Here is a 53,836-nt window from a genome sequence, read left to right on the forward strand (position 1 = left end):
CTCCTCGATCAACGGCCAGAAGGGCCAGATCGGCCAGACCAACTATTCCGCCGCCAAGGCCGGGATGATCGGCTTCACCAAGGCCCTGGCCCTGGAGAATGCGAGGAAGGGCGTGACCGTCAACTGCATCGCGCCGGGCTATATCGACACGGAAATGGTCGGCGCCATGGACCCCAAGGTGCTGGAATCCGTCATCAGCCATATCCCCGTCGGCCGGTTGGGCAAGGGCGAGGAGATCGCCGACATGGTGTCCTGGCTGGTGGGCGAGCGTGCCGGATATGTCACAGGCTGCACCCTGTCGCTGAACGGCGGTCAATACCTGGTCGGTTGAGGCGCGCTTCGCCCAAAATCCGCCGCGCGTCGCTTTCATCAAACCTGTCATGAAGTTGTTGGGATCGGTCAGGGCGAAAAAATCGCCGCGCGTGGCCGCGATGGCGGTGGCCGCCCTCGCGGCCGTGGGCGTGTCCGTCGCCGCCCCGGCCGTCCTGCCCGCCGACTGCCAGGCCCAGACGCGCCGGGCCGTGCCGCCCACCGCCCGCTATGTCGCCGGAAACGGCCAGGGCTTCATCCTGGACACCTCCGGCTCGCGCGCGCTGATGCGGTTCGAACGGTCGACCGAGGTCTGGGTGCTGCGCCCCACGCCCGCGCCGCGCGGCGACATCATCTATCGCAACGACAACGGCGACCAGGTGCTTCGGGTGACGCCGAACGGCGGCGTGACGCTCTACACCACCGCGACGCCGCAGGGGTCGCCGGCCTCGCGCGTCGGCGAGGCGCAGGGCCTGGCCGGGGCCACCCTGACCGGCGCCCAGCTGGTCGACTATTTCATGCGCCAGAGCTATCGCGCCAGCCAGGCCATGGGCCGGCTGATCGTGATCGACGTGGACATCCAGCCGGGTTCCGAACAGGTCGCGGCCGACACCGTCTCGGCGGCCAGCGACGCCATCGTCCGCATGGCCCGCTCTTCCAACCTGCGCGGCCAGGTCGAGCGGGTGCGCCGGGTCGTGGTGTCGGACCAGGGCCGGCCGGGCGTCAGCCTGATCCAAGGCACGCTGCGGATCGTCATCGACGCCGACGCCGGCGTGGCGGGGCGCCCCTCCTCGGCGCGGATCGTGCGCGTGGTGGGCGGCGAGGCCCTGAACCGCTGAACCCTTCCGAGGCATTCGGCGGCTGAGTAGGGTCGACTGCTTTGTCAGCCCCGTTCGAAACAGGGTTCATCACAACGATCACAACGAACGCACCACGAACACGACGGCGCCTTTCCCGTTCGGAAAGTCTGATGGCCTGCGGCGGCGAAGCCGCAGATCGATCAACCGCCCGAAAATGGCGACGGAAGCCGACGCGCGCTCGGTCCCGTCGTGTTCGCCGTGACCCCCGCCGCGCCCGTTGTGATGAAAGCCTTTTCGGACCCGCATCAACGAACGCTAGCGTCCTTGGCCGCCCGACGCGCGGCGAACTGATCGGCGTCCGTCGCGGTCAGGAAGGGATTGAACCGCTTCTCCGTCCCCAGCACGGTCGGCACGGTCGGTTCGCCCCGTTCGCGCGCCGCGAAGATCGCCTGGGCGTGGGCGGCGGTCTCGGGCCGGTCGTCCAGGCTCAGGGCGAATCGGGCGTTGGCGGCTGAATATTCATGGGCGCACCAGATGACCGTCGCATCGGGCCAGGCCTTGATCCGTTGCAGGCTGTCGAACATCTGCTCCGGCGTTCCCTCGAACAGCCGGCCGCAGCCCAGGGCGAACAGGGTGTCGCCGACGAAGGCCAGGCCGTCGTCGGGGGCGTGGAACACCACATGGCCCAGGGTGTGGCCGGGCGTGGCGACGACCTGGAACCGGGTCTGGCCCACCATGACCGTGTCGCCGTCCGCGACCACGCGGTCCAGCGGGGCGACGCGGCGCACCTCCTGCGGCCCGACGATCTCGCAGGCCGCCTCGGCCTTCAGCCGTTCGTTCCCCTCGGTGTGGTCCAGGTGCCAGTGGGTGTTCAGGACAAGGTCCAGCCGCCCCCAGCCCAGGCGCTCCAGCTCTTCCAGAATCCGCGCCGCGTCGGGCGTGTCGACCGCCGCGACCACGCCGGTCGCGCCGTCGCGGATCAGAAAGCCGTAGTTGTCGCTGCGGCAGGGAAACAGGTGAACGTCCAGGGTCATGCGGTCATCCTAGCAGGCCGGGCGGTCTCGGGCCTATAGTGGCTCCATGCGGCGCAGCATCGACGAGCTTCGAACCTTCTACGGCGAGCCGACCGGCGCCCTGGCGCGACGGCTGGTGGCGCGGCGGCTGGACGACGCCTGGGGCGAAGCGGCCAATTGCGACGTCCTGGGCCTGGGCTACGCCACGCCGTGGCTGGACGCCTTCGTCGGCGCGCGGCGCGTGGTCGCGGCCATGCCCGGCGGCCAGGGGGTCGAGCACTGGCCCACGGTGGGGCGCAACCGCACCCTGCTGGTCGACGACCGCCGCCTGCCCTTCGCCGCCGGGTCCTTCGACCGCATCCTGCTGGTCCATGCGCTGGAGGAGGCGGACGACCCGGCCGCCCTGCTGCTGGAGGCGGTGCGGGCCCTGGCGCCGACCGGGCGCATCATCCTGGCGGCGGCGGCGCGCGGCGGCCTGTGGGCGCGGGCGGACAACACCCCCTTCGGCCATGGGCGGCCCTTCACCCGCCGCCAGCTGGAACGGCTGGTGCGCGACGTGGGACTGGAGCCGGCGGCCTGGTCCCAGACCCTTTACGTCCCGCCCTGGGCCCCGATGCTGCCCCTGGCCGACGGGTTCGAACAGGTGGGCCGCCGCGTCTTTCCCGGAACCGCCGGCCTGATCCTGCTGGAGGCGGCGCGCCAGAATTACGCCCGCATCCGGCCCAGCGGCCAGGCCCAGCGGGTCGCCGCACCCGTCCTGACGCCCCAGCCCTCGACCCTGGCCGGCGCCTCGGTCGCCGCGCGTCGCAACGACCGCGACACCGACGCCGAAAGAGCCTGACGCGGAGTTGACCATGCGGGCGTCTGGTCGGACGGGGCGAAGCGTCTTATGGCGAAGATCATGCACCGACTGATCCTGATGCGGCACGCCCAGGCCGAGACGTCCGCTCCGTCGGGCGGCGGCGACGAGGCCAGGCCCCTGTCCGCCGCTGGCCGCGCCGAGGCGATGCTGATGGGGCGCGCCCTGGCCGAACGGGGGCTGAAGCCCGACCTGGCCCTGGTGTCGACCGCCGCGCGCACCCGCCAGACCTGGGAGCAGATGCATGACGCCCTAGGCGACGTCGAGGTTCGCGACGAAGCCGGACTCTACAACGCCTCGGCCGACGTCATCCGCCGCTTCGTCGAGGCCAGCGAGGACGAGGCCGGCTGTCTGCTGATCCTGGCGCACAATCCGGGCGTCCACGTGCTGGCGGCCGAATATCTGATCGAAAGCGCCGCCTCGCCGGCCGTGACGGACCGGCTGGCGGGCGGGTTCCCGACGGGGGCGGCCGCCCTGTTCGCCGTCGATGTCGCGGGCCGCTGCGCCTACGAGGGCTTTCTGACGCCCCGGTCGCTGGGCGCGCCGTCGCTGTGACGGACATCGCCTACAAGATCGTGGACGTCGCCGAATGGCGCGCGGCCGTCGCCGAGGGCCGCTATGACGGCGCGCCCGTCGACCTGGCCGACGGCTATATCCATATGTCGACCGAGGCCCAGTTGGCCGAGACGGCGCGCCGCCATTTCGCCGGGCGCGACGGTCTGTTGCTGCTGGACGTGGACATGGGCCGGCTGGACGGGGACGTGGTGTGGGAGCCTTCGCGGGGCGGCGCCCTGTTCCCGCATCTGTACGCCGCCCTGCCCGTCGCTGCGGTCGTCGCCACGCGCGCCTTCAAGGTCGACGCCGAGGGGCGGATGACCATCGGGGAGGCGGCATGAGCCTGGTCGACCGCATCGGCGAGGCAAGCGCCGCCGCCCTGCGCCGCCTGGACCCCGAACAGGCGCACCGGCTGGCCATCAAGGGGCTGGCCTTCGCCCCCCTGCCCCGTCCCGCCGCCGACGACCCGATCCTGCGGACCACGCTGGCCGGTCTGGACCTGCCCAATCCGGTCGGCCTGGCCGCCGGTCTGGACAAGGACGGCGAGGCCCTGTCGGGCCTGTCGCGCCTGGGCTTCGGTTTCGTCGAATGCGGCTCGGTCACGCCGCGCGCCCAGCCAGGCAACCCCCGGCCGCGCCTGTTCCGTCTGAGCGAGGACCGGGCGATCGTCAACCGGATGGGGTTCAACAACGCCGGGCTGGACGCCTTCGCCGCGCGTCTGGACCGTCGGCCCCAGGGCGTGATCGTCGGCGCCAATCTGGGGGCCAACAAGGACGCCGAGGACAAGGCGGCCGACTATGTGGCGGGTTTGACCCGGCTGGCGGGTCGGGCGTCCTATTTCACCGTCAACATCTCCTCGCCCAATACGCCGGGCCTGCGGGCGTTGCAGGGGCGCGAGCAGCTGGACGACCTGCTAGGGCGTATCGAGGCGGCCCGCCCCCCGCGCGACGCCCCGCGCGCGCCCGTCGTCCTGAAGATCGCGCCCGACCTGGCCGCCGAGGAGATCGGCATGATCGTGGAGGCGTCGCTGGCGCACCGGATCGACGGACTGATCGTGTCCAACACCACGCTGGAGCGGCCCCCGACCCTGCGCTCGCCCCAGGCCGCGGAGACGGGCGGCCTGTCAGGCGCGCCGATCCGGCCCTTCGCCGAAAAGGCCCTGCGCGCGGCGGCCGAGGCGGCGGACGGCCGCCTGCCGCTGATCGCCGTGGGCGGAATCGACAGCGGGGCCGAAGCCTACGCCCGCATCCGCCTGGGCGCTTCGGCGGTGCAGCTCTATTCGGCGTTGATCTACGAAGGGCCGGGTCTCGTCGCCCGCATCAAGCGCGACCTGGCCGCGCGTCTGCGCGCCGACGGTTTTTCCACCCTGTCCCAGGCCGTCGGCGCCGCTCGTTGACGGAGCGTTAGGCTCGGCCAGGGCAGAATGCCCCAAAGCGCGCGTCAGGGCGCCGACGGGGAAACGCATGCCGGACACCACAGGCGCCGATACGGTCAGCGGCTGGACCTTCGCGGTCCGGCAACGCCGGGGCGCGATGATGCAGCGCATCGCCGTGAGCCTGGCCAGCAGCCTGTCCGTCACGCCCATGGTCGGCTGGCGCATCGCCATCTCGTGGTGCCTGGCCTATGTCGCCATCCAGGTGCTGGAGGCCTTGGTCTTCGGCCCGCTCAACGCCGCGACGCCGCGCCCCATGTCCAGGGCGCGCAATGTGCTGGGCGGGGCGACGATGTTCGCGGGCGCGGCCTGCTACGGCGCGCTTTCCCTGATCCTGTGGGCTTATGGCGGATTGGCGGGCGGCGTGTCGGCGGCGATCATGCTGCCGGCGGCCATGGTCTATTCGATGGTCAACGCCCCGCGGTCCCTGGCCGTCCTGGCCCTGACCACCGCGCCGCAGATGCTGTACATGGCCGCCATCCCCTTCCTGCTGATGGGCCTGGGCGCGCCCCTGGAGGCCGCGATCACGGTGGCGGGGGCGGTGACGTCGTTCACCATCTACTGCCTGAACGTCTGGCGCGGCCTGGCCGAGCGGCTGCGGCGCGAACAGGCCGACCGGCTGGCGGCCGAGGCCCACGCCGCGCGCATGAGCCAGGCGCTGAACGAGCAGGGGGCCTTCCTGGCCGCGATCGGTCATGACCTTCGCACCCCCATCGGCGCCATCCTGAGCGGCGCGGCGGACCTGCGCGGCGGCGAGATCGGCGTGCGTCAGAACGCCGAACTGATCACCGACGCCGGCCTGATGATGAAATCCCTGCTGGACGATCTGCTGGACCATTCCCGCATCGAGGCGGGCCGGATGGCCATCGAGGTCAAGACCTTCGACCTGCGCCAGATCCTGGCCCAGACGCTGCAGCTTTGGCGCGCCCAGGCCGACGCCCAGGGACTGAGGCTGCGGATCGAGGGCGTCGTAGGCGTTCCCCGGTTCGTCAAAGGCGATCCTATCCGCATCCGCCAGGTGCTGAACAACCTGTTGTCCAATGCGATGAAGTTCACCGAGGCCGGGGCGATCACCGTGCGGGTGAGGGCCTGGGCCGAGGAGCCGTCGGCCTACGCCCTGCTGTTCGAGATCGCCGACACCGGTCCCGGCATGACGCCCGAACAGCTGGCGCGCCTGTTTACGCCGTTCGACCAGACGGCGGAGGGCGTCACCGCCCGTTACGGCGGCTCGGGTCTGGGCCTGGCGATCAGCCGCAATCTGGTCGATCTGATGGGCGGACGGCTGACGGTGCGCAGCACGCCCGGACAGGGGTCCACCTTCACCGTGTCCCTGGTCCTGCCCCAGGGCGAGACGGAGGAGCCTGCCGTCGAGGTCGCCGCCGACAGCCGCCGGGAGATCGCCCGGGCCCTGAAGCCCGCCGCGCCGGCGCCCGCGCCCGAACCCTCGCCCGCGCCGGTCGCCGAAACGCCTCGGCCCGAGACCCCGTCGGACGACGACGAGGACATCCAGCCCCTGCGCCTGCTGGTGGTGGACGACCACGACATCAACCGCCGCGCCGTGCAGCTGATCCTCCAGCCGCTGGGCTGCGAGATCACCACCGCCGCCGACGGCCTGATCGCGCTGCAACGCTGCGAGGAGACGGTGTTCGACGTCATCTTCATGGATGTGCGGATGCCCGAGCTGGACGGGCGCGAGACGACGCGGCGGCTGCGCGCGGGCGGCGGCCCCAACGCCTTGACGCCCGTGGTCGCCGTCACCGCCGACACCGCGCCCGAGGACGTGGCGGCCTGCCAGGCGGCGGGCATGGCCTATTTCGTTTCCAAGCCCCTGACGCCCCCGGCCCTGATCGGCGCCCTGCAACACGTGCTGGAAGACGCCGCCCAGGCCCGGTCCGAAGCCGCCTAGATCTCGATCTCCGCGACCAAGGCCTGGGCGAAGCCGGGGCGACGCATCTCGCACTCCCACACCGTGACCACGCGCCAGCCCGACGCGGTCAGCGCCTGGACGGCGGCGGCGTCGCGGGCGCGGTTGCGCGCGATCTTGGCGATCCAGTAGTCGGCGTTGGTCTTAGGGCGGCGCGCCCCGCGCGGACAGTCGTGGCCGTGCCAGAAACAGCCGTGGACGAACAGGGCCACGCGGCGACCCTTCATCGTCACGTCCGGCCGGCCGGGCAGGCCGCAGCCGCCCAGCCGATAGCCGATCCCGGCCGCGCGCAGGACCTTGCGCACGGCCAGTTCCGGCGAGGTGTCCCGCCCCTTCACGCGCCGCATGACGGCGCTGCGCTTCTCGGGGCTGAAGACGTCGGCGGTCATCTCAAGTCGATCCAGGCTCACGCCGCGAAGCGACAGCCTGGACCGCAGACCGTCAAAGCTGGGCCAGCAGGTGTTCGGCCGAGGACACCTTGAACTCGCCGCCCTGCTCGATGTTCAACTGGGTCACGGTCCCGTCCTTGACCAGCATGGAATAGCGCTGCGAACGCTCGCCCAGGCCGAAGCCCGAGCCGTCCAGCACCAGGCCCAGCGCCTTGGTCAGTTCGCCGTTGCCGTCGGCCAGCATCAGGATGCTGTCGTCCTCGATCCCCTGGCTTTCGGCCCAGGCTTTCATCACGAAGGCGTCGTTGACCGAGATGCAGGCGACCGCATCCACGCCCTTGGCCTTGAGGTCGGCCAGATGCTCCTTGAAGCCCGGCAGGTGGCGCGCCGAACAGGTGGGGGTGAAGGCGCCGGGCACGGCGAACAGGGCTACGGTCTTGCCGGCGAAGATGTCGGCCGTGCTGACGGGCTTGGGCCCTTCGGCGGTGGCCTGGGCCAGGGTCGCCTTGGGGATGCGATCGCCGATCTGGATGGTCATGAGGGTCTCCGCTGACAGGGAACAAGGGGGCAAGGGCGCTGGCGTCCCACGGCTGTGGAACACCGCCTGCGACACATAGAGGCCGCCGGGCCAACCGCAAGCGGCCGGCGACTTGCGCGCGCCGCTTTCGCGACCGATGATGGTCGGATCATGAGCGAAGCCTCCTCCCTGACCGGCCGCCTCCTGGTGGCCATGCCCGGCATCGGCGATCCCCGGTTCGAACACGCCGTCATCCTGATCTGCGCCCACGGGCCGGACCATGCGATGGGGCTCAGGCTGGATCGCCCCGCGCCGGGGGTGGATCTGAAGACCGTGCTGGACAAGCTGGACGCCCCGGCGCCGGATCAGTCGATCGGCCGGGCCGTGCTGATGGGCGGGCCGGTGGAGCGCGAGCGCGGCTTCGTCCTGCACACCGACGACTGGATGATCGGCGAGGACAGCCTGCCGTTCGGCGACGGCCTGGCCATGACCGGCACGCGCGAGGCCCTGACGGCGATGACCGACGCGGTCGCCGGCCCGCGCCGTTCGGCCCTGCTGCTGGGCTACGCCGGCTGGGGCGAGGGGCAGTTGGAGGAAGAGCTGGCCGACAATGTCTGGCTGACGGCCGAGGCCGACCTGGACCTGATCTTCGACGGCGAACACACCTCCAAATGGACCCGCGCCCTGGCCCGCATGGGCGTGGACGCCGCCATGCTGTCCAGCCAGGGCGGCCGGGCCTGACGCACCCCTATCGCGTGGCCATCGAAATCAGGAAGGCCAGCAGCAGGATCAGGCTGACGCCCTGCCAGAACCGCACCGGGTCGCGCTCGATCAGGGACAGCTGGCGCGGGGGCGGGGCGGCGACGGCGCTGCCGGTCTCCAGCACATGGATCAGCTCCTCCACATCCTGGAACCGCTCGTTCGGATCGACCGCCGAAGCGCGCATTATCGCCGCCTCCAGCCAGGCGGGCATGTCGGGCCGATGGCGGGTCGGGGGCGCGGGCGCGCGGTCGAAGCGCGGCGCGTCGGCCGGATCGACCGCCCCCCAGGGATAGGTCCGGGTGAACAGCCGATACAGGGTCACGCCCAGGGCGAACTGGTCGGTCAGGGCGTTTCCCGCCTCGCCCGCATACATCTCGGGCGCCTTGTAGCCGGCCGTGCCGGGGGCCTCGGCCTCGGCGAACTCCTCGGCCAGCCTGAGCCGCGCAACGCCCAGGTCGACCAGTTTCAGCCCGCCGTTCGTCTCCAGGATCACATTGTCCGGCTTGATGTCGCGATGCGTCACCCCGGCCCGGTGCAGGGCCGAAACGGCGCGCGCCAGAGGCAGGGCGACCGCGATCCCCTCGGCGATCGGATAAGGCCCCTCCTCGGCCAGATGGGCGTGAAGGGTCCGGCCGGCATAGAAGGGCTGGGCGATGTAGAGGCGGCTCTGACGGCCCGCGTCCAGGGTCAGCACCTTGCCGACATGGGGGCTGTCGATGCGCCGGCCGATGAAAGCCTCGCGCAGGAAGGCGGTGCGGGCGCCGCGTTCGGACACGGCGGCGGGCTTGGGGAATTTCAGCGCCACGACGCCCTCTTCGCCCAGGACGTCGCGGGCCAGGAACAGGCGGGTGTAGCGGCCGTCCGCCACCAGCCGCTGCAGCACGAAGCCGTCGACCGTCTCGCCCGTCTCGGGCGGGGGCAGGATGGCCAACCCTTCCGCCTCGGCCGTGATCGCCTCCCAGTCGGGCGCGCCGGTGCGGACCACGTCGATGACGATGGCCGTCGCATTGTCGCGCGCCCCCGCCGCCTCGACCTCGGCCAGGATGGCGCGCGCATCCGCGTCCGGCGACCCCCGCCGCGCCAGCAGGGCCGACAGGGCCGCATCGTCCAGCACCCCGTGCACCCCGTCGGTGGTCAACAGCAGCCGGTCGTGCGGCGCCAGCCGAACCTGGCGCACGTCCAGCTTGACGTCCGCCTCTATGCCCACGGCGCGATACAGCACATGGCTGAGCCCCTGCTGCGTGCGCGTATGATCCTCGGTCAGCCGCGTCAGAACCCCGTCGCGGAAATGCCAGGCGCGGCTGTCGCCCACATGAAGCGCCGTCGCCTCGTGGCCGCGCAGGATCAGGGCGGTGAAGGTGGTCGCCGCCCCCTCCATCGCCGGGTCGATCTTGCCCCGCGCGTGAAGCCAGCGGTTGAAGCCTCGCAGCGCCTTGACGCCGTTGGCGGCGATGCCGTTCAGCGGGTTCTGGTCCAGATAGCCGTCGATGAAGCTGCGGGTCGTCAGTTCGGCCGCCATCCGCCCGGCCTTGGATCCCGACACCCCGTCGGCGATGACCGCCACCACCCCATGCTCGCGCTGTTCGGCCGTCGTGCCGATGTGAACGCCGCCGAAGTCCTGATTGTCGGCCTTCGGGCCCTGCGCGGTCGCGAAGCCGGCGGCGATCTCCAGTCTGGCGTCGGTCATGGCCGCACTGTCAGACAAACGGAGCCGTATGACCAGCGGTCCCCGGCCGATGGTCGCGGACGGCGCCATTTCGCTCGACGCGCCCGCCCGCGTCGGCCAAGGTAAGGCCTCACCTAAGGGATGATTTCGATGCGGCGAGTTCTGGCGCTTTTCGGCATGGGCATGATGACGGCCTGCGCGACCGACCCCGCGCGCGAGACGCCTTTCGTCTTCCCCGAAGGCCTGAGGATCATGGAAGGCGGCTATCCCTATGCCGGCGGACCGTGCCGGCTGCTGGGCGAGACCTTCGCCACGTCCGAACTGTTGGACGACAGCGCCGACCTGCTGGGCTGCCCGTCGAACGTCATGGACGATCCCCGCATCGCCTCGGTGGGCCGGATCGTCGGCCGCTATGAAGGGGTGGTGCTGGTTTCCGTGCCCAAGGCGGCCGCCCGCTGACCGGCGACGGGCGGGCCTCGATCAGGCCGACCGCTGCTTGATCGGCGCCGCGCCGTCGGCCAGGCTTTCTGCGAGATAGACCTCGGCCTCCTGGGCCGGCAGGGCGGGGGCGTAGCCGAACCCCTGGCCGTAGTGGCACTGGGCCTCCAGCAGCAGCCGGGCCAGCTCGGCGTTCTCGACCCCCTCGGCCACGACCTCCAGCGACAGGTCGCGGCCCAGATTGACCACCGACTTGACGATCTTGGCCGAGCCTTCGTCCTTGTTCATCGTCAGAACGAAATAGCGGTCGATCTTCAGCGTATCGAACGGCAGGCGCGCCAGATAGGACAGGGACGAAAACCCGGTGCCGAAGTCGTCCAGCGCCAGCGAGGCCCCAACGTCCTTCAGCGACTGCAGGATTTCGGCGGCGCGCGCGGTGTCGCGCATGATGTCGCCCTCGGTCACTTCCAGCTTCAGCGCGCCCCTGGGCAGGCCGCTTTCCTTGATGACGCGCGCCACGTCCTCGCACAGGTGCGGGCGTTCGATCTCGCCCACCGACAGGTTGACGCTGCAGAACAGCTTGCCGGCCAGCGGATGGCGCTCGATCCATTCGGCCAGTTGCCGCGCCGACTGGGTCATCATCAGCAGACCCAGTTCGTTCATCATGCCCAGATCGGCGGTCAGGCCCAGGAATTCGTCCGGCGGCACCAGGCCGCGCCGCGGGTGACGCCAGCGGGCTAGGGCCTCGAAGCCGGCGACGGCCCCGGTGTTCAGGTTCACGATCGGCTGGAAGAAGGGCACGATCTCGCCGCGCACGAAGGCGTTGCGCAGGTCCGCCTCCAGCGCCAGTCGGCTGAGGCTGTCGGTTTCCAGCGCGCGGCCATAGGCGGCCGACCCGCCGCGCCCGGCGCTCTTGGCCGATTCCACCGCCAGTTCGACCCGGCGAAGCAGTTCGGCGGCGTCCGGCGCGTCCGGCCCGCCCTCCACCATCACCGCCCCGATGGAGACGGTCGGATAGATGTCGAAGCCGGCGACGCGCAGCGGCTGCTCCAGGGCGTCGCGCACGCGGTAGCTGGTGTGCGAGGCGCTGCGCGGCACGATGATGGCGAACTCGTCCTCGCCGATCCGGGCGGGCGAGGCGTCCTTGGGGAAGGCGGCGGCCAGGCGCGACCCCAGGGCCGACAGCACCAGGTCCGTGCGCTCGTGACCCAGGGCCTCGTTCAGCCGCCGCAGCCGGTCGACGTCGCCGACCACCATCTCGTATTCGCCGGCCTGGGTCAGGACCTCCCCGACGCGGGCCAGGAAGGCGCGGCGGTCCAGAAGGCCGGTCAGCGCATCCCTGTCCGAACCGGCGAACTTGGTCTCCAGCGCCACCACGCCGGCGGCGCGCAGGCCGTCCTCCAGCCAGACCCCCCGCCACAGGCAGGTGTTGGAATCGCGCATCCGCAGGCGCACGGCGACCTCGGTCCCCTCTCCCTGGGGTTTCAGCATCCGTTCGGCCAGGCTGCGGTCCTGGGGCATGGTCAGGGCGACGAAGCCGGCGGCCGTGCATTCCGGCGCCAGCGGCCCCAGGCCCAGCACCCGCGTCGCCCCGGTGAAGCGCAGTTCGTTCTCGGCCGGGGTCCATACCCACAGGGCCGTATCGGCGGCGGCCAACGCCTCGATGGCGGTCGTGGCGTCCCAGGCCAACGATCGGGCTCGTGTCGTCACGCTATCCGCCCCTCCAGACGGCCCGCGACCGTCAACGCTCGTCCTCGACCAGGCCGAACAGCAGATGGTCTGCCCACGCGCCGTTAATTTTCAAATAAGCCCGCGCCTGGCCCTCGTGGCGAAAGCCGGACTTCTCCAGCACCCGGCGCGAGCCGTGATTGGTCGGCAGGCAGGCCGCCTCCAGCCGGTGCAGCTTCAGCGCGTCGAAGGCGTAGCCGACCACCGCCCTGACCGCCGCCGTCGCCACGCCGCGGCCGGAATAGGGCTGGCCGATCCAGTAGCCCAGCGTTCCCGTCTCGGCGACGCCGCGCCGCACGTTCGACAGGGTCACGGCCCCGGCCAGGGTCTTTCCCCCGTCCACCAGGACGAAGAAGGGCCAGGCGTGGCCCAGCTCCATCTCGCGCGCATAGATGGACAGCCGTCGGCGGAACGCCGCCTTGGTCAGGTCGTCCTCGGGCCAGGCCGGCTCCCACGGCTGAAGATAGTCGCGCGAGCCGTCGCGCAGGGCGGACCAGGCCGGATAGTCGGACGCGCGCGGCGGGCGCAGCAGCACGCCGTCGCCCCGCACCACGGGGCCGCCGACATCGCTGATCCAGTCCAGAAGGGCCATTGCGCCCCACTCTACAGCATCATCGTCGCCGCCTGAACCTCACGGTTCGGCAAGAAGGGCGGCGGTCAGCTTCAGCGCCAGATCGCGGCCCAGATCCTCGGGCGCGTCCAGCATGGGCCGCAGCACCGGCCCGATCAGGCCGTCGGCGAAGGCCATATAGGCCGCCGTCGTCACCAGAGCCTGCGCGCGCTCGGTCGCCCGCGCGTCGTCCGGGGCCAGGGCGGCCAGCCGGTCGGCCAGGTCGCGCACCACGCCGGCGAAACTTTCAGCCCGGTCCTGCTCGCGCGCCAGGATCAGCCAGGCCGCCATCTGCGACGCCCCGCTCCGGCCGAAGGCGTCGAACACCGCCGTCATCAAACGGCCCGGCTCCAGCGCCACGGCGCCGTCCTTGAGCCCCGCCGCGATCCGTTCGGCCAGGTCGCGCACCATCCGGTCCATCAAGGCCCCCTGAAGTCCTGCGGCCGAGCCGAAATGGTGGATCAGATTGGCGTGGCCCACCCCCATCCGTTCGCCCACCGCCTTCAGCGTCACCGCCGCCGGGCCGCCGGACAGCAGCAGGTCGCGCGCCGCGGCCAGCGCCTCTTCGCGGGCCACAGCCCCACGCCGCCGCCGATTCGGACCATTAGTTGACATTGATGTCAGTTAAACCTATTCTCTGTTCGAAATCGAGGAGCAGACCCATGGCGAAATCCGCCACCCCCGCCGGCCTCCAGATCAAGCCGCGCGACCTGCATATCAACCGGGAGGCGGCCACGCCACGCTGGTGGTTCAGCGGCGATCCGTTCGGCACGGCCGTCATGAACGCGCTCAGCCTGACCTTTCCCGACGGCGAGCGCTTCTTCATCCAGTCGGTCAAGCGGTTCGCCAAGGACGCCCCGCCCCATCTGGCCGCCGACATCCGCGCCTTCACCGTGCAGGAAGGCGCCCACACGCGCGAACACATGGCCTTCAACGCCATCACCGCCCGCGCCGGCTACGAGACCGCCGCGATCGAGGCCTATGTCACGGAGCGACTGGGCGTCGCCCGCGCGCGTCCGCCCCTGGCCCAGCTGGCCGCGACCATGGCGCTGGAGCATTTCACCGCCGCCTTCGCCCACAGGCTTCTGGCCGACCCGGACCTGTTGAAGGGCTCGCCGCCCGACCTGGCGCGGCTGTGGCGCTGGCACGCCATCGAGGAGATCGAGCACAAGGGGGTGGCCTATGACGTCTTCCTGCACGCGACCCGCGACATGTCGCCGCTGAAACGCTGGCGGCTGAGGCGCTGGGCCATGCTGTTGACGACGCTGCTGTTCACCAAGACGGTGCGCGAGACCAGTCTGATGCTGCTGAAACAGGACGGCGTCGTCGGCGTGCGGGCGCGCTTGGGCCTGTTCCGTTGGCTGTGGCTGAAACCGGGCCTGTATCGCCGGATGATCGGCGACTATTTCGCCTTCTACCGACCCGACTTCCATCCGTGGCAGGTCGACGACCGGCGTCTGATCGCCGAGGCCGAGGCGGGGCTGGCCCAGCCGGCCTGACGCCTGCCCCCCTCCAGCGGGGCGACCTCAGGCGGCGTCGGGCGTCGCCTCCAGCTTGGGTTGCTTGCAGATGCGGTTCAGGTCGGCGCGGATGGAGCTGCCCTGGAAATGCGAGATTTCGGCGCCGGAATAACCTTCGCCCGACAAGGCCTTGACGACATCGCCCGTGTTCAGACAGGCGGGCGAGCGGGCGAGCTGGTAGGCGCGCTCCACGACGTGGGTGCGGTTCATGGGAATGCCTTTCGTGCGTCATATCAACGCCGTGCAAGCTAAACCGTTCCAGCGGTTCGATTTCATGTCCCGCCGCCACGCTTGCATTCGTCACGAAGACCTGCGCACATAAGCCTCGTCGATCTCTCTGCGTAACGCCCACTCTCTCTGCGAACGCACGAGTCCAGGCCGCTCCCATTCAGACCCGACAGGCCGCAGGGACGTTCCCTCGGTCAATTTCTAACGGAGGTCTAAAAATGGCTACCGGCACTGTTAAGTGGTTCAACGCGACCAAGGGCTACGGCTTCATCCAACCCGACGACGGCGGCAAGGACGTCTTCGTCCACATCTCGGCCGTCGAAGCCGCCGGCCTGCGCGGCCTGGACGAAAACCAGAAGGTTTCCTACGAGTTCGGTTAAATCCGATACGGAAACGGCGGCTCCGCAAGGGGCCGCCGTTTTCAATTGGGGCGTCGGTCGCCGCTCGCGTCGGCGGAAATCCCGTTATTCCTTCGTCTTGTCGATCCAGACCGCAAAGGCGTCGGTGAAGCTCTTGAGGAAAGCGCGCGTGTCGTCCTTTTTCAGCTTGCCGTTCTCGTCCAGCAGATCGGCGACGTGGCCGACATAGGCCTCGGGCTGTTGCAGCGTCGGCATCCCCAGGAAGACCAGGGGCTGGCGCAGGTGGTGGTTGGCGCCGAAGGCTCCAAGCGCGCCGGGCGAGACGCTGACGATGGCGGCGGGCTTGCCCGACCAGATGCTGCGGCCATAGGGGCGCGACCCCACGTCCAGGGCGTTCTTCAGCGCGCCGGGGATCGAGCGATTGTATTCCGGCGTCACGAACAGCACCGCCTGAACGGCGGCCACCGCGTCGCGGAACCGGGTCCAGGCCGCAGGCGGCGCATCGGTCTCCAAGTCGGGATTGTACAGCGGCAGATCGCCGATCTCGACCACCTCCATCTCCAGCGCGGGCGCGGCCAGGGCCTTCAGTTCAAGGGCGACGGCGCGCGAATAGGATCCTTCGCGCAGGCTGCCGACGATCAGGGCGACGCGGACGGACATGGGGGTTCTCCGGGGCTGAAAAGGATCAAGCGTCAGCATAACCGATCCGCCCGGTCGATGTTCCCCGAAAGGGCGCCGTCAGCCGCTGAACAGGGCCTCGGCGAAGGCTTCGCCCGCCGCGCCGGCCGCCTTGGGCCCCAGGACCGCGCTGGCCGCCTGGCCCGACGCCAGCAGCCGCGCGCCGACCGCACGGACCTCGGCTGCGCCCTGGGCCTCCAGCTGTTCGGTCATCAGGGCGCTGGCTCGCGGCGCGCCGAAGATCAGGGTCTGGGCGGCGTTGCGGCCCGCCCGGCTCATCGGGTTTTCGTCCGACATCCACAGGCCCGCCTTCATCACCGCCTTGGCGCGCGACAGTTCGGCCGGCGTCGGTCCGGCCTCGGCCAGGGCGCGCACCTCGGCGGCCGCCACCTCGGCCAGTTCACGCGCGCGATCCGCCGCCGCCCCGGCGTAGACGCCCAGCACGCCCGCGTCCTCGTACGGCTCCTGATAGGCGTCGATGGCGTAGGCCAGGCCGCGTTCCTCGCGCGCGCTCTGGAACAGGCGCGAGGCCATGCCGCCGCCCAGGATCTCGCCGAACAGGCGCATGGCCGACAGGGCCGGGTCGGTCGCCGACAGGCCCGGCAGCTGGAACACCAGATTGGCCTGTTCGATCTTGCGCGTCAGTTTCGCATGGCCGCCGACGAAGACGGCCGGCGGCGGCGGCTGAACCGGCGTCGCGACCGCATCGCCGAACCACCGCTCGGCCAGGGCCAGCAGTTCGCCCTCCTCCACCGCGCCGGACGCGGCGACCACCATCCGGTCGGGCGAATACAGCCGCGCGCGCCAGGCCTCGACGCCGGCCTTGTCGGCGGGTTCCAGGCTGGCGACCGAGCCCAGGATCGGCCGGCCCAGCGGCTGGCCGGCGAAGGCGCGGGTCTGGACCATTTCGAACACATGGTCGTCGGGGGTGTCGAAGGCCTCGGCGATCTCCTGGGCCACCACGTCCTTCTCGCGCTCGATCTCGGCGGGGTCCAGCGTGGGGCGCAACACCAGGTCCGACAGCACCTGCATCGCCAGCGGCAGCGAGCCGTCCAGGCCGCGCACCTCGAAACTGGTCCGTTCGTATCCGGTGGAGGCGTTGATCGTGCCGCCCTCGGCCTCGATCCGCTCGACGATCTCGCGCGCGGCCATGTCGCCCGCGCCCTTGAACACCAGATGCTCCAAGAGGTGCGACCAGCCCGAGCGGTCCTCGGCCTCCCACCGCGCCCCGCCCTTGACGGCGACGACGACGGCCAGGGTCTTCAGGCCGGGCATGGGATCGCAGACGACGCGGACGCCGTTGGACAGGGTGTGGAGCGCAGCGGTCAGGGGGTGTCTTCTTTCCTATCGCCTCGCACGCGGTGCGGGGCTGCTTGAGGAGCGTCTTTCCGGGTTCGACGCCGAAGCAGGGCGACATAGAAGCCCGCCAGGGCGATCGCCAGTCCAAACCACGTCAGGGCGTATCCCAAATGGTTGTTGGAAAACGCCGCCGGGGGCGCCGAAGGCCGCAGGGCGGGGAACTCGGGATTGGTCGCGGTCAGGGCGAACACCGCCTCGGGCCGCACGGGTCCGACGACATGCAACGCCTTGGCCATCGCGGCGGTGTCGCGGGCGTAGAAGCGGTCGTTGGCCGGCGCCGGGGTCAGGCCGCCGGGTTGGGGAAAGGTTCGGAACTGGCCCGCCAGCACCAGCGGCAGGGTGGTCTGGATCACGCGCGGGCGCGCCGTCACGCCGTCCCCGACGAAGCCCCGGTCGATCAGGAGGGCGAAGTCCTGGCCCACGGGCCGACAGGCCGAGATCAGCCGCACCCCCGCCTGGCCGTCATGAATGGACTGCAACTCCACGAAGGGCGCGCTGGCCAGGCCGGGGCAGACGATCAGCGCCTTGCGGAATTCCAGGTCGCCCTCACGCAGCACCTGATCCAGCGGCGCGGGCGGTTTCGCCGCCGCCGCATCGGCCGCCGCGATCAACCCCTCCTTCCACTTCAGCCGCTGGACCTGCCAGACGCCCAGGCCGACCAGAACGACGATGGCCGCCGCCGTCAGCACGGTCGGAATCCAGGGAAAACGTCTCATGGCCGATCCTCCGCGGGGGGCGGAACCGAGGAGGATCTATCCACTTGGTTGCGGTATTGCAGGCCGATCATCAGCCCCCGCCCCGGCCGCATCAGGGCCAGCGACAGGCCCGCCGTCATCGGCAGCCAGACGATCAGATGAAGCCACATCGGCGGGTGGAAGTTGATCTCCACGACCAGGGCGGAAAAGACCGCCACGAAGCCCGCGATCTGCATGATGAAGGTGGCCGGCCCGTCGCCGGTCTGGATGGTGGAGAAGTCCAGGCCGCAGACCTCGCATTCCGGCCGGACCTTCAGGAAGCCGTCGAACAGCCGCCCCTGGCCGCAGCGCGGACAAAGCCCCCTCAGCGCCGCGCGCACGGGATGGTCGCAAACGGCGACGGCGCGGGACGACGCCTCGTCCCGCGCCGTTTCGACAGTCTCAGCCCCGTCTTGGATCAACCGAAGACGACATAGACGAAGGCGAACAGGAACAGCCAGACCACGTCCACGAAGTGCCAGTACCAGGCCGCCGCCTCGAAGCCGAAATGCTTCTGCGGCGTGAAGTCGCCGGCCAGGAGGCGGATCAGGCAGACGGTCAGGAAGATGGTCCCGATCAGCACGTGGAAGCCGTGGAAGCCCGTGGCCATGAAGAAGATGGAGCCGTACAGGCCCGAGTTCACCGCCTCTTCGTTGAAGAACAGCTTCTCGTGCAGGATGTGATGATATTCATAGGCCTGGACGCAGGTGAACAGCACGCCCAGGGCCACGGTGATGGCCAGGGCGATCTTGGCGCCCTTGCGGTCCCCGACCTGGATGGCGTGGTGCGCCCAGGTGACGGTGCAGCCGCTGAGCAGCAGGGTCACGGTGTTCAGAAGCGGCAACTGCCACGGCGACAGCACCTCGACCCCCTTGGGCGGCCAGGTCGACCAGGCCTTGGCTGTGTCGGCCCAGGCGCCGACTTCCGGCGTCAGCGCCCGCGATTCGTGGAACAGGGCCATGTCGAAGAACATCCAGAAGAAGGCGACGAAGAACATCACCTCCGAGGCGATGAACAGGATCATGCCGTAGCGCAGGCCGATGGAGACGACCGGCGTGTGGTCGCCCGCCTTGGATTCCTTGATCACGTCCGACCACCAGCCGAACATGGAGATCAGCACCCCCGCCAGGCCGGCGAAGAAGACGCCGGGCTTGCCCTGGGCCAGGAAATTGGCGGCGATCGGACCGCCGTCCGCCGGCGCCAGCCCCTTCATCCAGATCACCGCGCCGATGAACATGATGGTGACGGCGATGGACGAGACCAGCGGCCAGGGGCTGGGCGGAACCAGATGATAGTCGTGCTGCGGAGCGGCGTGGGCGTCAGCCATGAATCGCGTCTCTTCGTGGGCCACAGTCGGTTGTCGCGACGCTATAGACTTCGCAGCGGGCCGACAACAGAGCCACGCCGCTTTTCCGCCTTGTTCCGACCCCCGTCGTCAGCCCTGGCGTGGAGGCGGAGCGGCCCCGTCGTCGGCCGTGTCGACGCCGCCGCCGGTCATTGCGCCGCCCATGCCGCCGCCCATGCCGCCCCCGCCGCCTCGGCCCGCCCCGCCGCCGCGCGCGCCGCCCGAGGCGGGCCGGGCGGGGCCTTGGAGCGGAATGTTCGGCCCGGTCGGAACGGGCGCCAGGTCCAGAGCCTTGCGAATGAAGTCGCGCAGCGAGACCACCAGTTCATGCGTCTGCACGGGCCGGCCCGCCGCCAGATCTCGCGCCGCCTGCTGCGCCAGACGCACCTGGTCCTCGGTGCCCAGCAGGATGATGTCGGCCAGACAGCCCTCCACCGCGTCGCGGATGCGCCGGGCGCGATCCGATCCGCCCGCCGCCTCCGCGCTCGGATCCAGCGCCCCCTGCCCGTCAGGCGCGCTGCGGGCGACCAGGTCGCGCTTGTGGGCGGGATCGACGCTCAGGTCCCCGGTGAAGGAGCCGCCCAGAACCTTATAGGCCGCGATCAGGGTCTTCAGCCGCTCGTTGATCTGGCGGTTCGTCCGCTCGCGCCGCTGCTGGATGGTGAACATCATCACCAGCCGGATGCCCATGCCGATCAGCGTCACCAGCGCCAGGCCGATCAGGGTGATCAGCAGACTGTGCCAGGAAGTGAAGTCCAGTCCGCGCAAATCCCGTCTCCGTCAGGCCGTCGGCGCGTCGACGGACGGATAGAAGGTGTAGCTGAGCGTGATCTCGCGCGCGCCCCGCGCCTCGCGGTCGGTGGCCAATTCGGGGGCGATGAAATACTGCACCGGGAACTGGCGCGTCTCGCCCGCCGCGAGGGTCTGGTCGGTGAAGCAGAAGCATTGCAGCTTCTGGAAATACGGCCCCGTATATTCGGGCGCCACATTGTAGCCCGCCCGCACCTGGATCGGCCGGTCCGAGGTGTTGGTCACGTCGAAATAGGCCAGGCCCGTCTCGCCGATCCTGACCCGCTGGGTCGCCTGTTCGGCCTTGAAGGTCATGGGCAGGCCGCGGACATTGGTGTCGAACCGCACCAGCACCGTCTGGTCCAGCACCTGGTCGGGCGCCTTTTCGGCCTTGCGCACCGTGCCGTCGAAGCCCGTGACCTGGCAGAACATCCGATAAAGCGGCGCCGCCGCGAAGGCCGCGCCCGTCATGCCCATGACGCCCAGCACGCAGACGATGGCGATCAGGTTCTTGTTGCGGTCCGCCTTCATGGCTGGCTGGTCTCCACCGACCGCTCCAGCGCCCGCTCGGCCGCCTGGTTCTGCTGCAGGCGCAACACCGTGGTGGCGAACACCAGGACGATGAAGGCGACCAGGGCGCTGGCGATCCAGACGTTGCGGCGCTTGCGCGCGCGCAGCTCCTCGGGGGTCAGACGCATGGCTACGCTCCCAGGCCGGCCAGGGCCTCGACCAGCAGGGCCGAGAACAGGGCCATCAGATAAAGGATGGAGAAGGCGAACAGGTCCCGCGCCGGTTTGGCCTGGGCCTTGACGTCATACAATGCGGCCTCGCGTCCCACGGCGTCGGCCTTGTCCGGCTCGTCGCCCGCGCGCGAGCGGAACAGCCGCCACGCCAGCCCCAGAAAGCCCAGACCGCCCGCGACCGACACGACCAGATAGATCAGACCTCCCACCCCGACCAGGGCCGGGGCGACAGCCGTCGGCACGAAGATCAGGCTGTAGATCAGGATCTGCAGCCGGGTGGACCGCGCGCCGCGCGCCACCGGCATCATGGGAATGCCCGCCTTGGCGTAGTCGCCGGCCGAATACAGCGCCAGGGCCCAGCTGTGCGGCGGGGTCCACAGGAAGATGATGGCGAACAGCAGCCAGGCCTGCCACGGCGCCTGGCCCGTCGCCGCCGCCCAGCCGATCACGGGGGGAAAGGCGCCCGCCGCCCCGCCGATGACGATGTTCTGCGGCGTCCTGCGTTTCAGCAGCAGGGTGTAGAAGCCGGCGTAATAGACGATGGTCATCGCCAGCAGGCCCGCGGCCAGCCAGTTGGCGTTCATCCCCAGCAGCATGACCGAGAACAGGCTCAGGATCACGCCGAAGGCCATGGCGTCGTTCTTCCTGACCCGCCCCGCCGCGACCGGCCGGCCGCGCGTGCGCCGCATCAGGGCGTCGGTCTCGCCCTCCAGCGCCATATTCAGGGCGCCGGCCGCGCCCGCCCCCACGGCGATGCACAGTATGGCGATGGCGGCGACCAGCGGATTGACCGACCCCGGGGCGACGACCAGGCCGGTCGCGGCGGTGAACACCACCAGCGACATCACGCGGGGCTTCAACAGCTGGAAGAAGTCCTCCGGCTGGGCGGTCGAGATGGCGGGGGGCGTCTGGACTTTGGTCATCGGTGCGGGCCGCAATAGCACACTGATAAGCGGAAGGCCGCCCCTTCCGACGGAAAGCGCGGCCCGCTGGTCTCAGCTTCGCCGGATGGCGATCAGTGTTCGTCGCCCTTGACCACCGGCAGTTCGTTGAACTGGTGGGTCGGCGGCGGCGAGGACAGGGTCCACTCCAGGGTCGTGGCGCCCTCGCCCCACGGATTGGCCACGCCCGGGCGGCGACGAACGGCGGCTTCCAGCAGCATGATCAGGAAGACGGCCACGCCGACGATGGTGATGACATAGCCCCAGGACGAAACGTGGTTCCACAGGGTGAAGGCGTCGGGATAGTCGATGTAGCGGCGCGGCATCCCCTGCAGGCCCAGGAAATGCTGCGGGAAGAAGATCAGGTTCACGCCCACGAACATGATCCAGAAGTGCAGCGCGCCCAGGAACTCGTTGTACTTCACCCCGAACATCTTCTCGAACCAGTAGTAGAAGCCCGCGAAGATGGCGAAGACGGCGCCCAGCGACAGGACGTAGTGGAAGTGGGCCACCACGTAATAGGTGTCGTGCAGGCTGTAATCGATGCCGGCGTTCGACAGGACCACGCCGGTCACGCCGCCGACGGTGAACAGGAAGATGAAGCCGATCGCCCACAGCATGGGCGTCTTGAAGCTTATGGACCCGCCCCACATGGTGGCGATCCAGCTGAAGATCTTCACGCCCGTCGGCACCGCGATGATCATGGTGGCGGCGATGAAATAGGCGCGCAGATTGATGCTCATGCCCACCGTGTACATGTGGTGGGCCCAGACGATGAAGCCGACGAAGCCGATGGCCACCATGGCGTAGGCCATGGCCAGATATCCGAACACCGGCTTGCGGCTGAAGGTCGAGACGATGTGGCTGATGATGCCGAAGCCCGGCAGGATCAGGATGTACACTTCCGGGTGGCCGAAGAACCAGAACAGGTGCTGGTACATGATATCGAAGAAGTGGGTGTGGAAGTTGCGGTCGGTCAGCAGCATGGTGATGGCCCCGGCCAGGACGGGCAGGCTCAGCAGCAGCAGGAAGGCGGTGATCAGCACCGACCAGGCGAACAGCGGCATCCGGTGCAGCGTCATGCCCGGCGCGCGCATGTTCAGGATGGTGGTGATGAAGTTGATCGCGCCCAGGATCGAACTGGCGCCCGCCACGTGCAGGGCGAAGATGGCCAGGTCGAAGGCGGGGCCGACGTGGCCCGTGGTCGACAGCGGCGGATAGGCCGTCCAGCCGCCGCCGAAGCCCTTGCCCGGCCCGCCGTCCGTGAACATCGACAGGATCAGCAGGCACCAGGCCGCGACCAGCAGCCAGAAGGAGATGTTGTTCATGCGCGGGAAGGCCATGTCCGGCGCCCCGATCATGATCGGCACGAACCAGTTGCCGAAGCCGCCGATCATGGCGGGCATGACCATGAAGAAGATCATGATCAGGGCGTGGGCCGTGACCACGGCGTTGTAGCCGTGCTTGGACTGCTCCACGAGGCCCAGCAGCTGGATCGACGAGCCTTCCTTGAAGATCTGGATGCCCGGCTCGGCCAGTTCCCAGCGGATCAGGCCCGACAGGGCGCCGCCGACGACGCCCGCCATGATGGCGAACAACAGGTACAGGGTGCCGATGTCCTTGTGGTTGGTGGACAGGAACCAGCGGGTGAAGAAGCCCGGCTTGTGGTCGTGGCGATGGTCTTCATGGGCGTGACCGATGTGGGTCGCGTCGCGGGTCAGGGTAGCGTCAGCCATGATGCGCGCCTCTTACTGGGCGGCCGGCGCGGCGGGCGCCGCGGCGGGATCGGGTTGGGCGGTCGGGGCGGCGGCCTGCGCGGGCGCCGCCTCGCCTTCGGCGGGCGCGGCGGCGGGCGCGGCGACGGGCGTGGCGGGCGTCTCGACCCTGGGCGTCATCGAGCCGCCCTTCGAGGCGATCCACTGCTCGAACTGGGCCTGGGTCACGACCCGGATCTCGATCGGCATGAAGGCGTGGTCGACCCCGCACAGCTCCGAGCACTGGCCGTAGAAGACGCCGGTGCGCTCGGCCGTGAACCAGGTGGTGTTGATCCGTCCCGGCACCGCGTCGGTCTTCAGGCCGAAGGCCGGCAGGGCCACGGCGTGGATCACATCCGAGGCGGTGATGACCAGCTGCACCGTCTTGCCCACCGGCACGACCATTGGTTCTGTCGCCGCCAGGCGATAGGGCACGCCCCGCGCCCTGGCCTCGTCCTCGGGCAGCATGTTGGAGATGTATTCGGCCACGCCCTGGTCGGGATATTCATAGGCCCAGTTCCACTGGTTGCCCGTGACCTTCACCGTCAGGTCCGGCTTGGGCATGTCGTGATAGGCGAACAGCAGGCGGAACGAGAACAGGGCGATGAAGGCCAGGATCAGCACCGGCGCCACGGTCCAGACGATCTCGACGGTGGTGTTGTGGCTCCAGCGCGCGGGCGTCGGATTGGCCTTCTTGTTGTAGCGGAACACGATCCACGCCAGCAGGCCCAGAACCAGCAGGGTGATGCCGGTGATGATCGGCAGCAGGATCACGTCATGGAAGAAGTGCGCGTCGTGCTTCAGCGGCGCGGCGGCCGGCTGCAGGCCGATGCCCCCCGGCGTCGGCTGTCCCATCAGATCCTGCGCCCAGGCCGGCGCGGCGGCGAAGATCGCCAGCCCGGCCGTCAGCCCGCCCCCCAAAGCGATGGAGGCGGCGGTCCCCCCCAGCGTTCTCCGGGCGCGATTGCCCTTCCCCATCGGAGTCTTCCCCATAAAACCGTTCTGCAGCAGACACTTGCGAATGGTTCGCAAGTAATCACACTGGCGCGATTTCCACGCCCGGCGATCTTTTTGACCTATCGGATCGCCCTCGGCTTGCCAAGCGAACAACGGACCCTCGCCGCAAAGCCGCCCAGGATCGGCCGTCGGACGGTCTCGATTAAATCGCTGTCATGTTTCGACAGCTACCTTGCACCGACAGATACCTTGCCGTATTCGATCTCTCGCACACAGGAGACATCGCGGTGCCTGAAACCATCGAGATACAGCTGAAGAAGGGGGTGCTGGGCCTATGCGTCCTGGCGCTTCTGAGCCGGGCGGACAGCTACGCCTACGAGATCGCCAGCCGCCTGTCGGACGCGATCGACATGGGGGAAGGCACCATCTACCCCCTGATGCGGCGGATGCAGTCGGAGGGCCAGGTCGAGACTTATCTGGTCGAATCCTCCGCCGGTCCCTCGCGCAAATACTATCGCCTGACCGAGGCGGGTCGCGCGGCCCTGGCCGCCCAGACCGCTGAATGGTCCGCCTTCACCAAGGCCGTCGACGCCATCGTGGCGAACGACGCCGATCAGGGAGCCGCCCAATGACGCGCGCCGAGTTCATCAATCGCCTGAAGGACGGGCTGGTCGGCCTGCCGACCGCTGCGGCCAACGACATACTGGCCGACTATCAGACCCATTTCGACGACGGCCTGGCCGCCGGCCGCACCGAGGCCGAGGTCGCGGCGGCGCTGGGCGATCCGGTCCGGCTGGCCCGCGAGCTGAAGGCCGAGGCCGGCATCCAGCGCTGGCGCCAGGAGAAGAACCCCTCCGCCGCCGCCGCCGCCATCTTCGCGGTTCTGGGCCTGGGCGCGCTGGACATATTGATCCTGCTGCCCTTGCTGATGGGGGTGGTGGGGACCGTGTTCGGCTTCTTCATCGCCGCCATCGCCCTGTTCGTCTGCGGCGGGGTGATCATGGTCGCCGGACCCTTCGCGGGCTTCCCCGGCGGACCGTTCGCGGCGATCCTGATGGGGCTGGGCCTGATGGCCGGCGCCGTCTTCATCGGCGCCCTGCTCACCATCTTCACCATCTGGCTGGTCAACGGCGTGGTCTGGTTCGCCCGCCTGCACTACCGGCTGCTCAAGCCCGCTCTGGAGCCGACGCCGGCCGACGCGGGCGCCACCAACTCAACCTCGGGAGTTTCGGCATGATCCGCACCCTGTTCATCATCGCCGGCGCCGCCCTGGTGCTGTGTCTGGTCACGGTCGGCGGGGCCGTCGCCATCGGCGGCCAGGACCTCCAGCGCCACGGCTGGGCCTGGACCTTCAAGGACGACGACGGCGAGACCGTCCGCATAGAGCGCGTCAAGGGCGGGACCGACGACCTCGGCCCCTTGACCACCCGCACCCTGGCCTGGACCGGAGGCGAGACCCTGACCGTCGATTCCAGCGTCGATGTCGAATATGTCCAGGGCGACGCCAACTCCGTCGTCGTCACCGGACCCAAGGCCCTGGCCGACCGGGTGCGGATCGAGGACGGCCATATCCGTCTGGGGGAAGGTGACGAACGGGTCGTCTTCGGCTGGAACCGGGGCGACTTCTCGGCCCGCACCGAGCGCGACGAACTGAAGGTGGTCGTCACGGCCCCCAACGTGCGCCGCTTCGTCTCCAACGGGTCGGGCGACCTGTCCATCAGCGCCTTCGACCAGCCGTCGCTGACGCTGGACATTTCCGGCTCGGCGGACGTCAGGGCGTCGGGCCGCGTCGAGGCCCTGGACCTGACCATCAACGGTTCGGGCGACGCCGATCTCGCCGGCCTGGCGGCCAGGGACGCCAAGGTGGACATCGCCGGCTCGGGCGGCGCCGACATCGCCGCCACCGGCCAGGTCGACGTCGACATCGACGGCTCGGGCGACGTCACCCTGTCCGCCCGCCCCGCCAATCTGAACAGCCGCGTCTCCGGCTCGGGCGAGATCTATCGGGACTGATCGGCCGACAGTTGAAAACCATAAGGGGGGGGTGGTCGAACCAGCCCCCCTTTTTCGTCGCCCTTAGGGGCCGAAAGCGGCTTGCCGGAGGATGACGAAAGAGCGGGCCGCCCTTCACCCCCCGCGCCATAACCGCTAAGTCACCGCCATGACCTCCGCCCCCCTTCCCGACGCCGGCGCCAATTGGGTGGACCGTCATGCGCCGGAGGGGCTGAAGCCGTGGCTGAAGCTGGGGCGGTTCGACCGGCCCATCGGCATCTGGCTGCTGCTGCTGCCCGGCTGGCAAGGGATCGCGCTCGCTTTGGCTCAGTATCGTCAGGCGCCGGGCCTCTATGACCTGTGGCTGTTCGTCGGCTTCGGGATCGGGGCGTGCCTGATGCGGGCGGCGGGCTGCGCCTTCAACGACATCGTCGACCGCGACTTCGACGCCCAGGTCGCCCGCACGGCCCAGCGCCCCATTCCGTCGGGCCGGATCAGCGTCAGACAGGCCTGGGCCTTCGTCGTGGCGTGCAGCCTGATCAGCCTGACGATCCTGCTGACCCTGCCGACCGTCGCCATCCTTCTGGGCGTCGGGTCGCTGGCCCTGGTCGCGGCCTATCCCTTCATGAAGCGGATCACCTGGTGGCCGCAGGCGTGGCTGGGCCTGACCTTCAACTGGGGGGCGCTGATGGGGTTCGCCGCCGCCCTGCCCCTGGCGGCGGCCGCCCTGCTGCTGCCCGCCGACATCGCCGGGGATTTCCGGCCCTTCCTGTGGTCGCCCGCCAGCGACAGCGGCCATGCCGTCGCCCTGGCCTGGCAGGCCTATGTCCCCGCCGTCCTGCTGTGGATCGGCGGCGTGTTCTGGACCCTGGGCTACGACACGATCTACGCCCTGCAAGACATCGAGGACGACGCCATGATCGGGGTGAAGTCGTCGGCGCGGCGCCTGGCCTCGGCCGTCAGGCCCGGCGTCGCGGCCTTCTACGGCCTGGCCGTCCTGTTCGCCGCCCTCGCCGGGGCGGTCGCCGGGCTGGGTCTTCCGTTCTGGATCGGCCTGGCCGCCTACGCCGCCCACCTGACGCGGCAGGTCGGCCGCATCGACCGCGACGACGGCGCCCTGGCGCTGAAACTGTTCAAGTCAAACCGCGAGGCCGGCCTTGTCCTGCTGGCCGCCATCGCCCTCGGATCCATCGGTCTGTGAAGGAACCTGTCATGACCTCCGCCCCCCGCATCCTGCTGCTGTCCGTCGCCGTCGCCGCGACCCTCTCGGCCTCGTTGGCCGCCTGCCAGCGCCGCGAGGAGAAGGCCGCCGCCCCGGCGCCGGCCCCCGCCCCGGCCGTCGCGGCGGACGCCACCCCGGTCGGCTACGAGAGCAAGACCCCCTATGCCGACGTCAAACTGACCCTGCCGCAGACGGTCAAGGCGACGCCGGTCCTGCACGCCGCCCTCTACGCCGACATGGTGCGCGACCTGAAACAGTTCGAGGAAGGCGCCCAGGCCGATCTCAGCGAGGCTGGCGGCGGCCCCAATCCCTATGAGAAGTCCATCGCCTTCACGCCGGGCGCCGAGACCGCCAGACTGGTCAGCCTGGCCCGCACCGATTTCGAATACACCGGCGGCGCCCACCCCAACACCAGCTTCGCCTCGGTGATCTGGGACAAGACGACCAACAAGCGGCTGGGCTTCGGCGACCTGTTCCGCCCCGGCGCCGACCTGGCCGTGCTGGACAAGGCCCTGTGCGCCGCCGCCAACGCCGCCAAACAGGCCCGCTCGCCGGGGTCCGAGGCCGCCACCCTGGACGGCAAGATGTGGACCTGCCCCAAGGCCGTCTCCACCCCCTTCTTCCTGACCCCCGGCACGACGCCCGGCAAGGCGGGGGGCGTGACCTTCCTGTTGGGGCCATATCAGATCGGCCCCTATTCGGACGGCTACTACTGGATCGCCCTGCCGCAGAGCGCCTTCCGCGCCCTGCTGAACCCCGCCTACGCCGACCAGTTCGACGGCGCGCCGGTCAAGGCCGGGGACGTGACGCCGAAGAACGGCTGACACTCGAAAGATCCTCCCCCGCCTGCGGGGGAGGGGGACCCCGAAGGGGTGAAGGGGGCGGACGCCGCACGGTCTTTCACCCAACCCGCAGAGACGGCTTTCGCCCCCTCCACCCCGCTTCGCGCGGTCCCCCTCCCCCGTTCCGCTACGCTGCTCGGGGGAGGATCGGCGTCAGTCCGCCAGAAACGCATCGACCAGTTCGGCGAATCGTTCGGGCTGGTCGGCCATGATGAAATGGCGCGATCCGTCGACCCGGATCAGCGTCGCGCCCGGCAGGGCCGCATACTCCCGCCCCCAAATCGCATCCGCACCGGCCGCAGGCGCCCCGCCGTCGGCGTCCGAGGCGTAGAGGGCCGTCACCGGGGTCGTCATGGCCGCAAGCCCCGGCCGGGCGTCGGTGGTCATCACATCCTTCATGGCCGAGGCGACGGCGTGGCGGTCGCTGGCCATTGACCAGGCGACGATCCGCGCCCGCTCGGCCGGCGTCCGCGACAGGGTCTCGGCCGTCGCCTCCTGCTGGGTGCGGAAGGTCGCGGCATCGGCGCCCAGGATCATGGCGGCCGCTTGGTCCGCGAACGGCCGCGCGCTTTCCGCCGTCGCGGTCGGGCCGAACAGGGCGCTGTAGAAGGGCAGGCTGTCCACCGTCATCAGCCGCCCGACCAGGTCCGGCCGCTGCTGGGCCAGCAGCAGGCCGCTCAAACCGCCCATCGAATGGCCGATCACCGCCGGGCGGTCCAGCCCGGCCTGGCGGATATAGCGCGCTAGTTCCTGAACCTCGGGCTGGACGAAGGCCCCGTCGCCCTGCGCCCACGGCTCGCCCGCGAACCCGGCCAATTGCACCAGATGCACCCGGTGCGTCGCCTTCAGCCGATCCGCCGTCGCCCGCCACACCTCGCGCGAGGAGGCCAGGCCGGGGACCAGGATCACGTCCGGCCCCTGGCCCACGACCTCGACCGACAACCGGTCCGAGACGAAGGGCGCGGCGGCGACCGCTGGCGTTCGGGATTGGGCGCGCGCCGGTTCGTTGGCGACGCAGCAAGCGATCACGACGCCGATCAAAACGGCGAGGCGCGCAGGCGGGCGCACGCCCCTGCAAGCGTGAGGGAGCTTCGACATGGCAGTCTCCAATTGTAAGGTTATTCTGACTTTTCGCTCAGCCCGCGTGCGGGTTCTCGAAGATGTCCTCGACCGGCCGTCCGAAGGTGGCGGCGATGCGGTAGGCCAGGTCCAGCGACGGGTCGTGCCGTTCGGTCTCCAGGGCGATCACCGCCTGGCGCGACACCCCCAGCGCCTGGCCCAGCTGCTCCTGGGTCCAGCCGCGCTCGACGCGCAGCAGCTTCAGCCGGTTCTTCATCGACTGCTCCGAATGAAGGGCGAGACGACGCCGTACATGGCCCAGAACACCGGCACGATCAGCCAGGTCTGCATGTGCGGCGCGCCCGCGAAACTCTCGCCGAAGCCCCAGAAGGTCGCCACCGCCAGGGCCAGGCCCGCCGCCACGATGAACTGTTTGGCGGTCACGCCGCGCACGAACTCGTCGCTCTCGCGCATCAGGGCCAGGGTCGCCCAGATATGGCCAATCACCGGCGCGGACACCGCCGCCGCCAACAGCCACGCGGCCGGCTTGCCCATCAGGTCGTCGAAGGCGTCCGTGGTCATCATGGCCACGCAGATCGCCACATAGGGCGTCGTGAACGCCATCGTCCTCATGAGATAGCGCCGATAAGCCGGCGTTCCGTTCTTCCAGGCCGCAAACATCTCTGGCTCTCCTCGTGTAAGGAGAACCTGACACCACTCGAATGTCATGTCAACCTGACTTTTTGTCAGGCCTGCCTCACAGTTATCCGTTGCTTTTCCGAACGCGCCGACCGCGGTAGACTGCGCCATGCCCGCCGCCCCGCGCATCGCTCCGTCGCTCCTGTTCACGCCCCAGGAATGGGCGCCGTTCCAGACGCGCTCGGCCTGGGCAGGGCCGTTGCTGGTCGCGCATTGCTGGGCGGTGATCGCCTTGGCCGTGGTCGCGGGGGTTCTGGTCCCCTGGCTGATCCCGCTGTGCGTCATGATCGTCGGCACGCGCCAGCTGGGCCTGGCCATATTGATGCACGAGGCGGCGCACGGGGGGCTGTCGAAATCGCCGCGCCTGAACGACTTTCTCGGCCATTGGCTGTGCGCCACGCCCATCGGCGCATCGTTGGTGGCCTATCGCCCCTATCATCTGACGCATCATCGTTTCGCCCAGCAGGCCGAGGACCCCGACCTGATGCTGTCGGCCCCCTTCCCCGTCAGCCCCGCCTCCCTGCGGCGCAAGCTGATCCGCGACCTGACCGGCCAGACCTTCTTCAAACAGCGCATCCTCTTGCCGCTGGCCCGGCGACGCCAGGTCGAACCGAAGGCCGGCGCGACCCACGATTACGAGGCGGTGGTGACGGGCCGATCCGTCCTGCCCTTCCTGGTCTTCAACGCCGTCCTGCTGGCCGGCTTCGTCGCCGCCGGCGTCGCGTGGGCCTTCTTCGTCCTGTGGCTGCTGCCGATGGCCACCTGGTTCCCGATGGTGACGCGGCTCAGGAACATAGCAGAACACGCCTGCGTCGAAGGATCGGCCGCCGATCCCTTCCGCGCCGCCCGCACCACCCGCGCCGCCTGGTGGGAGCGCGCCTTCATCGCCCCCTACTGGGTCAACTTCCATGCCGAACATCATCTGTTCATGCATGTGCCGTGCTGGAAACTGCCCCGGTTGCACCGCGCCCTCCGCGACCGCCCCCAGGCCCAGGGCATGGAGGTGTCGCCCGGCTATCTGGACGTGATTCGAACGGCGACCCGCCGCCCGGCATGAGGATCGCCGACCCCGCCGCCTTCATCCGCGAAAACACGCGGCTGCAGACCGTGCCCCATGCGCCCGAGATCGCGCTGTGGCTGGCCGACGAGATCACGCCGATCTGGCGCCTGACCGAGGAGGAACTGGGCCAGATGGGCCTGCCGCCGCCGTTCTGGGCCTTCGCCTGGGCGGGCGGCCAGGCCCTGGCGCGCTATGTGCTGGATCATCCGCACGAGGCGGCGGGCAGGCGGGTGCTGGATTTCGCCGCCGGTTCCGGCCTGGTCGGGATCGCGGCGATGAAGGCCGGGGCGGCCCGGGTCCTGTGCGCCGACATCGACCCCTTCTGCCAGGCCGCCGTCGCCGCCAATGCGCTCGCCAACGGCGTGACGCTGGACTTCACCGCCGCCGATCTGCTCCAGGCCGCGCCGCCGGACGTCGATATCATCTGCGCCGGGGACATCTGCTACGAAAGGCCGATGACCGAGGCGGTGCTGGCCTGGCTGGCCAGGGCGCGGGCGAACGGGACGCGGGTGCTGATCGGCGATCCGGGGCGCACCTATTTCCCGCGTTCCGGCCTGGACTTCCTGGCCGAATACCGCGTCCCGACCACGCGCGAGCTGGAGGACCAGGAGATCAAGCGATCCTCGGTCTGGGCCATGCCCTAGTCCAGGCCCAATCCGGCTCCAGGCCGCCCTCTCAGACAGACTGGCCGTCGTGCCGCCCTTCGGCGAATTCCTCGATCATTTTGGCGTTGAAGGCGGGGATGTCGTCCGGGCGGCGGCTGGTGACAAGCCCCTGGTCGACCACGACTTCCTCGTCGACCACATTGGCCCCGGCGTTCTTCAGGTCGGTGCGGATGCTTTCGAAGGCCGTCAGGGTGCGTCCCTCGACCACCCCCGCCTCGATCAGCAGCCATGGGGCGTGACAGATGGCGGCCACCGGCTTGCCCGCGTCGAAAAAGGCCCGCACGAAGGCCACCGCGTCCGCATCGGCGCGCAACTGGTCCGGGTTGGCCACCCCGCCCGGCAGCAGCAGGGCCGAATAGGATGCGGCGTCCACCGCCGCCACCGCCTTGTCCGCCGTGACCTTGTCGCCCGGCGTCAGATGGTCGAAGCCTTGGAACTCGCCGGCCTTCAGCGACACGATCTCGACCACGGCGCCCGCATCCTTCAGCGCCTTCATCGGTTCATTCAGTTCGACCAATTCGACGCCGTCGGTCGCCAGAACGGCCACGGTCTTGCCGGAAAGGGTGTTCGCCATGGGATATGCTCCGTATTGCAAAGGGGGTTCGGGCCGATGAACCCGCGGTCGGTCAAAGGGTTGCGGCTCCGCTTGGCGCGGACGGCCGCCAGCCCCACATCTTCCCCATGCGAACCATCCTGACCCTGGCCGCCCTGCTGGCGGCGACCGCGACGCCCGTTCTGGCCCAGACCGCTCCCGCGCCGGGTCGGCCTTACGGGGCCTATCCCGGCGGCGTTCCTGCGGCCATCGCCGACCAGCACCGCTACGAGAACGACCGCCTGCGCGACCGGGCCCAGTCCAACGCCGACCAGGCCCGCCAGCAGCAGATCGAAACCCAGCTTCGCCTGCGCGCCATCGAGGCCGCGCGCGAACCGACCCTAACCCAGCCCCTGCCGCCCCGCCCGCTCTATAGCCCGGAGCAGGAGCAGGCGCTGCGTCAGTCCGCCGCCGAGCGCCGCCAGGAAACCGCCCGGGGCGTCAGCCAGATCGACGCCTGGCTCGATCGTCTAAATTGACGCATCCCTTCCCTTGCACCTGCGTTCCTGCCTAGCTTAACGAGGATCGGGCGGAGGAGACGACATGCGCTGGCAGGGCGGACGGACAGGCGGCGGCGGAATCGAGGACCGGCGCGGCATGGGCGGGGGCGCGATCGCGGGCGGCGGCATCGGCGTGGGCGTCCTGGCGCTGATCGGCTATTTCGTCTTCGGCATTGATCCCGCCACCACGACCCAGTTGGCCAGCCAGTTCGGCGGCGTCGGCGCGGCCGAACAACAGGGACAGGTCGGCACGCCGCGCGACGAAGCCGGCAAGTTCGTCGATGTCATCGGCGGCAACATCAACGACGTCTGGGCGCAAAAGCTTCAGGGCTATCAACCGCCCAAGGTCGTGATCTACGAACAGGGCACGCCCACGGGCTGCGGTTACGGCCAGTCGGCCATGGGCCCCTTCTATTGCCCGACCGACAAGACCGTCTATCTGGACCTAAACTTCTGGCAGGAGATGGAGACCCAGCTCGGGGCCTCCGGCGCCGACTTCGCCCGCGCCTATGTCATCGCCCACGAGTTCGGCCACCACGTCCAGACCCTGACCGGAACCTCGGACCAGGTGCGCCGCGCCCAGCAGCGCGCCATGGCTCGCGGGGGCGGGGGCCAGGCCGAATCCAACCGCTATTCCGTCGCGCTGGAGCTTCAGGCCGACTGCTACGCCGGCGTCTGGGCCAGGAACGCCTCGGCCGTCTCGGGCGGCCAGGTGGCGCTGGAGCCCGGCGACATCGAAGAGGGCATGAAGACCGCCCAGGCCATCGGCGACGATACGCTGCAACGGCGCAGCGGCGGTCGCGTCTCGCCCGAAAGCTTCACTCACGGCTCCTCGGCCCAGCGGGTCGAATGGCTGCAACGCGGCTATCAGTCCGGCGACCCGGCGTCCTGCGACACCTTCAGCGGGGCGTGAAGCCTATTCCCCCACGGTGATCTGCATCGGCCGTTCGACGAACAGGCGAGGCCCGCCCAGGTCCAGCGCCAGGCGGCGATCCTCGAAGGCCGCCATGCCGACCAGGGCCTTGGGGAAGCCGGGCGCGGCGACGTCGTCATAGATGGCCACCTCCGCCTGGCGATAAAGCTCGTCGCCGATGGTCAGGGTGCGGACGATCACCGTCTCGGCCCCGACGACGCCGCCCAGGACGATGCTCTGGCCCGGCGTGCGCGCCCGCCCGTCCAGCAGCCCGGCCGCCTCCGCCGTCTCGCGCGTCACGGCCAGGACGGCCGAAGCGCCGGTGTCGATCACCGCATCGACGGTCGCCCCCTCCACCGTGATCGCCGCCTGCAAAGCCCTGCCCGCGCGCGTCACCGAGATGGGCGCCAGGGACGCCGGCGGGCTCCAGCCGTCGCGCGCGACCAGCTTCAGCCGCCGCCGGCGCGTATCCAGCTCCAGCACCAGTTCGCGCAGCACGTCCTGGCCCAGGATCAAGGGCGCGCCCAGCCCCTTTTCGCCGGCCAGCGGCCCCAGGTCCAGGATCGCGGCGCGCAGGCCCTCCAGCCGCAGCCCCTCGGGTTCGCCAATGCGCACGTCCAGCGTCGCGCCCCGCCCGACCTGCGCCTGGCCGCCGACGCCATAGGCGACCATCGGGATGTCGAAGACCTTCGTCAGCCCCAGCGTCTGGACCAGGGATCGGTCGATGACCGAATATTGCGCGCCGGAATCGATCAGGGCCCGCACCGGCCGGCCGCCGACCGAGACCTGAACCGTCGGCGTGCTGGCGCGCGGCGCGGCATAGGGCAGCCAGCCGGTCGCCCCCGACGCCGGAAACCCCACCGACGGCCCCTTCCACAGCACATGGTCGCGCAGCCACCAGGCCCCGCCCACGCCCCCGGCGATCAGCCCAAGCCGGATCAGAAGATCGCGTCGTCTCATCCGCCATGACATGGACCGTCCCGGCCCGCGACGCCAGCGGGGGCGATGTCGCATCGCGCCCGCCGCCGAGCCTGGAGACGAGCAATGAAGTTGCGCCCTTCGCGCCCCGCACGCCCTCGCCGCGCGCCGCCGCGACCACAAGCCGCCGAAACCCGACAAGATCGTCCAGAAACCGGGTGACGCCGCATCCTCGTCTGGCTAGGACCACAAGGCCATGAACACCTCGCCCGACCGCTACGTCTCCACCCGGGGCCGCTCGCCCCAGACCGACTTCGCCGGCGCCCTGCTGCGCGGCATCGCGCCGGACGGCGGCCTCTATATGCCGACCGCCTGGCCCGCCCTGTCGCCAGAGACCTGGACCGGCCCGGCCGATTACAAGGCCATCGCCCTGGCGGCCATGGGGCCCTTCGTCGGCGACGCCCTGCCCGCCGGAGCGCTGGACCGGGCGCTGGATCGGCTGATCGCCGGCTTCGACCATCCGCTGGTCACGCCCCTGGTCGAGTTGGAGCCGGGCCTGTTCGTGCTGGAGCTGTTCCACGGCCCCACCGCCGCCTTCAAGGACCTGGCCATGCAGCTGGTCGCGGCCCTGACGGACGAGGCCCTGTCGGCCTCGGGCGAGCGCCTGACCATCCTTACCGCCACCTCGGGCGACACCGGCGCGGCCGCCGTGCGCGCCTTCGCCGGCGCCCGGTCCGTCGATCTGGTCGTGCTGCATCCGCTGGACCGCGTCTCTCCCGTTCAGCGGCGGCAGATGACCACGGTCCAGGCCGACAATGTGCTGAACCTGGCCGTGCGCGGCGATTTCGACGACTGCCAGCGTCTGGTGAAGGGCCTGCTGGCCGAGGACGCCCTGCGCGCGACCGGCCGCCTGTCCTCGGTCAATTCGATCAACTGGGCGCGGCTGGCGGGCCAGATTCCCTACTATGTCTCCGCCACCGCCCAACTGGGCCGGGCCGCGACCTTCGTCGTGCCGACCGGCAATTTCGGCGACGCCTTCGCGGGTCTCGCGGCGACCCGGATGGGCCTGCCGTCCAACGGCTTCGTCGCGGCGGTGAACCAGAACGACGCCCTGGCCCGCGCCCTGAACGACGGCCTTTATTCGCGTCGCGCGGCGGTGGAGAGCGGCAGCGTCTCGATGGACGTCCAGGCGCCGTCCAACTTCGAACGGCTGGTGTTCGAGGCGACCGGCCGCGACGCCGACCGCACCCGCGCGGTGTTCGAAACCTTCGCCCGCGACGGCGCCGTGGCTTTCGATCCCAAGCTGCTGGCCGCCCTGCGCGCCTCGGTCTCGGCCGTCTCCATCGACGAGGACGAGACCCGCGCCGAGATCGCCCACGCGCACGAAGCCTGGGGCCGCGTCGTCTGTCCGCACACGGCCGTCGCCCTGGCCGCCGCGCGTCGTCAGGATCGGTCCGGGGGGCCGGTCGTGGCCCTGTCCACCGCCCATCCGTCCAAGTTCGGGGCCTTCGTCTCCGAGGTGCTGGGCTTCGCGCCCGAGCCCGCAAACGTCATCGCCGCCCTGGGCGATCGGCCCGAGCGGTTGAGGGTGGTCGATGGGACGACGGAGGCGGCGCTGGAAGCCGTGGCGGCCTTTTCAGGCCGCCACTGAACCGAACCTCAGCGGCGCTTGCCGCCGGTCAGCACCTTGAGCAGAAACAGGCCCGCGCCCGCGACCGACAGGGTCGTGACCAGCGGACGCTTGCGCGCCTCGGCGGCCACCGTGCGGGCCTTGTCGCGGTAATCGGCCGGGGCCTTTTCGACCAGGCGATCCACGGCGTCCATGGCCTTGCCGAAGGTTTCCAGCGACTTGCCCTTGGCGTCGTTATAGGCCCCTTCGACCTGCAGCTTCTGGTCGCCGACCAGCTTGCCCAGGCCCTTTTGCGTCTTGCCCTGCACCTGCGAAGCGGCGCCGTTGATCTGTTCGTCGGTCATGATTGAAATCTCGTTCTCGGGGAGCGCGGCTGTAACCGCATGAACCATCAAACCCCGGACCGCCGTTCAGTTCCAGCGGCAAGACAGCGCGGGGTGGCGGCCTCTGACATGACGACGAGCCGCATTGTCGCAAACCGACCCGTAGCGGACGTTTATCGCCCCTTAGTGGGTTGCGGCCATTGCTGCGACCCTGCGCTCGCGGAGAATGGAAATGCTAGCAGTTTTGGTGACGATTGCGGCGATGCAACTCGGCGACCATGATGCGCTTTCATCGGACATCGATCGTTTCGGTCGAATTTTCATTGTGTCCAGCGGATGCGCCCGAATGGGCTATGAGGTTGACTTCGACCCCTTGCACGACATGCAGAGGCAGATCGAAAGCCGAGCGTCCGAGGCCGGTATGCCCGAGGCTGAAATAAGCCGGCGCATAAACGACAGCATAGTGCGACACGAGACCGACCTTCCGCCTCGCAATCTGCCTGAAGATGCGTCTCCCTCACAGATCATGCAACATCTTCGTGATGTGAAGGAGGTCTATCCACTTCGTTGTGGTCAACTGGCTTGGGAAGCGCCTGAAGCGCTGACATCCGAAGGTTTGAAATCAGGGGACGCCCAGCTGATCGAGCGGATGAGTTTTTTCGAAACCCTTTATGCGCGAGCGCCCGAGAGCAAATAGGTCGGCTCGACCCGACCGAATGGAACCGCTTGCACCCCTAGTTCTGAAAGCGAACCTCTAGGTTTTCAGCGACTTGGCCCGCGCAAACGGCAATCGACCTGGCGCCCTCCGAAACCGTGCCATAATCCCGCGCGGTCTTTGAAAACGTGAACCCCGACACGGTCGAAAGTGCACTCTCATTTGCACATCGCACCGTTTTCGCCTGTGCAAGTGCGACCGTCGATTTCGCACTATTCACACCATTCAGACTCTGTTTTCGGCGCTCGCTCCCGATCCCGTCATCCTCGCCCTTGTGGCGAGGATCCAGACTCCCGGTGTTTCCGCAGGGCGCGGCGCCGCCAGACAGCGGGAGTCTGGATCCCAGGGACAAGCCCTGGATGACGGAGATGCGCGTCGCGAAACTGTGCGAACGGCACGAACCGCACCCCGCTTTTTCTTACCCTCAGACCGGCTCGACCGCCCGCCAATGGTCCAGGCGGCGCAGGAAGACGGCCGGGTCCTTGGGCGTCACCAGATTGGCCGGATCGTGGAAGATGCGGTCGTGCAGCCGCGTCACCGTGAACCGCAGCGCCGCCGCCTCGCCCAGGCGCGGCAGGGCCGCCCGTTCGGCCGCGCCCAACGGCCGCACCGCCTCGTAGCCGCGCAGGAAGGCCGCCAGGGCCGGGGCGTCGGCCCGTCCCTCGGCGTCGAACCCCCAGGCCGACAGGGCGATGGCCAGGTCGTAGGCGAAGGCCCCGTCGCAGCCGAAATAGAAGTCGATCACGGCCGAGACCGCCCCGGACTCGAACAGCACATTGTCGGGAAAATAGTCGGCATGGATCGCCCCGCCCGGCAGATCGCCGCAGGCCTGGAGGCCGAACGGATCGCCCAGCCGATCCAGCGCCCCCTCCACCTGTTTCAGCAGGGCGCGGTCCGTATCCGACGCCCGTGCGACGCCTTCGGCGCAGCGATCCGCCAGCCGTCGCCAGGCCGCCGGCCCCACCGGATTGGCGCGCCTCAGGGGAAAGTCCGCCGCCGCCAGATGCAGCCGCGCCAGCGCCGCCCCGGCCGCCGCCTGATCGGCCGGCGACGGGCGACGCAGCCAGGCGCCGGTCTTCCATTCGATCACGGCGGCCGCCCGACCGTTCAGCCGGCCCAGCCATCGCCCGGCCCGGTCCTCGACGGGCATGGGGCAGGGAAAGCCCCGCCCCGCCAGATGCGCCGTCAGCCCCAGGCAGAACGGCAGCGACGCCGCATCGGTGCGCCCCTCGAACAGAGTCAGGACGAAGCGCCGCCCCCGCCCGTCCTGAACCGTATCCAGCCGGTAGTTGGTGTTCTCCACCCCCTCGGCGATGGCGGTCAGCGACGCCGCCTCGCCGATGTCGTAGCCGGCCAGAAAGGCCCGGGCCTGGGCCAGGGAGACAGGGGTGAAGACGGCCATGGCCCTAGTTCAGGCCGGCGTCGGCGCGGCGCGCGCGCACGATTTCGGCCAGGTCGGCCATGATGCTCTCGGTCGTGGCCCAGCGCCCGGCGCCCCGGCCCCGGCAACGCCACACCCGGCCGTCGGCGCCATAGACCTTCAGCGCATTGCCCTCGCCGCGCAGGCTGGAGAACAGCGGGTCGCCGTGGTCGGCCGTCAGGCTGACGGAGGGCGCGATCACCCCGTCCTTCAGATGGGCCGCGCCGATCTGGCGCACCCCGCCGTCGGCCACGGTCGCCTCGGTCAGGGCGTCGCGCGACACCTCGCCTTCGGGCGCGCGGCCGAACGCCTCGTGGCACAGCAGCCGGACCTTGGCCGCCGCATCCAGTCCTTCCAGGTCCGAGGACGGGTCCTCTTCCGCGAAGCCCGCCGCGCGCGCATCGGCCAGGGCCTCGGCGAAGGCGGCGCCGTCGCCCAGCCGCTCCAGCATGAAGTTGACCGTGCCGTTCAGGACCGCCTCGAATCCGACCACCTCGCCGGCTGCGCGGGCCGCGCGCACCGTTTCGACCATGGGCGCGCCGCCGCCGACCGAAGCCGACCAGAAGACCCGCCGGCCGCGCCGTTTGGCCAGATCCTGCAGGCCTCCTGGGTCGCGGCTGACCGCCTGTTTGTTGGCGCTGGCCACGTCGCAGCCCGCCTCCAGCGCCGCGCGGATCACCGCATGGCCCGCCTCGCCCTCGGACAGGGCTTCCAGCACGATGTCGGGCTTGCGTGACAGCAAGTCCTCGGCGCTGGCGGTGAACAGCGACGGCGGACAGGCCACGTCGCGCGGCTTGTTCGGATCGCGCACCAGGACGCCGACCACGTCGTAGCGGGGGTCGGCCAGCAGCCGGCCCAGAACCCCGCCGCCCACCACGCCGCATCCCGCGACCGCCACCTTCAGCGGCGGCAGGGCGGGAGCCGGGCCGGGGGGCGCGGACCGGGCGCCGATCACCGTGCCGTCCGCCCGGTCCAGGGCCGCGACCTCGATCTCCACGCCCCGGCTTTCGCCCAGGTCGATGGCGTCGTGCTGCACCAGGGCGCCGCCCAGCTTGCGCGCCAGGTCCCAGGAGGCGCGGCGATAGCGCAGGGCCGGGGCCGTCCGGTCGTTGGGATCGTGGTCGTAGAGCCCGTCCACATCCTTGACCAGCCGCACCTTCTTCAGTCCCAGTTCGGCCGCCAGGAACACCGCCGTCAGGTCCGAGCCGCCCCGGCCCAGCAGGGCCACCCGCCCGTCCGGCCGCACCGCCCCGAAGCCGGGAACCACCACCACCTCGTGCCGGTCCAGCGCCTGTTTCAGATGATCGGGGCGCAGGCCGCAGGGGCGCGAATGCTCGGGCTCGCCTTCCGCCACGATGCCCAGTTCGCGCACCGAAAGGGCGCAGGCGTCCAGGCCGATCCGGTCGCAGGCGATGGCGACCAGGGCCGCCGACTTCTCCTCGCCCAGGGCCACATAGCCGGGCAGCAGGTCGTTGGAATGGGCCAGGCCCAGCGCCCGCGCCTCGGCCAGCAGCCGGTCGGTCGCCCCGCCGAAGGCCGAGACCACCGCCACAACCTTGCGCCCCGCCCGGACATGGCCATAGACGGCCGAGGCGACCAGCGGCGCCTCGGCCGGGCCGCGCAGGATGGAAGAGCCGAACTTCAGCACCACCACCTCCGGGGCCGGCTGACTGCTGGGGTCGGGATTTTCGGATTTCTCTACGACGGCGAGATTGGCGGACATCTGTTTCTCGGATCTGGTGAAGGGCGTGGGGTGAAATGAAAAACCCCGCCTGGCGGACCGGGCGGGGTTCGGGTTCTGCGGTCGCCTGGGTTCGGCGCGCTAAACTCGTCCCGCCCGAATGGGCATGGTGGTGGTGCCGGTCGTGCCGCCGATAATGGTTCCGCCGAGGATCGCGCCCATGCCAAAGGCCGTCGCGGCCAGGCCGGCGACGGTCGAAAGTTCGGCGATGAGCGAGCGCTGCGGCACGGGTGGGGTCCGGTTCAAATCTGAGCCTTAGGGTGGTCGGATCGCCCCCATCCTGTCAAGCGGGCTTGGACGATTTTTTTCGCGACAGGTCGATTTCAACCTATTTCGCACCCGGCTCACTGAAGCGCAGGTCGCATTTAGGTGGAATTTTCCGCTTGACCGGCGCCGCCCGTTTGATCAACGTAAAGCCACTCATCAAGACCGGCTGAGGGATTAGGCCCTTTGACGCCGGGGCAACCATCGGGTTCCGCCCGAAACGGTGCCAACTCCTGCGGGGTCCTTCGGGCCGCGAGAGATGAGTGGAGCATCGACGAGGCGACGCTCCACGCTCTGTCACCGCATGAGGCTTGCTGAGGCGAGAACGATGCGGACGACATTGATGACCCTGGCTGAAACCGACCTGCTCGAAGACCCCGACTGTCGCCCCGCGACGGCGCCTTCCCCTGTTCGCCCCGCCGTTCGCGAACGCGGCGGCGCCCGCGACATCGTCGTTCCCATTCCCGCCGACTTCCGCCTGGCCTCGGGCGAAAAACTGCGCCAGCCCGATATCGTAGGCCGCCTGCATGGCCGCGCCGGAGCGCCCCTCGTCGTGGTCGCCGGCGGCATTTCGGCCGGCCGTTTCGTGCATCGCACCGAGACCAACGGCTTGGGCTGGTGGTCCGGCGCCGTGTCGGTGCGCGGCCCTATCGACCTTTCGCGGTTCCAGGTCCTGGCTGTCGATTTCGCCCCAAACGCCGAAAGATGGGGCGCCGAGCGCCCTGAAACCCCCGTCACCATCACCACCCATGACCAGGCGCGTCTTCTGGCCCTGGTGCTGAACCACCTGGAGATCCAGCGGGTCGCCGCCTTCGTCGGCTGTTCCTATGGCGGAATGATCGCCCTGGCCTTCGCCGAATTGTATCCCGACTGGGCCGATCAGCTGATCGTGGTCTCCGCCGCCCATCGCGCCCATCCCCAGGCCACCGCCTGGCGCGGCATCCAGCGCCGCATCCTGCAGTTCGCCGTCGCCGCCGGCCGCCCGGAGGAGGGCGTCGCCCTGGCCCGCGAACTGGCCATGACCACCTATCGCACCGCCGAGGAGTTCGACTCCCGCTTCGAGTCCGCCGCCCCGGCGGCCGTCGGCGGCGCCTATCCGGTGTGCCAATATCTGACCGCGCGCGGCCAGGCCTACCGCACCCACACCACCCCGGCCCGCTGGCTGTCGATGTCGGATTCCCTGGACCGCCACAGCGTGACGCCCGAGGCCGTCAAGACCCCCGTCACCCTGGTCGGCTTCACCTCCGACCGGCTGGTGCCGATCGACGACATCCGCGAACTGGCCGCGCGGCTGCCGACCCTGTGGCGCTTCGTCGAGGCGCCCTCCCTCTATGGCCACGACGCCTTTCTGAAGGAGGACGCCTTCGTCGGCGACATCCTCCGCGCCGCCTTCAAGGACATCAAAGCATGACTTCCCGTCCCGCCAACCCGCACACCATCGCCGCCCGGACGGGCGTGGACTCGGACACAGCGCACGGGGCGGTGATGCCGCCGCTTTATCTGTCGTCCAACTATTCCTTCGCCGGCTTCGATCAGAAGCGGAAATACGACTACAGCCGCTCGGGCAATCCGACCCGCGACGTCCTGGCCGAGACCCTGGCCGAACTGGAAGGCGGCGCCGGAGCCGTCATCACCGCCACCGGCATGGCGGCGGTGGACCTGCCCTTGGCCCTGCTGGAGCCGGGCGACCTGCTGATCGCGCCGCACGACTGTTACGGCGGCACCTGCCGGCTGCTGAACGCCCGCGCCAGGAAGGGCCATTTCGAACTGCTGCTGGTCGACCAGGGCGATCCCGTCGCCTTCGAAGCGGCCCTGGCGCTGAAGCCCAAGCTGGTGCTGGTCGAGACCCCGTCCAACCCCCTGCTGCGCCTGGTCGACGTGGCCGACATCTGCACCCGCGCCCATGCGGCGGGGGCCAAGGTGGTGTGCGACAACACCTTCCTGTCGCCGGCCCTGCAAAACCCGATCAAGCTGGGCGCGGACTTCGTGGTCCACTCCACCACCAAATTCATCAACGGCCATTCCGACGTGGTCGGCGGCGCGGTCGTCTCGGCCGATGCGGCGGATCACGAACAACTGGCCTGGTGGGCCAACTGCACCGGCGTGACCGGCTCGCCCTTCGACGCCTATCTGACCCTGCGCGGCGTGCGCACCCTGTTCGCCCGCATCGAGCGCCAGCAGGCGACGGCGGGCAGGATCGCCGAGCGGCTGGACGCCCACCCGGCGGTCAAGGCCGTACACTATCCCGGCCTGAAATCGCACCCCGGCCACGCCCTGGTCGCCGCCCAGCAGGCCGGCCCCGGCGCCATGCTCAGCTTCGAACTGGACGGCGGCGTCGAGGCGGTGCGCGATCTGGTGGAGGCGCTGGAGATCTTCACCCTGGCGGAATCGCTGGGCGGGGTCGAAAGCCTGATCGCCCACCCCGCCACCATGACCCACGCCGCCATGACGCCGGAACAGCGCGCGACCGCCGGCATCGGCGACGGTCTGGTGCGCCTGTCCGTCGGACTGGAGCACGTCGAGGATCTGATCGCCGACTTGTTCCCGGCGCTGGACGCCCTGGTCGCGGTCAAGGCCGGGCCGAGGCCGCCTGACTTTTCGCTTGCAGAGGGGGCAGAACCGGGGCAAATGCGCCGCCCCGGCCGCGGTCCCTTCGTCTATCGGTTAGGACGTCAGGTTTTCAACCTGAAAAGAGGGGTTCGACTCCCCTAGGGACTGCCACCGGCGCCGCGCCTTGCGCCTTCTCCGGTCCCTCCGCGCGCATCGCTCCGTCCTCGGATTAATCCTTTAGTAACCACTGTGTTCGGATCGCGGCGTTAAGCCTCTAGATTCATGGACTTTTTTCGGACGCAGCAAGGAACTATCCACAGCTGCTGTGGTTAACCCCCTGTGAACGCGGCGCAGAAGCGCCCTCCCCTCCTGCACCGAGACATCCATGTTCATCGCCATCGCCCGTCCGGCGGTGGAGCCCGACGGCCCCGACGCCGTCGCCGTCCCCGGCTCTCCCGCCATCGCCGAACTGTCGCCCCGCGCCCTTCATGCGCGCCTTCTGGAAAACGCCGCCCTGCGCCGGATGCGCGGGCTGGAACGCCGCCGCGAACACCGGCTCGACGACGCCGACTACTGGCTGCACGCCGCCCCCATCGCCGTGAAGAAGGCCAGCGCCCTGCGCGAAGACCGCAGCTTCGCCCCCCTGCCCTGACGCCCAATCCGCGCCGGCCCGGCGACCCGACCTGGCCGTCGGTCCCCGGCAGGGAGGGTCAGCGCAGTTCGGGCGTCCGGCGGCGCAGCGAGGCCTTAAGCCGTCCCAGCTTCTGGCCCAGGGATTTCGGCCGCACCCGCTTGCGATGCTCCAGCCCCGCGCCCCAGCGGGCGTGGGCCGGCGCGTCCAGATGGGGATGGCGGTCGTGCTGATGGACGATGGGACTGACGCTGGCGTCGGGATTGACCACCTGGCCGTCCTCGAACCTCAGCCGGTCGCCGGGCGTCAGGCCCAGGGTCGCGACCCGACCGTAGTTGCCGCGCACCGTCGCCCCGATCAGGCCCTGATGGATCGCCAGGTTGAAGGCCGCCTGATCGGCCCCGAACGCCCCGCCGATCTCGGAGCGCGGCGTCGCCGCCAGCGCCAGGATCAGGCGCGACAGGCGCGAGACCTCCGCGCGCGGCCCGACCAATGTGCCGACGCACAGGCATTGGCTGTCCGCCAGCCGCCGCGCCTGGGCCTCGCCGAACAGGGCGCGAAGATACTTCATGTTGAAGGCGTGGTCGGCCAGCGGCCTGTCCGCCTCCACGAAAACCTCCAGCCCCTGCGGCGCCGGATCGAGGGGCGGGGCCTGGAAGATCACGTCGCGCACGTCGCAGGCGAGGGCCCCGCCCGGCCGCTCCCCCAGCAGGCCGGCGAAGGCGACGAACCGCTGCATCACCGGATGGGGCGCCCATCCGCGCCAGACCGGCGCATCGACGGCCGTCACGGCATGGCGGGCCAGGAAGGCGCGCAGGTCGGGGTCGGCGTCCGCCACCAGGGCGACCGGCCCGTCGAACACGGCTCGCAGCGAGGTCACGAAGGGGGCGATGTCGGCTGCATCGTATCCGGTGGCGTAGCCGACCACGACATCGCCGTCGGGCAGAGGCTCGAACTCTTGCGTCGCCGCCGTCGCCTGGGCCAGCCATTCCAGATAGTCCGATCGCGCCACGCCCTGTCTCATGGCCTCAGCGGTCGCCCATAAGTTCGGCGAAACGGTCGAACAGATAAAGGCTGTCCGTCGGCCCGGGCGAGGCCTCGGGGTGGTGCTGGACGCTGAAGATCGGCCTGTCCTTGACCGCGATGCCGCAGTTGGTGCCGTCGAACAGGCTGACGTGGGTTTCGGTCACGGCGGCGGGCAGGCTGTCGCGATCCACGGTGAAGCCGTGGTTCATCGACACGATCTCGACCTTGCCGGTGGTCAGGTCCTTGACCGGGTGGTTGGCGCCATGGTGGCCCTGCTCCATCTTCACGGTCCGGGCGCCCAGGGCCAGGGCCAGCATCTGGTGGCCCAGGCAGATGCCCATCAAGGGCTTGCCGCTGGCGACCAGCTTCTGGATTTCGGGCACGGCGTATTCGCCGGTCGCGGCCGGATCGCCCGGACCGTTGGACAGGACCACGCCGTCGGGATCGCGGGCCAGAACCTCTTCGGCCGTCGTCGTCGCCGGGACCACGGTGATCCGGGCGCCGGTCGAGGCCAGGGCGCGCAGGATGTTGCGCTTCACCCCATAGTCGATGACGACCACATTCCTACGGCCTTCGGTCTTCGGATGGCCCTCCGGCCATTGCCACAGCCCCTCGTCCCATTCGAACGCCTGCAGGGTCGAGGCCGGCTTGGCCAGGTCCAGGCCGACCAGGCCGGTCCACTCGCGGGCCTGCTGCACCAGGGCGTCCAGATCGAACTGACCGTTCGGATCGTGAGCGATCACGGCGTGGGGCGCGCCCTTGTCGCGGATGATCTTGGTCAGGGCGCGGGTGTCGACGCCCGCCAGGCCCACGACGCCCCGCCGCTTCATCCAGTCGTCGAAACTGGCGTCCGAGCGATAGTTGGCCGGATCGGTCGGGACATCGCGGAAGATGGCGCCGCGCGCGGATGTGTCGGACCCGCCGCCCATCTGTTCGACATCTTCGACATTGGTCCCGACATTGCCGACGTGCGGGAAGGTGAAGGCCAGGATCTGGCTCATGTAGGAGGGGTCGGTCAGGATTTCCTGATAGCCGGTCATGGCGGTGTTGAAGACCACCTCGCCCAGGGCCGAACCCACGGCCCCGACACCGATGCCTTGCAGGATGGTTCCGTCCGCGAGCGCGAGGACGCCCGTCGCGCCCGGAAGAATCTTGGTCGTCATGGGCGCGCTCCTAGAACCGAATCCGGCCCAGATGAAGGCCGCAGGCAAACGGCGGGGTCGTTAAGCCCTGCCGTTCCCCCCGTCAACCGAACCCTCAACGCCCGTCGCTGATCGACGGCGGCCCGACCAGTTGGAAGGTCGCCGTCACCCCGCCCTGGGCGTGGGGCGCCAGCCAGATGTCGAACAGCCCCGGCTCGATCCGATAGGTTTCGTCCGCTCCGATGAAGCCCAGCTGGCGCGCGTTCAGGGTGAAGCCGACCTTGCGGCTTTCGCCGGGACGCAGGGCCACGCGCTTGAAGTCCTTCAGCAGCCGTCCCGGCTGGGTCAGGCTGGCCACCCGGTCGTGGATATAGAGCTGCACCAGTTCCTCGGCCTCGCGACGGCCGGTGTTGGTCACTGTCACCGCCACGTCCAGCGTTCCGGCCCATTGCAGCTGGTTCGCCTCCATCTCGATCGGGCCATAGGCGACGGCGCCGTAGGTCAGGCCGTAGCCAAACGGATAGAGGGCGGTGTTGGTCGTCTCGCGATAGCGGGACTTGTATTCCTCGGTCGCCAGGTCGGGATTGGCCGGGCGGCCGGTCGTCTTGCGGTCGTAGGAATAGGGCTGCTGGCCCGACCGGTGCGGGAAGCTGACGGGCAGGCGGGCCGACGGGCCGTGGTCGCCGAAGATCACGTCCGCCACCGCATGGCCCATCTGTTCGCCCAGGAACCAGGTCACGACGATGGCGTGGGCGTTCCTGACATTGCCCTCCAGCGCCAGGGCCCGGCCGTTGCGCAACAGCACGACCATCGGCTTGCCCAGCGCGGCCATGGCGTCGACCAGGGCCATCTGCGGGGCCGGCACGACGATCTCGGTGCGCGACTGGGCCTCGCCCGACATGTTCGTCGCCTCGCCGATGGCCAGGACGATGACCTCGGCGTCGCGGGCGGCGGCGACGGCCTGTTCGATGCCGCCGTCCAACGGCGTCTCCACGCCCGAGCCGCGCGCCACCGTCAGGTTCTGCGGATCGCGCATCGCCGCGCGGAACCCGGCCTCCAGCGAGACCCGCCGCTCGGGCGCGCCCCAGATGGTCCACGGCCCCCAGACATTGTCCACGTCGTCGGCGAACGGCCCGATCAGGGCGATCCTGCGCCCCTTGTCCAGCGGCAGCAGGTCCTGGTCGTTCTTCAGCAGCACCACCGACTTGCGCCCCGCCTCGCGCGACAGTTCGATATGTTCGCGCGACCCGACCACGGCCTTCTCGCGCGCTGGATCGGTGCCGCGATAGGGGTCGTCGAACAGGCCCAGCGCCGCCTTGGCGGTCAACACCCGGCGCACCGCCTCGTCCAGCCGCGCCATCGACACCTCGCCCGAGGCCACCAGGCCGGGCAGATGCTCCAGATAAAGGCCCGACACCATCGACACGTCCACGCCGGCGTTGAAAGCCAGGCGGGCGGCGTCGCGGCCGTCCTCGGCGAAGCCGTGGGCCACCAGCTCCTGCTCGGAGGTGTAGTCGGAGACGACAAAGCCCTCAAAGCCCCATTCGCCGCGCAGGATGTCGGTCAGCAGCTTGCGGCTGCCCGACGCCGGTACGCCATTGACGTCGTTGAAGGCGCTCATGATCGACAGGGCGCCGGCGTCCACCGAGGCCTTGAACGGGGGCAGGAAGACCCCGCGCAGCGTCTGCTCGCTCATGTCGGTGGTGTTGTATTCGACCCCGCCGACGGCGGCGGAATAGGCGGCCATGTGTTTGGCGGTGGCCAGGACCGCGTCGCGGTCGTCCAGCCCCTTGTCGCCCTGGAAGCCGCGCACCCGGGCGGCGGCCAGCAGGTTGTTCAGCAGCACGTCCTCGCCCGCGCCCTCGACGTTGCGGCCCCAGCGCTGGTCGCGCGCCACGTCCACCATCGGCGCATAGGTCTGGTGCACGGCCGAGGCCGCGGTTTCCACCGCCGCCGCCCGCGCGGTCCGGCGGGCCAGTTCGGTGTCGAAGGCCGCCGCCTCGGCCAGGGGCACGGGAAAGATGGTCGACAGGCCGTGGATCACGTCGGCGGCGAACAGCAGCGGGATCTTCAGCCGGCTCTCCTCCATCGCCACGCGCTGGATGCGGCGGCCGGCCTCGGCGCCGATGCCGTTGAACAGCGACCCGACCTTGCCCTCTCGGATCAGGGCGGTGACGCGCGCGGGGTCGCCCGTGCCGTCCAGCGGGTTCACCGCCGTCGGCATCCAGCGGAACGGATCGGCCAGCAGGTTCAGCTGCCCGGCCTTTTCCTCGACCGTCATGGCCGCGATCAGATCCTCGATCCTCTGGCGATGACGGGCGACGGTGCGGGACGCTTGGGCGGAAACAGGCATGGGGAAGACTCCGGCGCCCATCAGGGCCAAAAGCCCCAGGCCAGACAAGAAATTTCTACGGGAAGCCGCAGGCTTGAGAGGTCGCGTCAAAAGCGGCGCTCCTTCGGGACGGGATCGAGCAGCGAAGCTCAGACGCCTAGCCCCTGGCGCCCGACCGCTTCAACCCCCGCCAGCCATGTAAATGGATGTAACGCCGCCGCGCCCGATCAAGGTCGGTTTCAGCGCCCGGCCTCGCCTATCCCAGGGCGATGTCCAGGAACATCATCCCCACCAGGCCGATCATCAGCCCGATCATCGAACCCTCTCCCTTGGACTTCTCGCGCGTCTCGGGGATGATTTCGGCGGTGACGACATAGATCATCGCCCCGGCCGCCAGACCCAGGCCCCAGGGCAGGGCGCCGGGGACCAGGCCCACCACGCTGGCCCCGATCAGGCCGCCGACGGGCTCGACCAGGCCGGACGCCAGGGCCGCCAGAAAGGCCGGCCAGCGCCCATAGCCCAGGGTCGCCATCGCCGCCGAAACGGCCAGCCCCTCGGGCATGTTCTGGATGCCGATGCCGACGGCTGTGGACAGCCCCTGCTGCATGTCGCCGCCGCCGAAGCTGACGCCCACGGCCGCGCCCTCGGGGAAGTTGTGCAGGGTGATGGCGATGATGAACAGCCAGATGCGCCGCGACAGGTCGCGCGATCCGGCCGGGCCGATGGCCAGCATATCGACCGGCGCGAACCGGTTCATCAGACCGATCACAGTCGCCCCGATCAACACCGCCGCCGCCATGATCCCCGCCGCCGCCCCTTGCCCGGCGCCGTCCGCCTGCAGAACGTCCACGCCGGGAATGATCAGCGAGAAAAACGAGGCCGCCAGCATCACCCCGGCGGCGAAGCCCAGAAGCGCGCTCTGGGTCTGCACCCCCGCCTTGCGGAAGAACAGCAGCGGGACGGCGCCGACCGCCGTCATCATGCCCGCCGCCAGACTGCCCAGCGTTCCGGCCAGGATTGGCGACAAGCCGCCGGAGGCTGGGAAAAGCGATTCCATCATTCGTCTGCATTGCGGCGCGATGCGGCAAGAGACAAGCCGGAAAGCGCGCGTTAGAAAAAGCGTCATGTCCCAGGCCGCCGCCCTGCCCCTGCGTCTCGACGCCGCCTCAGCCCTGCGCGGCGCGCGGCGCGTGGTGGTCAAGATCGGCTCGTCCCTGCTGATCGACCCCGCGACGCGGCGGCCGACGCGCGACTGGCTGACGGCGACGGCCGCCGACCTGGCCGCGCTGCGGGCCGAGGGACGCGAGGTGATCGTGGTCTCCTCCGGCTCCATCGCCCTGGGGCGGGGCCGTCTGCCGAAACTGGGGGCGCGGCTGGAGGACAAGCAGGCGGCCGCCTCGGTCGGGCAATCCCTGCTGATGGCCGCCTGGTCCGCCGCGCTGGAGCCGCATGGACTGGTCGCGGGCCAGGTGCTGCTGACGCGCGACGACACCGAGCGGCGCCGCCGCTGGCTGAACGCCCGCGCCACTGTCCAGGCGCTTCTGGCCCACGGCGTCGTTCCCGTCGTCAACGAGAACGACACGGTCGCCACCGAAGAGATCCGCTATGGCGACAACGACCGGCTGGCCGCGCGCACGGCCCAGCTGGCGCGGGCGGACCTGCTGGTGCTGCTGTCGGACGTGGACGGCCTCTACACCGCCGATCCGCGCCGCGATCCGACCGCCGTCCACCTGCCGCTGATCGAGAGCCTGACCCCGGACATCCTGGCCATGGGCGGGGGGGCCAACGCCGATGCGGGCGTGGGCACGGGCGGCATGGCGACCAAACTGGCCGCGGCCCAGATCGCGCGCTCGGCCGGTTGCGCCACCCTGATCGCCTCGGGCCAGACCCTGTCGCCGCTCGCCGCCATCCGCGACGGCGCCCGCGCCACCCTGATCGCCGCCCCCGACGGTCCCCTGGCCGCCTACAAGCAATGGATCGCCGGCAGCCTGTCGCCGGCCGGGACCCTGACGCTGGACCCCGGCGCCGTCGCGGCGCTGCGGGCGGGCAAGAGCCTGCTGCCCGCCGGAGTCGCGGGGGTCTCGGGCGGGTTCGAGAAGGGCGATTGCGTGCGCCTGATCGACGCCGACGGCCGCGCGGTCGGCGTGGGCCTGGCCGCCTATGCGGCGGACGAGGCCGCGCGCATCCGGGGCCGTCGCTCCGACGAGATCGAGGCCGTTCTGGGCTATCGCGGGCCCTCGGTGCTGATCCACCGCGACGACATGGTGCTAGACGACCGATGACCGACCTTTCGACCCGGATGCTGGAGATGGGCCGCCGCGCCCGCGCCGCTGCGGCCGCCTTGCGCGAGGCCCCCGCCGCCGCCCGCACCCGCGCGCTGTCCGCCTTGTCCGAACGGCTGGCGGCGGCCCAGGCCGACATCCTGGCCGCCAACGCCCGCGACGTCGCCGCCGCCGGCGACAACGGCATGAACGCGGCCCTGATCGACCGGCTGTCGCTGAGCCCGGCGCGCGTCGCGGGCATGGCCCAGGCCGTGGCGACCATCGCCGCCGTACCCGATCCCCTAGGCGTCGAGACCGAGCGCTGGACCCCCGCCAACGGCCTGGACATCGCCCGCGTCCGCACCCCCATCGGCGTGCTGGGCGTGATCTACGAGAGCCGGCCCAACGTCACCGCCGACGCCGCGGCCCTGTGCATCCGTTCGGGCAATGCGGCCATATTGCGCTGCGGTTCGGACTGTCTGCAGTCGTCGCTGGCCATCGCCGCCCTGATCGCGGAAAGCCTGGCCGAGGCCGGCCTGCCCGCCGATGCGGTGCAGTTGGTCGACACCCCCGACCGGGCGGCGGTGGGGATGATGCTGTCCGGCCTGGACGGCGCCATCGACGTCATCGTCCCGCGCGGCGGCAAGAGCTTGGTCGCCCGCGTCCAGGCCGAGGCGAAGACGGCGGTGCTCAGCCATTTGGAAGGGCTGAACCACACCTATCTGCATCGGGCCGCCGATGTGGAGACCGCCCGCGCCATCGTGCTGAACGCCAAGATGCGGCGCGTCTCGGTCTGCGGCGCGACCGAGACTTTGCTGGTGGACCGGGCGGCGGCGCGGCGCCTGTTGCCCCCCGTCGCCGCCGACCTGATCGCCGCCGGCTGCGAACTGCGCGGCGACGCCGAGGCGCTGGCCCTGGTCCCCGGCATGGTTCCGGCGCAGGAGGCCGACTGGCTGACCGAATATCTGGCGCCGATCCTGGCCGTTCGCGTCGTGGACGACCTGGAGGCCGCCGTCGATCACATCGCCCGCTACGGCTCGGGCCACACCGAGGCCATCGTCACGACGGACGCGGCCGCCGCCGAACGGTTCGCCGCTCGGGTCGATAGCGCCATCGTCCTGATCAACGCTTCGACCCAGTTCGCCGACGGCGGCGAGTTCGGCTTCGGCGGCGAGATCGGCATCTCCACCAACCGCCTGCACGCGCGCGGGCCGGTGGGCGCCGAACAGCTGACCACCTACAAATACGTCGTGCGCGGACAGGGTCAGATCCGGCCGTGACTTGAACGCGACGGGTTTTTTCCGCACCCTCGCAACATGATCACAAGTCGCGTGACATCAGGAGGCGAGACCACCATCCCGCACGAGATACGGGACGCATTGAACCTGCGCGGCGGCGAAGAGGTCCGCTATGACGTGCAGGGCGATACGGTCGTGCTGACCAAGGCGATGCAAGTGTCGGAGCCTTTTGCCGTTTTCGAAGAATGGCGGAGCGAAGCGGATCGCATAGCCTACGCCGAACTCTGACATTAGTCTCTCCCTCCCCCTAAGGGGAGGGATGACTGCTTCGCCTCAGCCGCGTTGCGGCAGGGCGTAGGCGATGACGTAATCGCCCTCCGGCGTCTCCATGAAGTGGTGGCCGGCGGCCACGATCACCAGATACTGGCGGCCGTTCTGCTCGTAGATCATCGGGTTGGCCTGGCCGCCCGCGGGCAGCACGTCGGACCAGATGGTCTTGCCGGTCTCGATGTCGATGGCGCGGATCAGGTCGTCGGTCGCCGAGGCGATGAAGATCAGCCCCCCGGCCGTGACCACCGACCCGCCGTTGTTCGGCGTGCCGATCTCCAGCGGCAGCATCGAGGGGATGCCGAACGGCCCGTTCTTGCGCGCCGTGCCGAAGGGACGATCCCACAGGGTCTTGCCGCTCTGCACGTCAATGGCGCGGATGCCGCCATAGGGAGGCTCCTTGCACAGCAAGCCGGTGAAGGGCATCCGCCAGCCGGCGTTGACGTCGATCGCATAGGGCACGCCCATCTGCGGATCGCCGGCGCCCTCGGCCTTGGACAGGTTGCCGCCCCGGTTGGCCATCTCCTTTTCGCGCTGGATGTAGCGGGGGTCGTCGCGCGGGAACCAGCCCAGCTTGTCGGCTTCGGCGCGCGGCACCAGCCGGTTGTAGTTGGGCATGTCGTTATAGTTGGCGACGATCACGCCGCGCCGCGGGTCCAGCGCCACGCTGCCCCAGTCCGAACCGCCGTTGTAGCCGGGATATTCGATCCAATGACGATCCGCGGTCGGGGCGGTGAACTGCCCTTCATAGGACGCCTTCTTGAACTGGATGCGGCAGATCATCTGGTCAATCGGCGACATCCCCCACATGTCCCGCTCTTGCAGATCAGGCTTGGCCAGGGTGTTGAACAGCGAATAGGGCTGAGTGCGGGCGCGTTGGGCCGGCTCGACCCCGCCGCCGGGGGCCGGACGATCCTCGACGCCGTGCAGCGGCTGGCCGGTGCGACGATCCAGCACGAAGATCTCGCCGCGCTTCGACGGCAGGATCACCGCCGGGGTCACGCCGCCGCCTGTCGGCAGATCGACCAGAGTGACCTGGGATCCCAGATCGTAGTCCCACACGTCGCGGCGCACCGTCTGATAGCTCCAGCGCGGCTTGCCGGTCGTGACGTCGAGCGCGACCAGGGCGCTGGAATACTGGTTCTCGGCCGGCCGGCGCAGGCTGGAATAGTAGTCGGCGGCCGAATTGCCCATCGGCAGATAGACCAGGCCCAGGGCCTCGTCGCCGGTCGCCGTCGTCCACATGTTGGGCGTGCCGGGCGTATAGGTCTGGCCCGCCGGCGGGGTGGTGGCGATGTCGGGCCGCATCATGTCCCAGGCGAAGCGCAGCTGGCCCGTGTTGACGTCATAGCCCTGGATCACGCC

60 protein-coding genes, 1 tRNA gene, 1 pseudogene and 1 riboswitch (1 of these 63 cut by a window edge) are annotated in these 53,836 nt (G+C 69.8%); of the genes and pseudogenes, 29 read left to right on the top strand and 33 right to left on the bottom strand.

Annotated features, from left to right (window positions below; translation table 11 throughout):
* Positions 1–331, top strand: a 331-nt coding sequence (locus tag DI624_RS05655; RefSeq protein WP_291536565.1) for an SDR family oxidoreductase, incomplete at its 5' end; no start/stop codon positions are given.
* Positions 332–431: 100 nt separating this feature from the next.
* Positions 432–1,148: a DUF4908 domain-containing protein gene (locus tag DI624_RS05660; RefSeq protein ID WP_291536714.1), complete on the top strand. Its 717-nt coding sequence runs from the start codon at positions 432–434 to the stop codon at positions 1,146–1,148.
* A 266-nt stretch (positions 1,149–1,414) separates the two neighbouring features.
* On the opposite strand, the gene gloB is transcribed toward DI624_RS05660, so the two are convergent.
* A complete protein-coding gene (gene gloB, locus DI624_RS05665; RefSeq protein WP_291536566.1) occupies positions 1,415–2,143 on the bottom strand; it encodes a hydroxyacylglutathione hydrolase in 729 nt (242 codons plus the stop codon).
* A gap of 46 nt (positions 2,144–2,189) precedes the next feature.
* On the opposite strand from gloB, the gene DI624_RS05670 reads away from it, so the two are divergent.
* The 5 genes from DI624_RS05670 (at position 2,190) to DI624_RS05690 (ending at position 6,874) form a co-directional block, all read left to right on the top strand.
* Positions 2,190–2,963: a methyltransferase domain-containing protein gene (locus DI624_RS05670; RefSeq protein WP_291536568.1), complete on the top strand. Its 774-nt coding sequence runs from the start codon at positions 2,190–2,192 to the stop codon at positions 2,961–2,963.
* 60 nt (positions 2,964–3,023) lie between these two features.
* A complete protein-coding gene (locus DI624_RS05675) occupies positions 3,024–3,536 on the top strand; it encodes a histidine phosphatase family protein (RefSeq protein ID WP_291536569.1) in 513 nt (170 codons plus the stop codon).
* Positions 3,533–3,877, top strand: a complete 345-nt coding sequence (locus tag DI624_RS05680; RefSeq protein ID WP_291536570.1) for a DUF952 domain-containing protein — start codon at positions 3,533–3,535, stop codon at positions 3,875–3,877. Before DI624_RS05675 ends, DI624_RS05680 begins: the two co-directional genes overlap by 4 nt.
* The gene (locus DI624_RS05685) at positions 3,874–4,932 is read left to right on the top strand and encodes a quinone-dependent dihydroorotate dehydrogenase (protein ID WP_291536571.1); all 1,059 of its coding nucleotides are present in this window, start codon (positions 3,874–3,876) and stop codon (positions 4,930–4,932) included. Before DI624_RS05680 ends, DI624_RS05685 begins: the two co-directional genes overlap by 4 nt.
* A gap of 67 nt (positions 4,933–4,999) precedes the next feature.
* Positions 5,000–6,874, top strand: coding sequence for an ATP-binding protein (locus tag DI624_RS05690; protein ID WP_291536572.1), 1,875 nt, complete (start codon positions 5,000–5,002; stop codon positions 6,872–6,874).
* Here DI624_RS05690 and DI624_RS05695 read toward each other — a convergent pair.
* Complete coding sequence (locus DI624_RS05695) at positions 6,871–7,281, bottom strand: very short patch repair endonuclease (RefSeq protein WP_291536573.1); 411 nt, start codon at positions 7,279–7,281, stop codon at positions 6,871–6,873. The two genes, DI624_RS05690 and DI624_RS05695, sit on opposite strands and share 4 nt — an antisense overlap.
* Positions 7,282–7,333: 52 nt before the next feature.
* A complete protein-coding gene (locus DI624_RS05700; protein WP_291536574.1) occupies positions 7,334–7,819 on the bottom strand; it encodes a peroxiredoxin in 486 nt (161 codons plus the stop codon).
* A 150-nt stretch (positions 7,820–7,969) separates the two neighbouring features.
* Between DI624_RS05700 and DI624_RS05705 the strand changes: the two genes are divergently transcribed.
* Positions 7,970–8,539: a YqgE/AlgH family protein gene (locus DI624_RS05705; RefSeq protein ID WP_291536575.1), complete on the top strand. Its 570-nt coding sequence runs from the start codon at positions 7,970–7,972 to the stop codon at positions 8,537–8,539.
* Positions 8,540–8,546: 7 nt separating this feature from the next.
* On the opposite strand, the gene DI624_RS05710 is transcribed toward DI624_RS05705, so the two are convergent.
* Positions 8,547–10,247 carry a bifunctional protein-serine/threonine kinase/phosphatase gene (locus DI624_RS05710; RefSeq protein ID WP_291536576.1) on the bottom strand — a complete coding sequence of 567 codons (1,701 nt, stop codon included), beginning with the start codon at positions 10,245–10,247 and terminating at the stop codon, positions 8,547–8,549.
* 129 nt (positions 10,248–10,376) lie between these two features.
* Between DI624_RS05710 and DI624_RS05715 the strand changes: the two genes are divergently transcribed.
* Complete coding sequence (locus DI624_RS05715) at positions 10,377–10,685, top strand: hypothetical protein (protein WP_291536577.1); 309 nt, start codon at positions 10,377–10,379, stop codon at positions 10,683–10,685.
* Between the two features lie 21 nt (positions 10,686–10,706).
* On the opposite strand, the gene DI624_RS05720 is transcribed toward DI624_RS05715, so the two are convergent.
* From DI624_RS05720 to DI624_RS05730, 3 genes are read right to left on the bottom strand one after another with little or no spacing between them, the layout of a single operon-like run.
* Positions 10,707–12,374: a bifunctional diguanylate cyclase/phosphodiesterase gene (locus DI624_RS05720; protein WP_291536579.1), complete on the bottom strand. Its 1,668-nt coding sequence runs from the start codon at positions 12,372–12,374 to the stop codon at positions 10,707–10,709.
* A 31-nt stretch (positions 12,375–12,405) separates the two neighbouring features.
* Positions 12,406–12,984, bottom strand: coding sequence for a GNAT family protein (locus tag DI624_RS05725; RefSeq protein WP_291536581.1), 579 nt, complete (start codon positions 12,982–12,984; stop codon positions 12,406–12,408).
* 39 nt (positions 12,985–13,023) lie between these two features.
* Positions 13,024–13,578 carry a TetR/AcrR family transcriptional regulator gene (locus DI624_RS05730; protein WP_291536582.1) on the bottom strand — a complete coding sequence of 185 codons (555 nt, stop codon included), beginning with the start codon at positions 13,576–13,578 and terminating at the stop codon, positions 13,024–13,026.
* Between the two features lie 86 nt (positions 13,579–13,664).
* Between DI624_RS05730 and DI624_RS05735 the strand changes: the two genes are divergently transcribed.
* A complete protein-coding gene (locus DI624_RS05735) occupies positions 13,665–14,501 on the top strand; it encodes a metal-dependent hydrolase (protein WP_291536584.1) in 837 nt (278 codons plus the stop codon).
* Positions 14,502–14,528: 27 nt separating this feature from the next.
* Here DI624_RS05735 and DI624_RS05740 read toward each other — a convergent pair whose 3' ends face one another.
* The gene (locus DI624_RS05740; protein ID WP_291536585.1) at positions 14,529–14,732 is read right to left on the bottom strand and encodes a hypothetical protein; all 204 of its coding nucleotides are present in this window, start codon (positions 14,730–14,732) and stop codon (positions 14,529–14,531) included.
* A gap of 236 nt (positions 14,733–14,968) precedes the next feature.
* On the opposite strand from DI624_RS05740, the gene DI624_RS05745 reads away from it, so the two are divergent.
* Positions 14,969–15,130 (top strand): cold-shock protein, encoded by a 162-nt coding sequence (locus DI624_RS05745; protein WP_291536587.1) that lies wholly within the window; start codon positions 14,969–14,971, stop codon positions 15,128–15,130.
* Between the two features lie 84 nt (positions 15,131–15,214).
* Here DI624_RS05745 and DI624_RS05750 read toward each other — a convergent pair whose 3' ends face one another.
* From DI624_RS05750 to coxB, 11 genes are all read right to left on the bottom strand, one after another.
* On the bottom strand, positions 15,215–15,769 hold the full coding sequence (locus DI624_RS05750; RefSeq protein ID WP_291536589.1) for an NADPH-dependent FMN reductase: 555 nt from the start codon (positions 15,767–15,769) through the stop codon (positions 15,215–15,217).
* 78 nt (positions 15,770–15,847) lie between these two features.
* Complete coding sequence (locus DI624_RS05755; protein WP_291536591.1) at positions 15,848–17,062, bottom strand: pitrilysin family protein; 1,215 nt, start codon at positions 17,060–17,062, stop codon at positions 15,848–15,850.
* A 50-nt stretch (positions 17,063–17,112) separates the two neighbouring features.
* Entirely contained in the window at positions 17,113–17,862 is a 750-nt protein-coding gene (locus DI624_RS05760; protein WP_291536593.1) for an SURF1 family protein, read from the bottom strand.
* The gene (locus tag DI624_RS05765) at positions 17,859–18,221 is read right to left on the bottom strand and encodes a DUF983 domain-containing protein (protein ID WP_291536715.1); all 363 of its coding nucleotides are present in this window, start codon (positions 18,219–18,221) and stop codon (positions 17,859–17,861) included. The genes DI624_RS05760 and DI624_RS05765 overlap by 4 nt, the downstream gene beginning before the upstream one ends.
* Positions 18,222–18,298: 77 nt before the next feature.
* Positions 18,299–19,207 (bottom strand): cytochrome c oxidase subunit 3, encoded by a 909-nt coding sequence (locus DI624_RS05770; RefSeq protein ID WP_291536594.1) that lies wholly within the window; start codon positions 19,205–19,207, stop codon positions 18,299–18,301.
* Positions 19,208–19,315: 108 nt separating this feature from the next.
* A complete protein-coding gene (locus DI624_RS05775; RefSeq protein WP_291536595.1) occupies positions 19,316–19,993 on the bottom strand; it encodes a hypothetical protein in 678 nt (225 codons plus the stop codon).
* Between the two features lie 12 nt (positions 19,994–20,005).
* On the bottom strand, positions 20,006–20,545 hold the full coding sequence (locus tag DI624_RS05780; protein ID WP_291536596.1) for a cytochrome c oxidase assembly protein: 540 nt from the start codon (positions 20,543–20,545) through the stop codon (positions 20,006–20,008).
* Entirely contained in the window at positions 20,542–20,712 is a 171-nt protein-coding gene (locus DI624_RS05785; protein WP_291536597.1) for a hypothetical protein, read from the bottom strand. Before DI624_RS05785 ends, DI624_RS05780 begins: the two co-directional genes overlap by 4 nt.
* Positions 20,713–20,714: 2 nt before the next feature.
* Complete coding sequence (cyoE, locus tag DI624_RS05790) at positions 20,715–21,680, bottom strand: heme o synthase (RefSeq protein ID WP_291536600.1); 966 nt, start codon at positions 21,678–21,680, stop codon at positions 20,715–20,717.
* 92 nt (positions 21,681–21,772) lie between these two features.
* A complete protein-coding gene (gene ctaD / locus DI624_RS05795) occupies positions 21,773–23,434 on the bottom strand; it encodes a cytochrome c oxidase subunit I (RefSeq protein ID WP_291536602.1) in 1,662 nt (553 codons plus the stop codon).
* A gap of 12 nt (positions 23,435–23,446) precedes the next feature.
* The gene (coxB, locus tag DI624_RS05800; protein ID WP_291536604.1) at positions 23,447–24,430 is read right to left on the bottom strand and encodes a cytochrome c oxidase subunit II; all 984 of its coding nucleotides are present in this window, start codon (positions 24,428–24,430) and stop codon (positions 23,447–23,449) included.
* 266 nt (positions 24,431–24,696) lie between these two features.
* On the opposite strand from coxB, the gene DI624_RS05805 reads away from it, so the two are divergent.
* The 5 genes from DI624_RS05805 to DI624_RS05825 all read left to right on the top strand — a co-directional run bounded on the left by DI624_RS05805 (position 24,697) and on the right by DI624_RS05825 (position 28,447).
* Positions 24,697–25,041, top strand: a complete 345-nt coding sequence (locus tag DI624_RS05805) for a PadR family transcriptional regulator (protein ID WP_087120506.1) — start codon at positions 24,697–24,699, stop codon at positions 25,039–25,041.
* Complete coding sequence (locus DI624_RS05810) at positions 25,038–25,646, top strand: DUF1700 domain-containing protein (RefSeq protein WP_291536607.1); 609 nt, start codon at positions 25,038–25,040, stop codon at positions 25,644–25,646. The genes DI624_RS05805 and DI624_RS05810 overlap by 4 nt, the downstream gene beginning before the upstream one ends.
* Positions 25,643–26,422 carry a DUF2807 domain-containing protein gene (locus DI624_RS05815; protein ID WP_291536608.1) on the top strand — a complete coding sequence of 260 codons (780 nt, stop codon included), beginning with the start codon at positions 25,643–25,645 and terminating at the stop codon, positions 26,420–26,422. Before DI624_RS05810 ends, DI624_RS05815 begins: the two co-directional genes overlap by 4 nt.
* Before the next feature lie 148 nt (positions 26,423–26,570).
* Positions 26,571–27,602 carry a UbiA family prenyltransferase gene (locus DI624_RS05820; RefSeq protein ID WP_291536610.1) on the top strand — a complete coding sequence of 344 codons (1,032 nt, stop codon included), beginning with the start codon at positions 26,571–26,573 and terminating at the stop codon, positions 27,600–27,602.
* Between the two features lie 11 nt (positions 27,603–27,613).
* Positions 27,614–28,447 (top strand): DUF3298 domain-containing protein, encoded by an 834-nt coding sequence (locus DI624_RS05825; RefSeq protein WP_291536611.1) that lies wholly within the window; start codon positions 27,614–27,616, stop codon positions 28,445–28,447.
* Positions 28,448–28,618: 171 nt separating this feature from the next.
* On the opposite strand, the gene DI624_RS05830 is transcribed toward DI624_RS05825, so the two are convergent.
* From DI624_RS05830 to DI624_RS05840, 3 genes are read right to left on the bottom strand one after another with little or no spacing between them, the layout of a single operon-like run.
* Positions 28,619–29,563, bottom strand: coding sequence for an alpha/beta hydrolase (locus DI624_RS05830; RefSeq protein ID WP_291536613.1), 945 nt, complete (start codon positions 29,561–29,563; stop codon positions 28,619–28,621).
* 37 nt (positions 29,564–29,600) lie between these two features.
* Positions 29,601–29,801 carry a helix-turn-helix transcriptional regulator gene (locus tag DI624_RS05835; RefSeq protein WP_291536615.1) on the bottom strand — a complete coding sequence of 67 codons (201 nt, stop codon included), beginning with the start codon at positions 29,799–29,801 and terminating at the stop codon, positions 29,601–29,603.
* The gene (locus tag DI624_RS05840) at positions 29,798–30,148 is read right to left on the bottom strand and encodes a hypothetical protein (protein WP_291536618.1); all 351 of its coding nucleotides are present in this window, start codon (positions 30,146–30,148) and stop codon (positions 29,798–29,800) included. The genes DI624_RS05835 and DI624_RS05840 overlap by 4 nt, the downstream gene beginning before the upstream one ends.
* 184 nt (positions 30,149–30,332) lie before the next feature.
* Here DI624_RS05840 and DI624_RS05845 point away from each other — a divergent pair, with 184 nt between their 5' ends.
* Positions 30,333–31,280 (top strand): fatty acid desaturase family protein, encoded by a 948-nt coding sequence (locus DI624_RS05845; protein ID WP_291536619.1) that lies wholly within the window; start codon positions 30,333–30,335, stop codon positions 31,278–31,280.
* Entirely contained in the window at positions 31,277–31,927 is a 651-nt protein-coding gene (locus tag DI624_RS05850; protein WP_291536621.1) for a methyltransferase, read from the top strand. Before DI624_RS05845 ends, DI624_RS05850 begins: the two co-directional genes overlap by 4 nt.
* A 31-nt stretch (positions 31,928–31,958) precedes the next feature.
* Here DI624_RS05850 and DI624_RS05855 read toward each other — a convergent pair whose 3' ends face one another.
* Positions 31,959–32,522 (bottom strand): type 1 glutamine amidotransferase domain-containing protein, encoded by a 564-nt coding sequence (locus DI624_RS05855; RefSeq protein WP_291536622.1) that lies wholly within the window; start codon positions 32,520–32,522, stop codon positions 31,959–31,961.
* Positions 32,523–32,629: 107 nt separating this feature from the next.
* On the opposite strand from DI624_RS05855, the gene DI624_RS05860 reads away from it, so the two are divergent.
* Both DI624_RS05860 and DI624_RS05865 read left to right on the top strand, forming a co-directional pair.
* Positions 32,630–33,019, top strand: coding sequence for a hypothetical protein (locus tag DI624_RS05860; protein ID WP_291536624.1), 390 nt, complete (start codon positions 32,630–32,632; stop codon positions 33,017–33,019).
* Between the two features lie 64 nt (positions 33,020–33,083).
* A complete protein-coding gene (locus DI624_RS05865) occupies positions 33,084–33,953 on the top strand; it encodes a neutral zinc metallopeptidase (RefSeq protein WP_291536626.1) in 870 nt (289 codons plus the stop codon).
* Between the two features lie 3 nt (positions 33,954–33,956).
* On the opposite strand, the gene DI624_RS05870 is transcribed toward DI624_RS05865, so the two are convergent.
* Entirely contained in the window at positions 33,957–34,913 is a 957-nt protein-coding gene (locus DI624_RS05870; protein WP_291536628.1) for a retropepsin-like aspartic protease, read from the bottom strand.
* Between the two features lie 214 nt (positions 34,914–35,127).
* Here DI624_RS05870 and thrC point away from each other — a divergent pair, with 214 nt between their 5' ends.
* On the top strand, positions 35,128–36,522 hold the full coding sequence (gene thrC / locus DI624_RS05875; protein ID WP_291536629.1) for a threonine synthase: 1,395 nt from the start codon (positions 35,128–35,130) through the stop codon (positions 36,520–36,522).
* 8 nt (positions 36,523–36,530) lie between these two features.
* Here the strand turns inward: thrC and DI624_RS05880 are convergent, their stop codons facing one another.
* Positions 36,531–36,845 carry a CsbD family protein gene (locus tag DI624_RS05880; protein ID WP_291536631.1) on the bottom strand — a complete coding sequence of 105 codons (315 nt, stop codon included), beginning with the start codon at positions 36,843–36,845 and terminating at the stop codon, positions 36,531–36,533.
* Positions 36,846–37,056: 211 nt separating this feature from the next.
* Between DI624_RS05880 and DI624_RS05885 the strand changes: the two genes are divergently transcribed.
* Positions 37,057–37,521: a hypothetical protein gene (locus DI624_RS05885; protein WP_291536633.1), complete on the top strand. Its 465-nt coding sequence runs from the start codon at positions 37,057–37,059 to the stop codon at positions 37,519–37,521.
* Positions 37,522–37,963: 442 nt separating this feature from the next.
* Here DI624_RS05885 and thrB read toward each other — a convergent pair whose 3' ends face one another.
* The 3 genes from thrB to DI624_RS05900 all read right to left on the bottom strand — a co-directional run bounded on the left by thrB (position 37,964) and on the right by DI624_RS05900 (position 40,928).
* The gene (thrB, locus tag DI624_RS05890; protein WP_291536634.1) at positions 37,964–38,941 is read right to left on the bottom strand and encodes a homoserine kinase; all 978 of its coding nucleotides are present in this window, start codon (positions 38,939–38,941) and stop codon (positions 37,964–37,966) included.
* A gap of 4 nt (positions 38,942–38,945) precedes the next feature.
* Positions 38,946–40,682 (bottom strand): homoserine dehydrogenase, encoded by a 1,737-nt coding sequence (locus tag DI624_RS05895; RefSeq protein ID WP_291536637.1) that lies wholly within the window; start codon positions 40,680–40,682, stop codon positions 38,946–38,948.
* A 99-nt stretch (positions 40,683–40,781) separates the two neighbouring features.
* Positions 40,782–40,928, bottom strand: a complete 147-nt coding sequence (locus DI624_RS05900; protein WP_291536639.1) for a hypothetical protein — start codon at positions 40,926–40,928, stop codon at positions 40,782–40,784.
* Positions 40,929–41,117: 189 nt separating this feature from the next.
* Positions 41,118–41,230: riboswitch (SAM riboswitch) on the top strand.
* A 77-nt stretch (positions 41,231–41,307) separates the two neighbouring features.
* On the opposite strand from DI624_RS05900, the gene DI624_RS05905 reads away from it, so the two are divergent.
* The 4 genes and pseudogenes from DI624_RS05905 to DI624_RS05920 all read left to right on the top strand — a co-directional run bounded on the left by DI624_RS05905 (position 41,308) and on the right by DI624_RS05920 (position 44,166).
* A complete protein-coding gene (locus DI624_RS05905) occupies positions 41,308–42,375 on the top strand; it encodes a homoserine O-succinyltransferase (RefSeq protein ID WP_291536641.1) in 1,068 nt (355 codons plus the stop codon).
* A 74-nt stretch (positions 42,376–42,449) separates the two neighbouring features.
* Positions 42,450–43,460: pseudogene (gene metB / locus DI624_RS05910) on the top strand (cystathionine gamma-synthase); the annotation flags it as partial.
* A 150-nt stretch (positions 43,461–43,610) separates the two neighbouring features.
* A tRNA-Glu gene (locus DI624_RS05915) sits at positions 43,611–43,685 on the top strand.
* Between the two features lie 214 nt (positions 43,686–43,899).
* On the top strand, positions 43,900–44,166 hold the full coding sequence (locus DI624_RS05920; protein ID WP_291536643.1) for a hypothetical protein: 267 nt from the start codon (positions 43,900–43,902) through the stop codon (positions 44,164–44,166).
* A gap of 58 nt (positions 44,167–44,224) precedes the next feature.
* Here the strand turns inward: DI624_RS05920 and DI624_RS05925 are convergent, their stop codons facing one another.
* The 4 genes from DI624_RS05925 to DI624_RS05940 all read right to left on the bottom strand — a co-directional run bounded on the left by DI624_RS05925 (position 44,225) and on the right by DI624_RS05940 (position 49,705).
* Positions 44,225–45,157, bottom strand: a complete 933-nt coding sequence (locus DI624_RS05925) for a hypothetical protein (RefSeq protein WP_291536645.1) — start codon at positions 45,155–45,157, stop codon at positions 44,225–44,227.
* 16 nt (positions 45,158–45,173) lie between these two features.
* Positions 45,174–46,334, bottom strand: coding sequence for a glutamine-hydrolyzing carbamoyl-phosphate synthase small subunit (gene carA / locus DI624_RS05930; protein ID WP_291536647.1), 1,161 nt, complete (start codon positions 46,332–46,334; stop codon positions 45,174–45,176).
* 94 nt (positions 46,335–46,428) lie between these two features.
* Complete coding sequence (locus DI624_RS05935; RefSeq protein WP_291536648.1) at positions 46,429–48,666, bottom strand: glycoside hydrolase family 3 N-terminal domain-containing protein; 2,238 nt, start codon at positions 48,664–48,666, stop codon at positions 46,429–46,431.
* 235 nt (positions 48,667–48,901) lie between these two features.
* Positions 48,902–49,705 (bottom strand): ZIP family metal transporter, encoded by an 804-nt coding sequence (locus tag DI624_RS05940; protein ID WP_291536649.1) that lies wholly within the window; start codon positions 49,703–49,705, stop codon positions 48,902–48,904.
* Between the two features lie 64 nt (positions 49,706–49,769).
* Between DI624_RS05940 and proB the strand changes: the two genes are divergently transcribed.
* The 3 genes from proB to DI624_RS05955 are packed head-to-tail and all read left to right on the top strand — an operon-like array spanning position 49,770 to position 52,432.
* A complete protein-coding gene (gene proB, locus DI624_RS05945; RefSeq protein WP_291536650.1) occupies positions 49,770–50,927 on the top strand; it encodes a glutamate 5-kinase in 1,158 nt (385 codons plus the stop codon).
* Positions 50,924–52,186: a glutamate-5-semialdehyde dehydrogenase gene (locus tag DI624_RS05950; protein WP_291536651.1), complete on the top strand. Its 1,263-nt coding sequence runs from the start codon at positions 50,924–50,926 to the stop codon at positions 52,184–52,186. The genes proB and DI624_RS05950 overlap by 4 nt, the downstream gene beginning before the upstream one ends.
* A 36-nt stretch (positions 52,187–52,222) precedes the next feature.
* Positions 52,223–52,432 carry an AbrB/MazE/SpoVT family DNA-binding domain-containing protein gene (locus tag DI624_RS05955; RefSeq protein WP_367142091.1) on the top strand — a complete coding sequence of 70 codons (210 nt, stop codon included), beginning with the start codon at positions 52,223–52,225 and terminating at the stop codon, positions 52,430–52,432.
* A 45-nt stretch (positions 52,433–52,477) separates the two neighbouring features.
* On the opposite strand, the gene DI624_RS05960 is transcribed toward DI624_RS05955, so the two are convergent.
* Positions 52,478–53,836, bottom strand: the 3' portion of a protein-coding gene (locus DI624_RS05960; RefSeq protein ID WP_291536653.1) for a membrane-bound PQQ-dependent dehydrogenase, glucose/quinate/shikimate family. It continues 1,074 nt past the right edge of the window; 1,359 of the gene's 2,433 nt are visible here — the last part of the coding sequence; its start codon lies off the right edge, out of view — the gene reads right to left on this strand; it ends in the stop codon at positions 52,478–52,480.

Source organism: Brevundimonas sp. (genome assembly GCF_003248455.1).
Lineage (GTDB): Bacteria > Pseudomonadota > Alphaproteobacteria > Caulobacterales > Caulobacteraceae > Brevundimonas.

Coding starts and splice junctions, on each gene's coding strand:
- DI624_RS05710 (WP_291536576.1), bottom strand. CDS start 10,247: ATGACCGACGCCAGACTGGAGATCGCCGCCGGCTTCGCGACCGCGCAG.
- DI624_RS05880 (WP_291536631.1), bottom strand. CDS start 36,845: ATGACCGACGAACAGATCAACGGCGCCGCTTCGCAGGTGCAGGGCAAG.
- DI624_RS05760 (WP_291536593.1), bottom strand. CDS start 17,862: ATGAGACGTTTTCCCTGGATTCCGACCGTGCTGACGGCGGCGGCCATC.
- DI624_RS05740 (WP_291536585.1), bottom strand. CDS start 14,732: ATGAACCGCACCCACGTCGTGGAGCGCGCCTACCAGCTCGCCCGCTCG.
- DI624_RS05940 (WP_291536649.1), bottom strand. CDS start 49,705: ATGATGGAATCGCTTTTCCCAGCCTCCGGCGGCTTGTCGCCAATCCTG.
- DI624_RS05780 (WP_291536596.1), bottom strand. CDS start 20,545: ATGAAGGCGGACCGCAACAAGAACCTGATCGCCATCGTCTGCGTGCTG.
- DI624_RS05855 (WP_291536622.1), bottom strand. CDS start 32,522: ATGGCGAACACCCTTTCCGGCAAGACCGTGGCCGTTCTGGCGACCGAC.
- DI624_RS05835 (WP_291536615.1), bottom strand. CDS start 29,801: ATGAAGAACCGGCTGAAGCTGCTGCGCGTCGAGCGCGGCTGGACCCAG.
- thrB (WP_291536634.1), bottom strand. CDS start 38,941: ATGGCCGTCTTCACCCCTGTCTCCCTGGCCCAGGCCCGGGCCTTTCTG.
- DI624_RS05905 (WP_291536641.1), top strand. CDS start 41,308: ATGACCCTGGCTGAAACCGACCTGCTCGAAGACCCCGACTGTCGCCCC.
- DI624_RS05745 (WP_291536587.1), top strand. CDS start 14,969: ATGGCTACCGGCACTGTTAAGTGGTTCAACGCGACCAAGGGCTACGGC.
- DI624_RS05670 (WP_291536568.1), top strand. CDS start 2,190: ATGCGGCGCAGCATCGACGAGCTTCGAACCTTCTACGGCGAGCCGACC.
- DI624_RS05705 (WP_291536575.1), top strand. CDS start 7,970: ATGAGCGAAGCCTCCTCCCTGACCGGCCGCCTCCTGGTGGCCATGCCC.
- DI624_RS05735 (WP_291536584.1), top strand. CDS start 13,665: ATGGCGAAATCCGCCACCCCCGCCGGCCTCCAGATCAAGCCGCGCGAC.
- DI624_RS05675 (WP_291536569.1), top strand. CDS start 3,024: ATGCACCGACTGATCCTGATGCGGCACGCCCAGGCCGAGACGTCCGCT.
- DI624_RS05845 (WP_291536619.1), top strand. CDS start 30,333: ATGCCCGCCGCCCCGCGCATCGCTCCGTCGCTCCTGTTCACGCCCCAG.
- DI624_RS05755 (WP_291536591.1), bottom strand. CDS start 17,062: ATGCCCGGCCTGAAGACCCTGGCCGTCGTCGTCGCCGTCAAGGGCGGG.
- DI624_RS05685 (WP_291536571.1), top strand. CDS start 3,874: ATGAGCCTGGTCGACCGCATCGGCGAGGCAAGCGCCGCCGCCCTGCGC.
- DI624_RS05690 (WP_291536572.1), top strand. CDS start 5,000: ATGCCGGACACCACAGGCGCCGATACGGTCAGCGGCTGGACCTTCGCG.
- DI624_RS05955 (WP_367142091.1), top strand. CDS start 52,223: ATGATCACAAGTCGCGTGACATCAGGAGGCGAGACCACCATCCCGCAC.
- DI624_RS05825 (WP_291536611.1), top strand. CDS start 27,614: ATGACCTCCGCCCCCCGCATCCTGCTGCTGTCCGTCGCCGTCGCCGCG.
- ctaD (WP_291536602.1), bottom strand. CDS start 23,434: ATGGCTGACGCTACCCTGACCCGCGACGCGACCCACATCGGTCACGCC.
- DI624_RS05770 (WP_291536594.1), bottom strand. CDS start 19,207: ATGGCTGACGCCCACGCCGCTCCGCAGCACGACTATCATCTGGTTCCG.
- DI624_RS05865 (WP_291536626.1), top strand. CDS start 33,084: ATGCGCTGGCAGGGCGGACGGACAGGCGGCGGCGGAATCGAGGACCGG.
- DI624_RS05660 (WP_291536714.1), top strand. CDS start 432: ATGGCGGTGGCCGCCCTCGCGGCCGTGGGCGTGTCCGTCGCCGCCCCG.
- DI624_RS05820 (WP_291536610.1), top strand. CDS start 26,571: ATGACCTCCGCCCCCCTTCCCGACGCCGGCGCCAATTGGGTGGACCGT.
- coxB (WP_291536604.1), bottom strand. CDS start 24,430: ATGGGGAAGGGCAATCGCGCCCGGAGAACGCTGGGGGGGACCGCCGCC.
- DI624_RS05695 (WP_291536573.1), bottom strand. CDS start 7,281: ATGACCGCCGACGTCTTCAGCCCCGAGAAGCGCAGCGCCGTCATGCGG.
- DI624_RS05815 (WP_291536608.1), top strand. CDS start 25,643: ATGATCCGCACCCTGTTCATCATCGCCGGCGCCGCCCTGGTGCTGTGT.
- DI624_RS05920 (WP_291536643.1), top strand. CDS start 43,900: ATGTTCATCGCCATCGCCCGTCCGGCGGTGGAGCCCGACGGCCCCGAC.
- DI624_RS05850 (WP_291536621.1), top strand. CDS start 31,277: ATGAGGATCGCCGACCCCGCCGCCTTCATCCGCGAAAACACGCGGCTG.
- DI624_RS05895 (WP_291536637.1), bottom strand. CDS start 40,682: ATGTCCGCCAATCTCGCCGTCGTAGAGAAATCCGAAAATCCCGACCCC.
- DI624_RS05785 (WP_291536597.1), bottom strand. CDS start 20,712: ATGCGTCTGACCCCCGAGGAGCTGCGCGCGCGCAAGCGCCGCAACGTC.
- DI624_RS05885 (WP_291536633.1), top strand. CDS start 37,057: ATGCTAGCAGTTTTGGTGACGATTGCGGCGATGCAACTCGGCGACCAT.
- carA (WP_291536647.1), bottom strand. CDS start 46,334: ATGACGACCAAGATTCTTCCGGGCGCGACGGGCGTCCTCGCGCTCGCG.
- cyoE (WP_291536600.1), bottom strand. CDS start 21,680: ATGACCAAAGTCCAGACGCCCCCCGCCATCTCGACCGCCCAGCCGGAG.
- DI624_RS05750 (WP_291536589.1), bottom strand. CDS start 15,769: ATGTCCGTCCGCGTCGCCCTGATCGTCGGCAGCCTGCGCGAAGGATCC.
- DI624_RS05810 (WP_291536607.1), top strand. CDS start 25,038: ATGACGCGCGCCGAGTTCATCAATCGCCTGAAGGACGGGCTGGTCGGC.
- DI624_RS05935 (WP_291536648.1), bottom strand. CDS start 48,666: ATGCCTGTTTCCGCCCAAGCGTCCCGCACCGTCGCCCGTCATCGCCAG.
- DI624_RS05950 (WP_291536651.1), top strand. CDS start 50,924: ATGACCGACCTTTCGACCCGGATGCTGGAGATGGGCCGCCGCGCCCGC.
- thrC (WP_291536629.1), top strand. CDS start 35,128: ATGAACACCTCGCCCGACCGCTACGTCTCCACCCGGGGCCGCTCGCCC.
- proB (WP_291536650.1), top strand. CDS start 49,770: ATGTCCCAGGCCGCCGCCCTGCCCCTGCGTCTCGACGCCGCCTCAGCC.
- DI624_RS05715 (WP_291536577.1), top strand. CDS start 10,377: ATGCGGCGAGTTCTGGCGCTTTTCGGCATGGGCATGATGACGGCCTGC.
- DI624_RS05870 (WP_291536628.1), bottom strand. CDS start 34,913: ATGAGACGACGCGATCTTCTGATCCGGCTTGGGCTGATCGCCGGGGGC.
- DI624_RS05725 (WP_291536581.1), bottom strand. CDS start 12,984: ATGGCCCTTCTGGACTGGATCAGCGATGTCGGCGGCCCCGTGGTGCGG.
- DI624_RS05840 (WP_291536618.1), bottom strand. CDS start 30,148: ATGGCGTTCACGACGCCCTATGTGGCGATCTGCGTGGCCATGATGACC.
- DI624_RS05700 (WP_291536574.1), bottom strand. CDS start 7,819: ATGACCATCCAGATCGGCGATCGCATCCCCAAGGCGACCCTGGCCCAG.
- DI624_RS05830 (WP_291536613.1), bottom strand. CDS start 29,563: ATGTCGAAGCTCCCTCACGCTTGCAGGGGCGTGCGCCCGCCTGCGCGC.
- DI624_RS05860 (WP_291536624.1), top strand. CDS start 32,630: ATGCGAACCATCCTGACCCTGGCCGCCCTGCTGGCGGCGACCGCGACG.
- gloB (WP_291536566.1), bottom strand. CDS start 2,143: ATGACCCTGGACGTTCACCTGTTTCCCTGCCGCAGCGACAACTACGGC.